Raw genomic sequence first — 44,116 nt, 5'->3', positions numbered from 1 at the left:
ATCTGAAGGTGTTGGACTTGGTGTTGGATTATCTGAAGGTGTTGGACTTGGTGTTGGATTATCTGAAGGTGTTGGACTTGGTGTTGGATTATCTGGAGGTGTTGGACCTGGTGTTGGATTGTCTGAAGGTGTTGGACCTGGTGTTGGATTGTCTGGTGGTGTTTGGCTGATCGGATTATTTGCAGGTGGTAAGGTTGACGCTGTTTTTGGTGATCGATTAACAGCCGTAGGTTGCGCTAGGGATGGTTCTAGAGAAATAACTAAACTCGTAATAGTCAGTAAAGAAGTTTTAGATAAAACTAATATCAGCTTTCTAAGTAACTTTCGATTCATTTCTCACTCCTCTAAATATCAACACACACCAAAGATATAAATCAACTTATCGCAGATTAGTATACAGGGTAAGCGCATCTAAATTAGTCTTGACAAAAACCTGATTATATGGATTTAGGAAAGAATCAGAATTTCTCGTTTGATATATTTTCTGATGGTCAAAGCGATCGCTTATATCTTGTACCAGGCGACTAGAAGTCGCGCGCCAGGTGCTTCAAGGCAGTTGCTTCTCCCAAAGACGCTACGCGAACAAGCCGGGAAACCCGTCCAACGCACTGCCTCCCCAACGCAGTGGCTTGGCTACACAGGCAAAACCTTGATTTGACCTTAGTCCGCGTAGGCGGACTTCGTTTGTATAGCCGCGATTTCTAATCGCCAGGGCTAGGTGCAAGGCGGAATTCAAAATTCAAAATTCAAAATTCAAACAGGTATACAGCATAAGCGTTTCATTGATTTGGAATGGGTGGCTTATTTACGCCGTACTGTACTAGGTGCAAGATGTGCGATCGCCTAACATTTATCAACAAACAGGAATTAATGCGATTATCCTCCAGCTTATTGATACTGAGGTCTTCTTGTTGACAAGAAAAGTGGCAGCCATATCATAAAATGTTGCCACAAGAAACTTATAATATTCATCTTCTTTTATTTTTATGCTTTTCCTAATTCATCTAATTTTTTTACAACCAGTGTGATTATTTAAACACTGGATAAGCCAAAGTATTCAAAAATAATATCTCTGAAAAATTATTCGCAGCTACTAAAAGTCTTATTACTTCCTTCCAATTTTCCCTGCTGCCAAGTTCCACTAAAACGCGAGCCGTCTTTAGATATAAAAGTTCCTTGACCATCATACTTATTATTTTTTGATTCCCCTATATATTCACAACCATTTTTGTATTTATATTTTCCTACCCCTTGAAACTTCCCCTGATCAAACTGACCTATATAGCGGTCATAGGTATTATCATTTTTATATATGAAGGTTCCACAACCCTTTAACTTATCATTTTCTACATCTCCATAATATCTATTTCCATTATTATAAATAATTATCCCTTTGCCTCCCAGTGGTGAAACATTTGAAAACCCATAAGCTATGCCGTTACCTAATGGCGTGCCTGATGTGTTTGGTAAAGGTGGTACATCTGTTTCTGGGCAAACCAATTGCACATCAGCTACAGATTGTCCTCGATCAGGTGTGACTTGTCCTGAATCAGATGTGGGTTGTCTCCAAAAACTCATAAATAGCAATCCCATTCCGATTAGCACACCCACCCCGACTCCAGCACTAATTAAAATTTTCTGGTAAAGTCTCAATTCTTGTGGTGTTGCGGTTGGTAATAACGGTGATGGCGGTGGTGGTGTTAGCGCTTGCAACGCCTCGGATGCTGTTTGATAACGTTCATTGAACTGATAGCACACCATTTTATCTAACACATCTGCCAGTCTAGGGCTAACCGAAGCCCGATTTCGCCAAATGACTTCAAAAGTTTCGGAGTTTTTTGGCAGTTCTTGAGGTCTGATCCCAGTTAAAGCATAAATCCCTAGCATCCCCACTGCATAAATATCGCTACTCAACTTCGGATATCCATTCAATTGTTCGCTGGGCATATAGCCAGAAGTACCAACAATAACGGAGACGTTTGCTTGCCCTTGAGAATTGACTGCTAATCCGCTAATTTGCTTCACAGCCCCAAAGTCTATCAATACTATCTTGTCGTCTGTGTTGCGACGCATTAAGTTTTGCGCTTTGATGTCTCGGTGAATGATATTTTTATCGTGAATAAATGTCAAAACTTCTAAAATTTCCTGTAATATCTGTGTCACTTCAGCTTCACTCAACCTGTTACCAGGAAAAATTTTCTCACTTAAATCGTGCCCATCTATAAATTCCTGTACTAAGTAAAATTCGCCGTTTTCTTCAAAGTGGGCGAAAAGTCGAGGAATCTGACTGCACTCATTGCCTAAGCGATATAAAACCTTTGCTTCTCTGTCAAATAACACTCTGGCAAGTTGCAAATCTTCTGGATTTTGCATTTGCTTGAGGTTTTTTACAACACACAGAGGATGATCGGGTAAATCTAAATCTTCAGCTAAATAAGTAACTCCAAAGCTACCGCTTCCTAAGAGTCTGACAATTTTGTAGCGCTGGCGGAGAATTTGACCGACGAGCATCATATCTAACCAATAATAAGATGAATTATCTTAAATTTTGCCATATTAACCACATCTATTTTGAGAACCATAGTTTTAAAAGTAGTGGAAGCATCTTGCTAAGATGCGAGTAGTAGTGGGCAAGATGTCCGCACTATTCCAGGTTTCAAAATGGAGAAGGTTTACAACCTAATCGCCCAACCTCTTTATTTCTGCAAGTGAAGAGAGACAGTTTTTCACTTGCAGAAATCAAGAACAACTGTGTAATTGGATACTAGTTATAATGAATACTGTTAGCGTCTAATTTCTAAAGTGTGATCGTCTCTTCTGCTTTTATTATACCGGATTCGTTTCTGTGGAAAAGCTGCACGCTACTGCTTTTCGGATTCGTAAAACAATTCATCAAAGGTCTAATAAATAAAGGCTGGGGAAACTAAGTTCGACTTTTGGCTAGTTTTGATTTTGATGCACTACCTTTAGCCTTAATGTTATGACGGATTTTTTATTTTATTTATGGATAAAACAGGCAAAGAAACTTTTTTAGCGCCTATACCTATAGGAGACGTTGGTGGTACTACCGGATACGCCGATGTTTCAGTTGCTTCTGATGCTAGCACAGCTGCTCAAGAAGCGTATAAGTACCTTAACAACTCGTTGTTAATCAACGAACTTACAGAACGTGTGTATGAGTTGTTACTAGAAGACTTGCGCTATCAGCGTGAGAGAGTAAATAACTATGGTATTGGGAGGTAATTGTATATGGGTTCTAACGGTAATAGCAGTGTTGCCCAGGAATTAAACTATGTCACTAGCAATCGCTTTTATGTAGAGATAGATAGTTCTATTGCTGCTTCCTTTACTGAATGTACAGGATTAAGTGTTCAAATCAAAAAAAATGTCTTCCACGAAGGTGGTGTGAATGACCAGCAACGTGTTTTCTTGGGTCATGCAGAGTTTCAAGATGTAACTCTTAAACGTGGAGTTACAGATAACTCAGGTTTTTGGCAATGGATTAATCAAGTATTTATTGAAAATGGCACAACATCTCGACGCAATGTTAATATTTTAGTTTTTAATCAAGCCGGAGAAACAATGATGAGTTGGACTTTGATTGGTGCGATTCCAATAGCATGGAAAACACCTACACTGCAAGCAGATGGAAATACAGTTGGTATTGAAGAGTTAACTCTAACTTATGAAGGTTTACAAGTAGGAAAAGAACAAGGAGGAGGTAATACCACAACAAGGATGAGTTCGGGATTTTTTGAGTCTAGGTAATTGGCTATTTTCTCACTTGAACTATGCAAATAATTCCATCTTTTCTGAAAACCAAAGCCCCTCCTATTAGGGCAATAGAATCTTTAGACAATCCTCATAGACTTATGTTAAAAAATAAGTCTAACTTTCTGCATCGAGAAAATAGTTTTTTGAAGCAAATAGCAACGCGATCGCCATTAGTCGATTACTCTAAATTTTTATTATCTAAAAAACAGAAACTCTTTCCAGAAACATTTTTAGGATGGGAGAATTGGGAAACTCAAAGTCAAGACTATGATTTACAATCAATTCCATTTGAACCTTTAAACTTAATTATCGAAGAAAATAGCAAAGATAATACAAATGATGAGATAAAAGGTAGTGAAACAGATATATTAACCAGTAAAAAGACAAGTAAGATAAATGATAAAATAGAAAGTAATTTTCAAGAGAAATCAAAATTACCAACTCAACTTAAATCAAAAAGAGAAAATAAGCAATCAGTAAAATTACCTGTTGAAAAGAAAGTTTACCAAGCTTTTAACGAAAGCAAATCAAGCATTAATCTTAATCAAGATAGATTATTGACGACAGTTCAAGCTTTTGATTCGGAATCTCAAATCGACACATTTGACGATAATCTTTCATTACTAGAACAGCATATAAATTTGGCTGGCACTAATATTACAAGTGATAATGAGGGTGTCAACAGTACACCGATTACAGCAATACCTACATCGCCGAATTTTCAAGAGGAACCTTTTAGCAACCTGGGCAATGATCAAGCGCAAGTATTTTCTGAGTTAACATCTACTTTCCCCAGTGGTGAGTTAGCAACAACGGCTAAGGCTGCTGATGTTTTGCAAAATACAGCGCTGACACCAAAGGACGATTATACCACAAAGGAGCTAACAACAACTACGCCGATAGTGCCGATACTGCCTAATGTTGGGGAAACGTTAATGCTCCAATCCCACCTTACTCCCGACCATCCGATCAGCCACCCAGAGGGCATCTATAACAAAGGAGAGTTACCTACGTCCGTTGCATCTCAACCAAAAGCCGAAAGTAGGATCTCAGATATTTCACCCAATATAATTAATCCTAATACAAGTAGTGAAAATCAACTAAATATTCCAGAAAAACCTCAGTCTAAAGAACAAAATAAAACTCCAAAAAAACCGAAATCTCGGAAATCTTTATCTCCAGTGAAGTCACCTGTCAATAATCAAGTTGACCAAGTTTTTGATAAAAATAAACCGAGCATTAATCTTAATCAAGATAGATTATTGACGACAGATCAAGCTTTTGATTCTGAATCTCAAATCAACACATTTGAGGATAATCCTTCATTACTAGAACAGCATAGAGATTTGGCTGGCACTAATATTACAAGTGATAATCAGGGTGTCAACACTACACCGATTACAGCAATACCTACATTGCCGAATTTTGAAGAGGAACCTTTTAGCAACCTTGGCAATGATCAAGCGCAAGTATTTTCTGAGTTAACATCTACTTTGCCTAGTGCTGAGTTAGCAACAACGGCTAAGGCTGCTGATGTTTTGGAAAATACAGCGCTGACACCAAAGGACGATTTAACATTCAACAATACCACAAGCGAGCCAACAACAACAACGCCGATAGTGCCGATACTGTCTAATATTGGGGAAACATTATGGCAACAATCCCCCGTTACTCCCCACCATCCGATCAGCCACCCAGAGGGCATCTATAACAAAGGAGAGTTACCCACGGCCGTTGCATCTCAACCAAAAGCCGAAAGTAGTATCTCAGATATTTCACCCAATATAATTAATAATAATACAAGTAGTGAAAATCAACTAAATATTCCAGAAAAACCTCAGTCTAAAGAACAAGCTAAAACTCCAAAAAAACCGAAATCTCGGAAATCTTTATCTCCAGCCAAATCTCCAAATCAGGAATCAGTCAAGTCACCTGTCAATAATCAAGTTGACCAAGTTTTTCAGAAAAATAAACCGAGCATTAATCTTAATCAAGATAGATTCTTGACGACAGATCAAGCTTTTGATGCTGAATTTAACAATAATTCACCAGCACTACAACAGCATAAAGATTCAGATAATACTAGTGCTACAAGTGATAATGATGGTGTCAGCAATACGCTGACTGGGGCAATACCTACATCGCCGAATTTTGAAGAGGAACCTTTTAGCAACCTTGGCAATGATCAAGCGCAAGTATTTTCTGAGTTAACATCTACTTTCCCCAGTGCTGAGTTAGCAACAACGGTTAACGCTACTGATGTTTTGGAAAACACAGCGTTTGCAGCAGAGAATTTAACAATTAACAATATCCCATCCAAGTTGCCCCAACACAATGCTGACTCCCCAACATCTAGAATATCAGAAGGAAAAAAGCCCCAAACTTCAAGCATTCCACTACAAGCAGTAACAGAATTAGATTCGGGTGGAATTGAAACAACTGGAGCTAAAGTAAATGCAACGGATTTAATATCAAACAGTACTAAAAAGGATGCGATCGCAAGTAATTTTATAGAAAATACGCCTACTTTGTTGCCTCACCCTACCAATTCGGATTTACCTTCTATTGTACCCAGTTTTGAGTCTTCAGAAATTGTTAATGACTCAGTTATCACACAAAATAACATCAATGCAAATATCACCCCAAGTCAGCTTACAAATATCCCCATCTTAACCCCACCCACATCGCCTGCAACTTCTAATGTCATCGTTAATGAAGTTAAAAAAAGTACAGAAATACAGTCTGCACCTACACCTGAAACTTTCCAGCAAACTGCTGAACTTACAGAAACTACACAACTATTTCCAGCAACTACACCTGAGACTGTAGAAAAAAGTACTTCTAAGGTGGTAGAAAATACTAGTTTGCCCTCAGCAGCTATTACACCTAATGTATTCAGCAATCTGATTAACGATAAACAAGTAATATCAGATTTACCATCTCCTGTTACAAACACTGATATATCAACAACAATTAATATTTCAGATAACCCAGAAAGATTTACTCCTCCACAAAATCAGCAAGACTCCTCACCCAACGAAGCAAAAGCAAAAATTGACCCCAATATGCCAGTACCTCAGGGTTTTGCGACTGGTGGACATGTAACAACTACCTACGTTAATAACAACCAGCAGATAGCACCCTCCGATACTGTAGCTGCCATGCTTACACCTGGGGAGTTTGTGATCAATGCCAGGGATGCACAGAAAAACCTCAATACACTAAAGCATATCAATAGTGGTGGTATAGCCAACGATACAAATCTTACAGGTTTAGAAACATCCAATCCCAAAAAGCAAAAACAGACAACTTCTGTGGAGTCTTCGACTAAAGTCGATTCTTTGCAAGACACTTCATTACAACCAAAAAACTCTGATAATATTTCATCTAAGGTATCTAATTCGCTGATTTCTCCGTCTTTGGGATTAGACATTGGAAAGCAGAGACGTTCAATGCTAAGTTCTCCAAATCTTAATCAGAATGTCAACATAGCAAATAATGTGAGTGGACATTCATTTCATTACTCATCACCTTCTTTGATTTTTCAACCAAAAAATTCCTCGGCTTCTACTAATACTAATACACCTTCTGAATGGTCAAATGTTGAAGAATTGCTGAATGGAAGTACTGGCGTGGAATCTAATGGGCATTTAGATTCTCGTCAAGTTAGATCACATACTTCAGAATCGCCAAAAGTATTTACCAAAAATTTAGTTCAACCTAGAGGTTTTGCTGATGGAGGAGAAGTAAATAAAGCAGATGTAAATACAAAAAAACAACCAATAACTGAAACCATAAAAAGACCATCTCCAAGTTCTAAAAAAGAAGAAAATGATGGAAATTTGGAAGTCTTAGCACGGGAAATTTACAGTAGATTGCGGCAAAGAATAGAAATTGAACGAGAACGTTATGGTGTTTATTCAGGTCGCTTACCTTGGTAAAATTACTTTTATAAAAGGATAAATAGTCAAATGGCAGGTCAATCATTAGAAAAAGCCAAACTCATAGCTTATAACGGTGAAGCAGATGATATTGAATTGATGTTTAATCCTACAGAAATTAGTTTCTCTCGAACTGTTAATTGGCAAAAACATCGAGGTAATAGAGGGACTACTTTACTACCTAAGATTAATTTTGCTGGTGTTGAACCTTATAGTTTTACACTCAAACAATTGATATTCGATACTTATGAGACTAAAGAATCAGTTATGAAGTACGTAGATATTATTAAGCAAGGTGTAGAGACTATTAGTGGTGAACCTGATACGCGTCCACCTGTTTATAGATTTACTTGGAATCAAGAATATTTTTATTGTGTAATCCAAAGTTTAACTTACAATTTAACCATGTTTCTTTCAGATGGTACACCAGTAAGGGCAATGGTAGATATCTCCTTAGAAGAAGTAGATCCAAAGAATGTTTCTGGAGGAAAAGAATCGGCTTCTACAGGCGAAGATCGTCAGCAAGATTCGCGGGTAGATCAACAAAATAATCGTTCTGGAGAACAACAACCTTCAGATAGAGAGCAAAATCAGCAGTCCGGTTCCCCAACAAATAACAATAACCGTGGTGGAAGAGGACAATCGCCTTCTGGTAGTTCAAATCGTCGGCGAAAACGTAGATAATTATTAATATATTATTATTACCTTAATAAAAGGAACGGAGACTCATGGTAAAAGGTAAGAAAAAAGATTTGGCGTTGCTGAATCATGGGATGATTTAGCTCAATTTGTAACGAGTTTTCAATGGCTTAAAACGCCAATTCATCCCGCCTTGAACGCCAAAGATTTTGGCTCTCCTAGACTTCGTTTGATAAATTAATACTAAAAAACACCTAAAACACTTGGTATAACAAGATTCCGCTAAAATAGAATCACATATTTAATAAAAATATGCTTTCTGATTATTGAATCCCCTACTATGTAAGGACTTAACCTGATATCAAGTATTAATTTTCTATAACTAGTCTAGGAGAGCCAAGATTTTTACTTTAAGGTGCGTTATAGCTCAATACAGTTCAGTTAATAAATTTTTTCCTTCTCTTTCTTCTCTCTCTGTGTTCTCTGCGCCTCTGCGGTTCGTAAAAAAATGACTTTGACAAAGAAAGAGTGCTAGCCTTAACTGAACCGTATTGCGTTATAGCTTATGCCTAACACACCAGATATTGTAAGTTTTTTCATGTTGACTTATTTACCTTTCTCACTCTTATTAGGTTACTGTTTATGTCCAACCCAAGTCTTTATTTATGCAAACCCACAATCCAATTTTCTAGCGGAGGACAAAGTTGGGAAAGTGCTTCACCTGAATTAATCAAAGATTTGTTGCAAATTACGATAGAAGAAAGTCTTCATTTGCCAGCAATGTTTACGCTGGTGGTGCATAATAGCAATCTTCCCACGAATGATGACCGTCCAGAATATAAGTTTTGGCGTCATGAAAAACTGTTTGAAGTTGGTAAAAAAATCAAGTTAGGTTTTACTTCAAGTACTACCCAAGATAAAAATTTTAAACAGGAGTTAGATGGTGATTTGATTGAAGGCGAAATTACGGCAATTGAGGTTCGCTTTAATGACAAATCAGAAGCGCCGATTGTTGTTCGCGGCTATGATATTTCCCATCGTCTTCACAGAGGTCGTTATAATCGTTCTTTTTTGAATGTAACTGATAGCGATATAGTTAGTAAAATTGCTTCCGAAGCAGGTATAAAACTTGGTAAAATAGATCCTAGCGGTGAACCCCATGATTATGTATTCCAAGAAAATCAAACTAATATGGAGTTTTTGCGCTCAAGGGCGGCTCGCATTGGTTTTGAACTATTTATTCAAGACGATCGCATAAATTTTTGCAAGCCCCAAACAGAAGAAGAATCTCTGATATTAACATGGCTAATTGATCTTAGTAGTTTTAATACCCGGATCACCAGTGCAGAACAAGTGAGCGCTGTAGAAGTCCGTTACTGGGACTACACTAAGAAAAAATTAAGAACCGCAACAGCTCAGAAAGAAACAGTAATAACTGAGACTGGTAATGGAGCGGGTAGCAGTACTAGTAGCAAATTTAATAACAGTCAGTCTCCGATCATGACTGTGGTAGATAAACCTAGCTTTAGCGACAAACAAGCAGAAATCATGGCTCAGGCTTTATGCGATGAACTCGGTGGTGAATTTGTCTATGCTGATGCAAAAGCTCAAGGTAATCCCAAAATTCGACCGGGACGAATTGTGACTTTAGATAAAATGGGCGATCGCTTTACCGGTAAATATTACATTACAGAAGTGCGCCACAATTTCAATCAAAGAACTTATACAACTGATTTTAGTGTCCGCGGCTTACGTGCTGGTAATTTATTTACAACATTATCACCCCAATTACATTTACATCCCGGTCAGACATTTTTAGTGGGAATTGTCACTGATAACAAAGATCCCAAAGGATTAGGTCGAGTGAAAGTGCAGTTTCCTACCCTTACCGAAGAGCATACAAGTAATTGGGCGCGAGTTGTCGCCCCAGGAGCCGGAAACAATCGCGGTTTCGATTGTTTACCAGAGATCCGGGATGAAGTATTGGTAGGTTTTGAACATGGCGACATACATCGTCCTTATATAATTGGAGGAGTATGGAATGGTGAGGATGCATCACCAGAAAATGTGAATGACGCGATCGAGCAACAGGGAGATGTTAAAAGAGTTAGATTACGCACATTTAAAACTCGTACCGGACATACCCTACAGTTTGTCGAAAAGGATAAAAGTGCAAGTAAAACCGGTATTCGCCTAGAAACTGTTTACGGTCATAAAATTTACTTGAATGATAGTGACAAAATCATAGAAATTACCACCACAGGGGGTCACTCGATCAAGATGGATGACAAAAATAAATCAATTTCCATCGACTCAGCAGGCAGTATGTCATTAAATGCTCAGACAAGCATAGATATTACAGCTAACGCGACGATCACAATTAACGGTACATTAATACGACTGAACTAAGGAATAAGAATTAAATAATATACAATGTCCCTGGCTTACCTCACCCTCAATCCCTCTCCTTATAAAGGAGAGGGAAGCTAGATACAGGATGAAGTTTTGCATTTTATTTAATAGTGTTGAGGAGATTTTCATGGGTAAACCAGCAGCAAGAATTACCGACTTAGTGGCACATCCTTTACCGCCAGTCTTAACAGGAGGTCCAGGAAGCTTGAATGTGCTGATTGGGGATCTCCCTGCGTGGCGAGGTATACCTGCGGTATCGGTAGCTGGATTGCAGGCAGCCAAAACAGCTACAGATGCAGTTATCGAAACTGTTGAAGCCGCCTCAAAGGCCGCCGAAGGTACACCAGAAGCACCTGTTGCCATAGCTATAGAAGAAAGTACCAAAGGATCACTACTAGCTTCGATGAATAGCACTATTAACAGTAGCGCTCTTGGTGCTGATATTCATGTTTGCATGACACCCCTCCCCGTCCCTCCCCACGGTTCTGGTGTTGTGATTAACGGTAGCAAAACAGTGCTAATTAACGGCTTACCTGCTTGTCGCATGGGTGACAGGATTTTGGAAGCACTCGGTCCAATTAATATAATTACCCGTGGTTGTAACTCTGTTTTAATCGGCGGGTGACACAATCCAACATCTAAAATCCATAATTTCAAAATTGTATCGACTTTTGGCGAATATGTTTAAAACTTATCTGCGGATATTTTTGAAGTTATAAACCTAATACCATTTCTTTATGGCAGATAGAGTTTACGGTCAAGCAAGACCATATTTGGGGACAGGTTGGGATTTTCCACTCAGTTTGAATTTGCAAGGTGGGATACAGCTAAGTAGTGAAGAGGAAAAAGTTAAACAATCTATTTGGATCATTCTCCGTACTGGAGTAGGTGAGCGGGTTTATCGACCTAATTTTGGGTCACGCTTATCAGAATTGGCGTTTGCACCTTTGAATAGCGATACCTTGATCCGAATTCGTATTTCTGTTTTAGAAGCTTTAGAAGTTTGGGAACCGCGCATTATTGTTGATCAAGTTCTGACCGAACCTGACCCGGTGCGTGGCAAAGTAGACATCATCGTTAATTATCGCCTGAAAAACTATTTTGACGTTAACAGCTTTATTTATCCTTTCTATTTGCTTAACGAAGGTCAGTAATTGTGGAATTTGACTTTTTGCCTAAACTGCCAACTTCCAACTTAGACGATCGCTCGTTTGATGACTTAGTGGAAGAATGCATTACACGTATCCCTCGTTACTGTCCAGAATGGACAGACCATAACCTCAGCGATCCAGGGATTACGCTGATTGAGTTATTTGCTTGGTTAACTGACCAAATGTTGCTTAGATTCAACCAAGTACCACGTAAAAACTATGTCGCTTTTTTAGAATTACTCGGTATTCGGCTTGAACCTCCCGCTCCAGCACGAACAGAGTTAACCTTTTATTTAACCTCCGACCTACCCGAAGCTTATACAATTCCGGTGGGGATAGAAGTCTCAACTTTGCGTACAGAGATCACAGAAGCGATTACCTTTAGCACAGATTCTCCTTTAATCATCGGCAAACCTTATCTAGAACACTTTTTAACTAGCCAAACTGTTGAAGAAATTCCTCAATCTTTCCGAGTCAGAGTGATGAATCAGTGGACTCGTCAACCTGACGGCTATTGGGAAGGTAGCGAGCAATCTGTATTTGAGGAGCAACCTGAGTTTGGTAACTGCTTTTACCTAGTGATTAATTCTGATGACCCTTTAGATGGTAATGTCTTAGCAATCACCTTTACAGGTCCGACTGCTACGCCAACTGGGATTAACCCCAATCAACCACCCCGTCGCTGGGAAGCTTGGGATGGAGAACAATGGCGATCGGTTTTATTGCGCGAAGCAGATGATCTGACTCGCGGCTTCAGTTTTTATGAAATGGCTCAACAAGGTCGCAATCCTGAGCAAGGAGCAGATGTAGTTCTGCATTTACCTCCAAATTGGCCTGTAACCAACTTTACTACTTACCGAGGTCGCTGGTTGCGCTGTGTCTTGACGACTCCAGAAGAAAATCAATCAGGTTATAATCGCTCACCACGAATTACTAGTTTAGGGGTGCAGGCGATTGGTGGTGCGGTTCGCGCAAGTCAAAGCACACTAATTTCAGATGAACGCTTGGGAATTAGTAATGGTAAACCAGGTCAGACTTATCAACTACAATCGGCACCTGTTCTAGAACGCCGAGAAAATGAGGAATATATCATCGTCACTCCTCTCGGTGGCTTGCCGCAAAGGTGGGTTGAGGTAAGAGATTTTGCCGACTCAGGACCCCAAGACCGTCACTATACTATTGATTCACTCACTGGTACAGTTCAGTTTGGACCCTTGATTCGTGAACCCGGTCAAATTAAACGACAAACGCAAGTTCGCTCCCATTTACAGCAACCAAGACAGCAACTCAGAACAGAAGACACATCAGTTCAAGTTACTGATATTGACACCCTTGAACATCAATATGGAGCGGTTCCTGCAAGTGGCTCAGAAATTAAAATGGTTCTTTATCGTATAGGAGGTGGTAGACAGGGTAATGTTAAGGCTGGCACACTCCAGTTTTTGAAGTCTGGCGTTCCTTTTGTTGCCAGAGTCATCAACCATAAAGCAGCGATCAATGGTAGTGATGGAGAATCTTTGGAGCAAGCTGTAATTAGGGCACCGTCCATACTACGCACCCGCGATCGCGCCGTTACTGCTGAGGACTTTGAAGTTTTGACGCAAGCAGCTGGTGCTGGGGCGATCGCTCGCGTTCGCTGTTTGCCAGTGACGGCTGAAACTCAAGCCGGTACGGTTAGTTTAGTTATTGTCCCTCAGACAAATACTATGGCGATCGCACAAGGGGAAGGTATATCTCCAGAAGAACTTAGCCTCAGTCTGGCACTGCAAGACCAAGTTCGGCAATATTTAGATGAAAGACGGTTATTAGGAATACAAGTACAACTGCAAGAACCGGAATACATTGGTGTTTCCATTCAGACCCAAATTTCTCTAGAACCAGCTTATGAAAATACCTTGGCGCGAGAGGAGATTCTCCGCAACGTTCGGGTTTCTTTGTATAAATATTTAAATCCCTTGACTGGAGGACTAGACGGTAAAGGGTGGCCTTTTGGAAGACCCGTTTATCAATCAGATATTGTCGCATTACTGCAACAAACTCAGGGAGTGCGTTATTTAGGAGCAGTTTTGTTATTTCCGATTCGCAAGCAGCAGGGAATTTGGCGGCGACAATCCGCATCAGAACCTTTGATTGACCCAGGTGCAAACGGTTTGATATGTTCTTGGGCTGATCCGGTTTTGCGATCGAGTCATGTTATCGATATCATCAGTAGCTAAGGGAAAATAGTATGGTTCAAAGTCGTTCTAGCCCAGCTGTACGCGTTCTATTAACTCCCATGCAAATTCCTGAAGCTTTACCCGTCTCTAATTTGACATTTGGCATTTCAGAAAGCATGGATGTGGCTGGCACTCATTTGCTCTTGCATCCGGGAGAGCCAAGCGAGATGATTGTGCAAGTGCAAAACTTGGAAAGACGCCCCTTACGGATGAGTTTGAGAGTTGAAGGCGATTTTCCTAGTAGTTGGTGTCAAATTGGTACAGAGGGTAGCGAGCTAGTTCCTGGTTCCAAGATGGATGCTGTGCTTTATTTTCAAATACCGGCGACATTTTTTGAAGAACAGCAAGCGATCGTTGCGGGAAGAACAGATAAATTAACTCTTAACTTTCGCTGCATAGTTTCTGTATACATTGACGAAAATACAGACACTGAAGAAATTCAGCAACAAGAATTTGGTTTATACATACGTCCCTATAGTAACTACATGGAGTTTTTACCAGTTTTATATCGGGAAGTAGACTATATTGGTCGCTTCATGAAGATTTTTGAACAAGCTTTTCAACCTGCGATCGATAGTTTCCATGTCATGTGGGCAAACTTAGATCCGTTGACTTCCTCACAGGCACTATTACCTTTTTTGGCTCATTGGGTTGGTTGGCCTATAGATTCGATTTGGAATCTCAACCAACAGCGACGTTTAATTCGCCGTGCAGTAGAACTTTATTGCTGGCGCGGAACCCGTAAAGGTTTGCGTCTTTACTTGCATCTATATACAGGTTTACCTTTAGATGAGCAACATATTAGCATCACAGAACCTTTTGGTCAGAGTTTTATACTTGGGGAAGCAAAACTAGGCGCAGCAGTGCTAGCAGGTGGGCGACCATTTCACTTTGTTGTGTGTTTGCGTCCAGACCGTCCTAATAGTATCCATGAAGAATTAATCCGACAAATCATAGAACAAGAAAAACCTGCTTATTGCACTTATGAATTATTGATAGAAAATCCCCAAAGTTAAAATTTTACATTTTATATTTAATGAAAAAAGCTTTAGAAAAATGAACAGCAGGGTTACGTAGCTCTGCCGAAGTATTGATTATGACTCCTGAATTCTGAATTCTTCTTCAATAAAAATTGGAGCAAGAAACTTCTATTTATTTATGATTATATTTTTATAGGACTTACGCAAAATATCTCTGAAACTCTGATTTCTCCGTGTACTCTGCGCCTCTGCGGTTCGTTATTCCGTAACTCGTGCGTAAGTCCTATTTTAGAAAAAATCAATATTGAAAATTTTTTAGCCCTTTAGCTCTAAAACCGAATGGCACTAAGAAAAGATATAGCCCATACCCTGACTGGTTCCCAGCCTCTAGGCTGGGAATCCATTCTGGGAGGCTCCGCCTCCAGTAGCTTGACGAGAGGCAGAGCCTCTTTGAATACATTCCCAGCCTGGAGGCTGGGAACGAGGCGACACAAGCCTTTGGGCTTTTCTTAGTGCCATTCAGATCTAAAACCAATATAAAATCCAAAATCCAAAATCCAAAATCGTATGACACATCCTTTTCCACCACCCTCCATCCAACCCTTTGAACGACTTAAACCAACAGATGGTTTACTCATAGATGCTAAACTTTGGAGCAAAGCACACGATTACCATCACAGAAAGCAAAATGTTCATTATCAATGCTTAAACCAACCAGGAATTGCCTGTGGTTTGGGCATCAGAGTTATTCCTGCTCCCCGTAAAACAGAAGCTAAATATCGTGATGGACGATGGGTGCAAATTCAGCCTGGTATAGCAATTGATGTAGCCGGCAATCTGATTGTTGTGCCTCAGTCTTATGACTTTCCCGTTGATTTAGAAGTCGCAAAGACCGACCCGATTATGGTCTACTTAATAGTAACTTACGTAGATCCCAACGAACTGCGAAACGAGCAACAGAAAAATATTGTTCAAGAAACCTACCGATTTGACCAAAAAAATTCTACACCAGAAAGTTTAGAAATAGAACTTTGTCGGATACTCCTACAACCAGGAAAAAGTACGATTACCCAGCCGACGGATGTTTTCTTTCCTGGTTACAACAATATTGATTTATCGTGCCGACGTACAGCACAAGCACGTCCCCAAGCAATTGTACGTATGGCGCAAGTAAATCATAGCGATGGTGAATCCGATCGCAACTTTTTTAATTTATCTTACTTGATGCAATCCGTAGAACCACTGTACTCATTTTTGCAAGGGGCTGATGAAGTCGGTCAAGTCAGTTTACAGGAAAATATCCAAGAATATGACCTCTTATACCTTACGGGAAAACAAGCATTATCTCTAAATAATCCCGAATTTGAATCCTTAAAAAATTACTTAAACAGTGGTGGAGTGCTTGTAGTTGATGCACCTGCTGACGCTACAGAACTGATTGAAAGTACTCAAGCCTTGGCTATTAAGTTAGAAAGCCCCTTGAAACCTTTAGAAGAATCGCGAAGACATCCTTTAAGGACACGACCTTTTTTATTTGCTGCTTTGCCGACAATCAATCAACACCTGATTCGAGTTTCAATTGGGGGAGGAATTATTTTAGTGGTTGGTGACTTAGCAGCAGCTTGGGGATTGGATAGAGAATTGAGTTTACCCAGACTTGTGATTCGCACTGCTCAAGAATTAGGAATTAATATTCTTCACTACGCTTGGAAACGACGACAGTTGATTGGTTTGCAGCAGGAGGATTCTTCAGCGCAGTGGTAAATGCTCTATTATCGTTGCACTAAACTAAAAGTAAAAAGACTTATACCATAAGCATGAGCGCTGATTTGGTGATAGTAGCCTTATTTCCGCTTTTTTGTAATAGGTAAGGTTAAGGATGAACGCAGCAGCAACAAGCAATGGGGAAATTAATAATCATGCCTATCTGATAGCATATCTCGATCAACTTCGAGATATTTTGGTGCAGCACGCCGATCCGAATTTGCTGGAGGATGAATTTAAACTTGGGGAGAACTTAAGTGCAGATTCTACAAAGCCACCTGCTGAAGCATCTGCTTTAGAAAGACTTTGCACCATTTTTGCCTTGAGTGATTTTGAGCGGAATTTGTTGCTGTTATGTGCAGGTATGGAACTGGATGCTAGTTTTGCAGTACTTTGTGCTGCTGCTTGCGGAAATAAACAACATACCTATCCCACTTTCGGTTTGGCGATGACAGTGTTAGAAAGTCTACATTGGAGCGCCTTCACTCCCGCAGGAACGCTACGCAGGTGGCGGTTAATTGAGGTGGGAAGCGGAAGTGAACTCATGAGTAGCCCTCTCAGAATTGATGAGCGCATACTGCATTATTTAATCGGCATACAACATCTCGATCAGCGCCTGTTGGGAATGGTAGAGCCTGTGCAGGTGACGGAGGAATTAGTGCCTTCTCAGTTGCAGCTGATGCAGAAAATGGTAGCTGCTTGGTGCGTGGAAATTAATGATTACCTGAAGTTGCCAATCTTGCAATTATGTGGTAATGAAGTGGCAAGCAAACGCCCGATCGCAGCTTTGGCTTGTCAGTATTTAGGGCTGAATTTATATACAATTGCGGCACACAGCATACCAACAACTTCTAGTGACATCAACCAGTTTAAGCTACTTTGGGAGCGAGAAGTCGCATTAGCCAGCAGCGTTTTGTTGATTGACTGTGATGATTTAGAAGCAACAGATACGGCTAGGGAGGGAGCGATCGCCTATTTGAGCGAATGCCTTCGTTCTCCGATAATTATTACTACTAGCGATCGCAAACGAGCGCGATTAAGACCATTGCTCATTTTTGACATTGCCCGCCCCACAACAAAGGAACAGTATGGTGTCTGGGAGGCAGCGTTAGGAACAAATGCTCAATCTTTGAACGTTAAAGTCGAGAATTTTGTATCTCAATTTAATCTCAGTACACCCGTAATTCAAGCCGCTTGTTCTCAAGTTCGCGTCGAGTGGCAGCAGACACAGCATTCAAAAGCGACAGTAGATTTTCAGTATCTGCTTTGGGATACTTGCCGCGCTCAAGCCCGTCCCAAGTTGGATGATTTGGCACAACGGATTGATTCAATCGCGGACTGGGAAGATTTGGTCTTGCCAGAAGCTCAGATACAAGTCCTGAAAGATGTTGTTACCCATGTCAAGCAACGGACTAAGGTGTACGAACTCTGGGGATTTGGTAATAAAAGTAATCGGGGACTGGGGATAAGCTCTCTGTTTGCTGGTGTGAGCGGTACTGGTAAGACGATGGCGGCGGAGGTGTTGGCGCAGGAGTTGCGACTGGATTTATACCGCATTGATTTAAGTGCAGTGGTGAGCAAGTATATTGGGGAAACGGAAAAAAATCTGGGTCGGGTATTTGATGCGGCAGAGTCCGGCGGCGTAGTATTACTTTTTGATGAGGCGGATGCATTGTTTGGCAAGCGTACTGATGTCAAAGATTCTCATGACCGCCATGCCAATGTCGAGGTAAGTTATCTACTGCAACGTATGGAATCTTATCGAGGGCTATCAGTATTAACAACTAACCTCAAGAGTTCATTGGATCAGGCCTTTCTCCGGCGTATCCGGTTTATTGTGCAGTTCCCGTTTCCAGATTCAACTCAACGGGCGGAGATTTGGCGGAGAATTTTTCCGAAAGCGGCGCCAACAGAAGGTTTAGAATACCAGAAGTTGGGACAACTGAATGTAGCCGGGGGCAATATCCGTAGTATTGCCATGAATGCAGCATTTCTGGCGGCTGATGCAGATGAAGCGGTGACGATGAAGCACATATTACAGGCTGCAAAGAGCGAGTATATCAAGTTAGAGCGAACGCTGACGGATACTGAGGTCAAGGGGTGGGTTTGACAATTTTGGATTTGAGATTTTGGATTTTGGATTGAAAACTTTTAATTTGGGATAGTGATAAATATGTAGTGCTGCTTTGCATTAGCTTGAGAACATTTTATCGAAACAGAATTCAGGAGTCAGAATTCAGAATGAATTTTGACCGAAAAGCGGATGAATAGACTCTTTTTAGCAGGGCTATTTCATTCTCATCTAGTCCGCCTCAGAATAAATTCTGAGTCTAATAGCGAAAGTCATCTAAAGACGACTAAGAAAAGGTTATAGGTTATAGTCAGTTTTAACGGACTTTAGCTATTAGCCCTGAACTTCAGTTCTGGGCGGTTTCTGTCTAGAATGAAATAGCCCTGCTCTTTTTAGACCCCCACCAAATCTACGATTTGGTGGTCTTCAATCAGTGGCCGGTCGGAATCCCCGACTGATGGTTACGTAGCTCTGCCGAAGTATTGATTCTGACTCCTGAATTCTGACTTCTGAATTCTGACTCCTGAATTCTTCTTCAAAAGTGGTTGTTTAGCTAAATTCTCTAAATCTACGGATTTAAGCAAATTCATCCACTCCACCGCTAAAGTTCGATCTTCAGGTTTGGCAAGACGCAATTCAGCCAGAGTAGTCAAAGCATCGTACCAAATGCCATTCTCAGCATAAAGCTTTACCCGTTGCTGAGGAGTTGCTTGCTTCGAGATATCTACTAATTTAGGATTTAGATTCACCCGTTGCACCCATCCTTCCACATACTCCTGCTCTGGAGGTTGTTGGGGATTGCAATTGATTTGAATCTTGAAAAACCAGTGATACATCTTGTTTACTTCCAATGGGGGAGTAGTTGCGTTTAAGCGAATACTAATAATTCCTGGCTCTTCTGGTTTTGTTAGATAAAGAGTTTGACTTAGTTTAGCTGACTCATCTTGGAGAACAAACTCAATGGAATGAATTGTAGATTTTTTATAGGGAACAAAAAACCAAAAAGTTGGATGTTTCTCGGTCGTCAAGCCCCAAACTGTAGTAACAGGAACTGCTTCTGTTTCTTCTCGCTTGAGTGTCTGTTTGTATACAGGTACAAGTGCAATGATCGACTGATTACTAACACCACAGCCACGACTTGCAGCACCGCCGCGATCGCCTGCTGCACCCCTGTCTGGAGGAGGTGGAGGCGAAAATCTAACGCGACTTGCAGCGGCTCCGCGATCGGTTGGTTCACCCCTGTCTGGAGGAGGTGGAGCAGGTGAATATGCCACAGGAATGGCAGCAGATGGTGTCATCCAAATCATTGGAGAAGAGCCGATAATTCCCAACCAAGCCATCCCGACGAATGCAGCGATTAATTGTATTTTTGTGCAATAGTTTTTCATAGAAAATTAGGAGTTACACAATTTGGGATTCTGGATTATGCAAAATTTATACAGCAATACTTTTCAATATTAATTTTTAAATTTTATGTTTAAGTAAGTTGTAACTATTAAAATATTACCTCCTAAAGCCAACATAGCAGGAATGAGGGGAACCCAACAACTATATGCAATAAAAAATATAAAACAGCTACCGTATAAACTTGTAAAAGCTATCCCTGCTGCCAAGCTTAAGTAAGTGAATCGGTGCAGATAAGCAGTAAGCAAACCGCCTACAAAAGACCAGCCCCAAATCCAAATTACTTCACTCCAAAGTGGCCAAGTCCACAACAGAGGTTTTCCGTCCAAAGCAGCACTGAGCAGTTGACTGACCATCTCGGCTTGTAAAAATACTCCTGGTATTGGCTGTAATTTCCCTTGAGGACTGGTGTAGGGAGTTAGCCAGTAATCACCAAAAGTTTCTGCTGTTGTGCCAATAATGACTATCCTGCCTTTGACTGCATTGGCATTTAGCTTACCCGTTAACACTTGTCCCAAAGTAATGTGTGGTGCGATCGCATCTGGGGAACCAGAGAAGCGATAATTTAACAAAATTTGGTGTCCAAAAGCGTCAATCCCTTGATAACCTCCGGCATGAGCTTCTATTGGTTTAAATCCCTGCTTCCCTAATTGCCACGCGCCATCAGGGGTAAATTGCAACTGAATTCCCTTGGTGTACAGGTAACGCAATGCAAGTTGAACACTCAGGGCATAGGAGGCAGTACAAGGAGATGAGGGTGAGGCAGTTAACGCTAACAGATGGCGACGCACGACATTATCTGAATCTACGGCAATATCGCTAAAACCTAGACCCTTTGGAGAAACTTCTGGTGGTGGTTTCACACCTGGTTTTCCGGCTTGGGAATCGCTGAGTTGACACACCCCCACAAAGCGATCGCTTTTTCGCATTCGTTCTGCCAATGCTGGATAATCCTTACCCACTGGATAATCTCGGTATATATCCAAACCAATAACTTGTGCTTGATATGTCTCTAATTTTTCTAAAAGTTGAGCAAGTGATTTGTCTGACAAGGAACCTTGAGGTTTTTCCTGTTTTTGCGCCTGCACATCTTCTTCAGTCACAGTGACAATCAATAGGCGTGAGTCTGGTTTCTCAGCAGGACGCAAGCGTAACATTTGGTCAAACGCACTTAATTCTAATGGTTGCATCACACCCAAATACCTTACCCCTGTTAATATTCCAGTCATTACCATGCTCGTCAGTAAGAGCAATGAAAAACCAAGCCGATTTGTGATTCTTTTAACAGCCGTGGTTTTAGACAAAGATGTGGGAAGATTGGGTGTATTTCTAAATAATTCCCCCCAATTCAACGGCATCTCTGCGGGATTTTGACAGATCACAGGCAACCATGTCGCGCAGGGAAATTGATTTTCTAGTCCCTGTAACCTTTCTCGTGCTTCCCTCACAGCTAAATACAACGAGTTTCCCCCCGCGAAGGCTTCCAAAAAATACTTTAAAAACTGCTGCGCCACCCGATCGGGTACAGGCTCTCGCATCACGATGATTTCGGGAATCTGCAAAGAAGCAAACTCCCGTGCCAATCCCAAGCCATCACAGGAATTGAAAATCGCCAGTTGTAGTCCTCGTTCCACTGCCTTTTTCAGGGCATACTTTAACTGGCTAATTGTGAGACTTTCAGTTTGATTGATGTAGATTTTTCCGATTTCATTCGTTTCCTGAGTAGAACTGTGTCCGGCAAAAAATAGAATCTGCCAATGCTGCTCCCATAGCTGCTCAGTCAGGTCTTGGCATTGTGGTTCAACTAAAAAAGTGATGTCTGTATTCGGTAACAAATTAAGTAGCGCCTGGTCTGCTTTGGTATCAATTCCTTGACTGTTACCCAAAATCGCTAAGATTTTTACTTTGTCGTATGTGGTTGCGGTTCGGTTGACTTGTTCGTAGGCGGGAGCGCTCAGGGCTATTTCCGCCTGGGGATAGCGTTCCAGCAAATCCCAAAGATGCCAGGGGAGTTTCTGTAATCGGAGGTCTTTAGTTTGTAAAAGCACACGGATATTATCCGCAAGCCTGAGTTTTTCCAACCATTTCTCGCGGATAGGACGAAAGGAATCGGCAGCAAGCCAAGTATTAAAACGTATTTTAAATTCCTCACTCACCTGCTGGCAGTCTTCTAGGCTGGCGGCTTGCTTAAGTTCCTTGGGTAAACCAATAGGACGAGATGGCAACCTTAAATTACGATAAATAGATTGCCAACGATAATAATCGCGGAGAATTTCTGGGTTGGGGGGAAGCGCACCCATAATTTCCACACTAGGGCGGACATTTTCATCGCCAATCTGTAGCGTCACCGGAAACCCTTGTTCAAAGTTTCCTTCTCCTAACTTTAAGATGACTAACTTGCCCACAGTGAGTTCTCCACAGATGATGAGTTGTATCTATTATCTCGGTTGCTAAAGTTCTTTTCCTTCTTCCTTTGCGCTCTTTGCGACGGCAGTCGCTCATGGGGGAGACCCCCAAGACCGCGCTGCCTCTCCTTTGCGGTTCGTTCCTTTACCCTTCAAACTTAGCTTGACAGACTACTAGAAAGTCCGATTAAAACCGCAAAATCTCTCGGTCATAATCTTCAGGTGCGGGTTCTATTTCCCAAACTAATCCCTCTCCTAGTTCCAAAATTACTTCCAAATACAACATATCTACAGGAGTTGTTGCTGCATCTTCATTATTCTCAAAAGCTTGTAAGTCTTCCGTTAGTAGCCGAAGCTTAAACCCAGCAGGAATTTGACCACTAGGAGTTGCACTTCGCAATTCAAAGCGCCAAACATATTCCTCAGAAGCGCTTTTTGGGAAAATACGTAACTCGTATGTATGCTCTGCAACTATTATTTGCCGAGACAAGCCTAAGAATGGTTCTGCACTCCGCATTCCTGTAGACACGACGAATTCTCTTTTTTCCCATCCCCACTGTTGAGCTAAATTGCCTACTCCTGTCTGCAACCATTGCGGAATTGACCACTGGATGAGTAAACCCTGACGCAGTTCATACAATTTTTTACGCCAACCGCTATGTGCCAGGAGCGCACCCCATAGTGAAAAGGGAACTGCCAAACGCGGGAATTTCACATTGGGATTACCCAACCTTTCTAAGAGGTTTTCTGCCTGGGTTTTGGCAATCGGAGTTAAAGGTGTAATCTCGGCGCGTAAGGCTTCTGGATCATTAAGTTGGCGTGTAACCCATAACACATTGATATCTGCAATTAAATCTTCAGTTTCCAAGCTGTAAGTACGATCGCCAGCATCATAAACCCCTTTTGTTTTCAGAATTTGATGGGTTGTGTAGCCAAAAATCTTCATCCAGCCATCATCGGGATTGACCTGTACTGCTATGTAGTAGTCAGCAACCCACTCTGGTATATCTACCCATTCTTGCGGTACGCGCAACTCATCGTCATCTATAGCGAGGGTGGGAATTAATACAAGGCGATCGCAATCAAAATTAATAGCTGTACCATTGACTACTTCCCAAAAACTCGGTAATGCCGCACTGTTGGGATAAACCCTGGCGGTGGGAGCAATTTCCTGTTTGAACCAAGGCAAAAATGCTTGCAAGCAAATTTGATTTATCCACCCACGTTGACAAGCACCAGCTGTTGAGTATGGTTGTTCTTGCTCCTCTGGAGATTGGGGAATTTCTAAATATAACTGCCGTGAGTCAATAATGAATGGGGGAGGTGCGTTAAACATAATTTTAGAATGGCTCCATATTAAAAATGAATGGGAAATAGGGATTTTTTCGCCCACCCTACTCTACGAGACGCTACGCGTAGCAAGATCCCGTTCGCCTCTGGAGTCCCGTAGGGAAGGGTACGGCAGAGCTACGGGCATCGCAAGGGGCGAGGCTTAAAACCAAGTTTTCTATCTCTAGTTTTCTCTTCTGTTCCCCACTCCCTACTCCCTACTCCCTACTCCCGCCCCGAAGGTATGGCTATATTGGACTTTGAGCCATTCCTCTAAGCTTGTGTTTATAGCATCTATTACGTCGGATTTATGAGAAATATGCAAGGTGTTTTGACTCCACTGCGTTAAAGTCAGCAGCAATGACTTTTTAATGCTGCTAAGGCGACGGGAAACAGTATATTGCTTAATTTCTAACTGTGCAGCAACTTCTGTTTGAGTCAGCTGCTGACCGTAGTAAGCTTGTAGTAGTTGTTGTGACTTTGCATCCATTGCAGCGATCGCTTGCTGCAAAACTTGGTTTAACTGAGCTTGCTGATTTCGTGCATTCGCAGCTTCTTCCTGCTCAATAATTTCCGTTAGTAAAGATGTTTGCAAATTTGCAGGCAATATCTCTAATAAATTACCATCATCTTCTTTGAGGGGAGCGTCTGCGGAAACAATCTTAGGATAGAGGAAGGTACGAGCAGCTTTAGCAGAAGATAATACCCAGCTTTCTATGGTTTGCTGGTTGACTGCGGCAGTGGGTGAACTCAATCGGCTTAAACGTTCTGTATTATAAAGATTAGTAATAGCCTCCCAAGTCAGAGCATCTGGTTTGGTAAGCTGGCGAATTTTTGTATTGTCACCTGTGTAGAGTTCCTTAAAGCATTCCCAGGCTAAAAGATAACTCTCGATGCTTTGAGCGTTAAATCCGGCATTTTGTAATGACTGCACTAGTCGTTTGCGGCTGAGTTTATGTAATAATGCCCAGTCTGAGCAAATGTTTGCTTCCCGACGTAAGCGGAGTACATCCTTGAGAATCGATTCAAAAGCTAATTCTGCATAGGCTTTTAAATGTGAACTGTATTGAGGATTGAAAGTTTTGAGGATTTTGTTAATATGAGCGATCGCCATCTGAAAACAGTCTGCTAGAGACGATTGTGTGGCAAAGTTGAGGGCGAATTTTCTTGCAGTCCAATAGCACACCTCTTGTAAATAAGCAGAAAGATGTGCGATCGCCACAGTACTAGATTCATTATGCCAAACTTTATACCAGTAAACAGCCCAAAAGGTATCTGATTTCTCAGTTGACGACTCCTCCAGGCAAACTTTCATACTGCGTCGCAGTTTGGCATCTTTTGCCCAACCACTAAATTGGTCTGCCTCAAATTGCACAAATGTAGAAAAGATTTCAACAATGCCCTGTCGGGGTTGCATGGAATATTTGCCGTTGTTTGAAGATAGCTAATCTCAATTATACAGCGATACAGCCAAAAGCTAATTCCTTACTGCATAAGGATTTTACAGATTTTTCCCAACTTTTCTATTCTCAATGCATAAAAACTAAAAGTAATCGTAAAGAGTGATATGCAAAGAAGTTCATTTAGTAAGTATCACAAAAAAGATGGATCCTTTACTACCAAACGTACAGCTGGATACAGGTACTATCAGTTTTAATAATGGAGTTCCAGTAGGAGGCTATGCTCACCTGAGTTTGTTTCCAGATGGAAGTTATAGCTTTACAGGTCATTTCCATGATAGTGGCGCTACTAGCTATAATACATCACTTGTTTTTGCACTTAAAGATGACTTAGATGGTTCAGTTTTTACGTTCTCGCATACGGGGCGAACTCATGGCACTTTTGAGGCTGGTTCTAGAAATGATGATTGGGGTGTATCCGGTACTAATCCAGCGCTAGCTGCTGCTTGGGGCGGAATATCGAGTAACTACAATTGGTCTTGGAATGCTGGGGCAAATCTCGATTTAACGAGTATATTTGATGGAGCAATTAAGGCAGTAGGTTTCGCTGGAGCGGTAATTGCTATTGTTTGATATATATAGCAATCCTAAATCATTCGTGAGAAAGAAAATCGCTGAAATACTTATAGATACGAACTTTCTGGCTACGTATTTTCTCACGTTTCAATTGCGATTGCTATAGCTGTTTTTCAGGACTTACGCAACTGTCATTAGTGACTAAGCTTTTGGGCGATCCATATTTTTCAAATTGGTAGAACTTTCCAGAAATAGCCCAATACTCACAAGTCTAGGTTTAACAAACTAAATATCATCTCTAGTCGGGGAGAAAACCCCGACTTCTTTTTTTCCCTTACCATTCGTCTTGAAAATGAAATACCAAATAGTTCTACAACACAGTGAAAAAGACTGTGTGCAGCGTTCCTAGCAACCATTGCCAAACACCACGGACGCACCTTTACCCTCAAATTGTACAAAGGTAGAAAGATTTCAACAATGCCCTGTCGGGGTTGCATGGAATATTTGCCGTTGTTTGAACCATAGCTGCTCTCAATTATACAGCCATACAGCCAAAAGCTAATTCTTTGCTGCGTAAGGATTTTACAGATTTTTCAAAAATTTTTCTGATCCAAGTGCATAAAAACTAAAAGCCGTCGTAAAAAGTGATATGCAGAGAGATTCACCAAGTAAGCACTACAAAAAATGTGCAAATAAGGTGAATTAAAATTTATCCACTTCTCTCTGTTTGGTGACTTTTTAATTGAAATTAAAACTTAATTACAGAGTCATTGAGCCAACTTTGATTTTGAACCTCGAAGTAACAAATCTATCTGGAAAAATTCCTTCAGGAAATTCCAGTCAATTACAATCAAGGAGAAAAACAATGTCAAATATCGACAATATCACTTCTAACAATTCTGTTGTTGCTCAAGAACAACTGTTCACCGAATTAACTCTCGATGAAGGAGCAATGATTGAGGGAGGACAGTTTACAGTTTTAATTAGAGATGTCGGTCCAGCTAAGGCCAGCGTGCCTCCCCAAGGAGGTTTCCATGCTCTGGCCCTTACAGCCAACCCGACAGATCTTCAAATAACAAATGGCACTAACTACAATTTGTCCTATGACTTAGCCTTTGATGCTTCTAATGCTGGCAGTAATCTTTCCATTGCACCAGGGCAAGTTTCAGATTTTCTAGGTCGAGATCCAATAGCTACAGCAAGTTGGGATCTTGATCTACTGACGCCAGGGGTACAAAATAGGACTCAGGATCTAGCACCAGGAAGGAGATATGAATTTTACGAAGTCTAACTGAACTGGTTGTCTGACATCCTAAAGAGTCCCTACTCAGTCAGACCTAATAGTAAAGAGTGGGGTGAATCGCAGATCGGTGCGTCTTGAGGGACTGCCAAGCGATCGCTCTTACCAACTACTTTTTACTTTTGACTACACCCCCAAGCAGTCAAACGTCTGAATGGAAAAACTAAACACTGAATACAGTCGGGTCACAAGACCCGATTGTATTTTCTCGCCAATCATCACACCAGAAGATGAAATACCAGATAGTCCTCCAACACAGTGAAGAAGACTGCGGGGCAGCGTCCCTAGCAACCATTGCCAAACACCACGGACGCACCTTTACCCTCAAATTGCACAAAGGTAGAAAAGATTTCAACAATGCCCTGTCGGGGTTGCATGGAATATTTGCCGTTGTTTGAACCATAGCTGCTCTCAATTATACAGCCAAAAGCTAAATCCTTACTGCATAAGGATTTTACAGATTTTTCAAAATTTTTCTGATCCAAGTGCATAAAAACTAAAAGCCGTCGTAAAGAGTGATATGCAGAGAGATTCACCTACTAAGTACTAAAAAAAGGTGCAAACAAGGTGAATTAAACTTTATCGAGTTATCTCTGTATGGGGCATTTAATTAGTGCCTAATTGGTGAATTTTACTTGGAATTAAAACTTAATTCCAGAGTGATTGAGCCAACTTTGATTTTGAACCTCGAAGTAACAAATCTATCTGGAAAAATTCCTTCAGGAAATTCCAGTCAATTACAATCAAGGAGAAAAACAATGTCAAATATCGACAATATCACTTCTAACAATTCTGTTGTTGGTCAAGAACAACTGTTCACCGAATTAACTCTCGAAGAAGGAGCAGTGATCGAAGGTGGTCTTACCTACGATCTCAGTAATAAATTGACTACTCCCGTCAACTACAATATTGACGGAGTAAGTGACGTTTTGAACCCTGGCGGTGATAAGCTATATACTTCCTCTACACCACCAATTGTTAACTTCGACTCACAGATTGGATCTGGCTATGTTCCAGTTAGCCAAACACTAGTTCCAGATCCAGGAAAAAATGTTTTTGATGTTGCTCCCGGCAATACTTTAGTCTTAACTCAATCTAGTATTTTTGGTGGTCCTCCGGTTGGAAATGATCAGGGAGCTTTCCTCGCAGGCAAAGTGTAATGACATTTTACTGCCTCAGCCAAGCAGTGAAAGGTCGAATATGACAAGCTAAATGCTCAATCAAGTCGGGTCAAATGACCCGACTGTATTTTTTCACTCAGTATTAATTAATTGCACCTGAAAATGAAATACCAAATAGTCCTTCAACACAGTGAAGAAGACTGTGGTGCAGCAAGTCTAGCCACCATTGCCAAACACTACGGACGCACATTTACCCTCAAATTGCACAAAGGTAGAAAAGATTTCAACAATGCCATGTCGGGGTTGCATGGAATACTTGCCGTTGTTTGAAGATAGCTGATTTCGATTATACAGCGATACAGCCAAAAGCTAATTCCTTGCTGTATAAGGATTTTACAGATTTTTCAAAAATTTTTCTGATCCAAGTGCATAAAAACTAAAAGCCGTCGTAAAGAGTGATATGCAGAGAGATTCACCTACTAAGTACTAAAAAAGGTGCAAACAAGGTGAATTAAACTTTATCGAGTTATCTCTGTATGGGGCATTTAATTAGTGCCTAATTGGTGACTTTTACTTGGAATTAAAACTTAATTCCAGAGTCATTGAGCCAACTTTGATTTTGAACCTCGAAGTAACAAGTTTATCTGGTAAAAATTTATTTACATAACTTCCAGTCAATTACAATCAAGGAGAAAAAGAATGTCAAATATCGACAAGATCACTTCTACTTCTAACTATTCTGTTGTTGATCAAGAACAACTGTTCACCGAATTAACTCTCGAAGAAGGAGCCGTGATCGAAGGTGGTTTTACCTACGATCTCAGCAATAATTCGGGTATTGGCATCAACTACAATATTAACGGAAAAAGTGCCTTTTTGAAGCCTGGTGATCAAAAGCAATATTTTTACTGTACAGCACCAACTGTTAGCTTCGACTCACAGATTGGACCTGGCTATGTTCTAGTTTTCCAACAACTAGTTTCAGATCCAGGACAAAATGTTTTTGATGTTGTAAATGGCAATACTTTAGTCTTAACTCAATCTAGTATTTTTGGTGGTCCTCCGGTTTCACCTCCGGCTTCAATTGATCGGATTGTCCACCCCCTATTCTAAGCGCAATGACTTTTTACTGCCTCAGCCAAGCAGTCAAAAGTCGAATATGACAAGCTAAATGCTCAATCAAGTCGGGTCAAATGACCAGACTGTATTTTTTCACTCAGTATTAATTAATTGCACCTGAAAATGAAATACCAAATAGTCCTTCAACACAGTGAAGAAGACTGTGGTGCAGCAAGTCTAGCCACCATTGCCAAACACTACGGGCGCACATTTACCCTCAACCGTGTCCGGGAAGCCGTAGGCACTGGTTCCAGAGGAACATCCTTGCTGGGATTGAAGCGAGGAGCGGAAGTACTAGGATTCAATGCTCGCCAAGTTAAAGCCACTCCCCAACTAATCGACCAATTACACCAAATATCCCTACCAGTCATTATTCACTGGAAGGGCTACCACTGGGTAGTTTTATACGGGCAAAAAGGTAAGAAATATGTCATCGCTGACCCTGGTATTGGTATCCGTTATCTTACCCGCCAGGAGTTAGTTGCAGGTTGGGGTAATGGCGTGATGTTACTGCTAACTCCTGATGAAAGCCGCTTTTATCAACAAGAGTCAGATAAAATTGGCGGTCTTGGGCGTTATATGCAACGGGTTTGGCCCTATCGCTTTATTCTCGCTCAAGCGATCGCGATTAACATCGCTATTGGACTGCTTTCTTTAGCATCTCCCTTCATGATGCAACTGCTCACCGATGATGTGTTAGTACGAGGTGATACCCAACTACTAACTACTGTGGCAATTGGCGTTATTACCATGAACTTAATTAGAAGCGCCATTAGTTTAGTACAATCTCATCTCATCGGTCACTTTGGTCAAAAATTGCAATTAGGACTAATCCTCGAATACGGACGCAAACTCTTACATTTACCCCTCTCCTACTTTGAAGGACGACGCAGTGGGGAAGTTGTCAGCCGCATTTCTGATGTTAAGTCCATCAATAACTTAGTTTCCCAAATTGTCCTCGGATTACCCAGTCAATTTTTTATCGCTGTAATTTCCTTGGGCATTATGCTCTTTTACAGTTGGGAACTAACTCTAGCTTCCATAGTTGCATTTATTATTGTCACGGCTGTTAACTTGCTTTTCTTACCAGCAATGCGCCAGAAAACCCGCAATATGATTGTTTCTGGTACAGAAAACCAAGGCTTTTTGGTGGAAACATTTCGCGGTGTCCAAGTATTAAAAACTACCCAAGCCACTCCCCAAGCTTGGGAAGAATACCAAGGGAATTATGGTCGTCTTGCCAACTTGGGCTGGAGTGTGATGAAACTGGGACTTTACAGCAGTACAATTACTGGCGTTCTTTCCACTTTCATTAGTATTGGCATCCTCTGGATGGGTAGCTATTTAGTCATTAATCGCACCTTAACAATCGGTCAATTGATGGCATATAACGGCATGAGTGGCAATTTTCTGGGCTTCCTAAGTGCTGCGATCGGCTTAGTAGATCAGTTTATCACTGCTCAGATAGTCATTCAACGGATGACAGAAGTTATTGATGCTACCCCAGAAGACGAAAATGATTTTAAAAAGCCTTGGGCACAAATTCCTGGTAATGCAGATATTACTTGCACTGAACTTAACTTTCATCACGCAGGTAGAGTTGACCTACTAGAAGATTTTTCCTTAACTATTCCTGGCGGTCAAGTCATTGCTTTAATTGGTAAATCTGGCTGTGGTAAAAGTACCCTGGCGAAATTGATTACTGGTTTATATAAACTTCAGTCTGGCAATATTCGTTATGGTTTCTATAATCAGCAAGACCTGTCTTTAGAATGTTTGCGACAACAGGTAGTATTAGTTCCTCAAGAACCCCACTTCTGGAGTCGTTCTATTATTGATAACTTCCACTTTAGCTATCCTCACATCAGTTTTGAAGAAATTGTCAGAGCTTGTCAAATTGCTGGTGCAGATGAATTTATTAGCAAACTACCCGATAAATATCAAACTGTCTTAGGAGAATTTGGTGCAAATCTTTCCGGTGGACAACGCCAAAGATTAGCGATCGCCAGAGCAATAGTTACTGAGCCACCGATCTTAATTTTAGATGAATCCACGGGCGCACTCGACCCTGTAAGCGAAAGACAAGTACTAGATAGACTTTTATCCCATCGTCATAATAAAACGACCATTCTGATTAGTCACCGTCCCAAGGTCATACAAAGAGCAGATTTAATTGTACTTTTAGAACAAGGACGCTTAAAAATCCAAGGGACACCAGAAGAATTGCGGAAATTACCTGGTGAACATTTAGACTTCCTAGATGATATTTTCCCCTCTCAGGATGCGTTAGCGCTGACATATTCACCCGCTCACCGTAACGGCAAGTCTGCGATAATTCGTAATTCGTAATTTTCTTGATTCTGATTTATGACTCCTGAATTCTTCTTCAATCATATTACATCATGGTTAGCAATACAGATTTTCTACCCCCAATTCAAACTAATGAATTTCTTCCACCAATTAATCGTTGGACAACCTTTGGCGGAATGTTTATTCTCTGCGTTCTAGGACTAGCTGTTCCAATCGCTGCTGTTACTAAATATAAAGTCACCGTCCAAGGACAGGCGGTTGTGCGTCCGGCGGGTGAATTGCGAATTGTGCAAGCGGCGATTGAAGGTCAAGTAATGCACATTTATGTCAAAGAAAATCAAGTTATCAAAAAAGGAGATGCGATCGCAACTATCGACGACTCCCGTCTGCAAACCAAAAATAGCCAATTGCAAACTAGTATTCAACAATCTAAGTTACAACTAGTGCAAATCAATGCCCAGATTAATGCCCTCAACAGCCAGATTCGAGCCGAAACTGACCGCGTAAACCGGATTATTACTGGCGCCCAAGCCGAATTGAGCGGTCGCCGTCGGGAATATCGAGATAAAAATCTTACCACTGTTTCCGAAGTGCAAGAAGCTGATGCCAACGTCAGAATTGCTGAATCAGAATTGCAGGCTGGGAAAGCACAGTTAAAAACAGCACAAGCGAATCTTCACGCTACTGAAGCTGCTTTGGGTGCAGCCCAGTCAAAACAGAACCGATATGAGAGTGCAGCTGCCCTTGGGGCGCTATCTAAGGATCAATTGGAAGAAGCACAATTAGCTGCAAAACAGCAAGAGCAAGCGGTAAAGGCGCAAGAAGCAGCAGTGGAGGCGCAAACAGAAACAATTCAACGGTTACAACAAGCTATATCTGCTGCCATTGCGAGAAGACAACGCACCCAAGCATCCGTAAATCCAAGTAATGCAGAAGTAACTGTTGCTACTGAGCGCATCGCTCAAGAAAAAGCTGGAGGAGAAAGCAATAAGGCGACTTCAGAAAAGGAACGTCAAGCCCTAATTAAGCAACGGATTGAAATTGAGAAGCAGCTAGAGCGTGATACTAGCGAACTCAAACAAGGGAAAATAGATTTAGCTCAAACCGCGATCGCAGCTACCGCCGATGGGATAATATCTCAACTAAATTTGCGAAACCCAGGTCAAACTGTGCGTGCTGGCGAAGAAGTGGTGCAAATTGTCCCCACTGATGCGCCTCAAGTTTTGAAAGCATTAGTGGCATCTGAAAATCAAAGTAAGTTAAAAATTGGTCAAAAAGTTCAAATGCGGGTGAGCGCTTGTCCTTACCCAGATTATGGTACTCTTAATGGAAAAGTGCAGGCGATTTCTCCAGATGCGATCGCTCCCCAAAAGAATAATAGCAATTCATCTACTGACACATCTGTTAGTCGGCAAGCACCAACGGCTGGTGCTTTCTATGAAGTGACTATTGAACCGGAAACTCTGGTTTTAGGCAAAGGTAAAAACCAGTGTCACATTCAATTGGGCATGGAGGGTAGGGTTGATATTATTTCCCGTGAAGAAACGGTGCTGCAATTCTTTCTCCGTAAGGCGAGGTTGATGAGTGATTTGTAACTTTTTCTTTTGGGAAGCATTACCTAATGTAAAGTTTTAGAAACTTTACTATCATCTAGTTAAAATATCTGCTGAAATTAATTGTAGAAAAATTTATCAATATAGCGTATAGCGTTTCCTAATCACATGAAGTCCATCATAGTCCCCTCTCGAAGAGCGGGGAGGGGGTTGGGGGTGGGGTTCTTGTATCTCATTCAAGCGAGAAACGCTACAGCGGTTCTCGTTTGTATTAAATACACTCTGACCTCTCTCCTAAAAGGAGAGAGGCTTTGAATCTTACTCCCCTTCCCTTGTAGGGAAGGGGCTGGGGGTTAGGTCTGTATTGAACTCAACCCGAAGCGCTATAGATTGATTGCATATTCACAGGTAGGAAATGAGCAAGTGAGGCTGATTCTGATATGGCAATCTGTGGATATAGGAATTGGCGCTCAGATTTCTTAGGAGTTGTTAGCATTATTGGAGTGCTTACTCATGTCATATTTGGTTCCGAAAATCACGCCTTAGCCCAGATTATCCCTGATGGAACTTTGGGTAATAACTCTTCAAGAATCACTCCTAATGTCAATATTAAAGGTAGTGCTGGTGACCGGATTGATGGCGGAGCAATTCGCGGTGCAAACCTGTTCCAGAGTTTCCAGGAATTCAATGTGGGGGAGTTGCAGCGTGTTTATTTTGCCAATCCCACAGGAATCTCCAATATTCTCACACGAGTGACGGGGAGCAATGTCTCGAATATTCTCGGCACTTTGGGGGTAGATGGTGGTGCAAATTTGTTTTTTCTCAATCCCAATGGCATCATTTTTGGACAGAATGCGCGTTTGGATGTGAGCGGTTCCTTTATAGCGACTACGGCGAACTCATTTGTGTTTGGTAATGGGTTGGAATTTAGTGCAACTAATCCTCAGACTCCTTCTGCATTACTAACAGTTAATCCTTCGGCGTTGTTTTTTAATCAAATAGAGGCTGGTAGCATTGAAAACAGGTCAATTGCACCAGCAGGAATAGACCCAACAGGTTTCCCATTAATTGGTTTAGGAGTACCTGATGGTAAAAGTTTGCTGCTAGTGGGCGGTAATGTCAGCATGGATGGCGGCCAGTTAAATACTTATGGTGGGAGAGTTGAATTAGGGGGGTTAGCAGCACCGGGAAATGTCAATCTTCTTTTTAATAATAGGGATAATCTCAGTTTGAAATTTCCTCTTAATGTGACTCGTGCTGATATATCGCTTACCAATCAAGCGGCTGTATTTGTGACTGGGGCTGGTAGCGGTGATATTGCAATTAATGCCCGTAATTTAGAGATATTAGGAGGAAGTATCCTTTCTGCTGGTATTGGGCAAGGTTTGGGTACACCTGAAAGTGTTGCTGAGGATATTACACTTAATGCTACCGGGGAAATCAAAATTGCAGGTTCTGGGAGCATAATTCGCAATTTAGTGCGCTTGGGATCAAAAGGCAATGGAGGTAACATAACCATCGATTCTGGTGACTTCTCATTACAAGATGGCGCTGAACTTCAAACATCAACTTATGGACAGGGGAATGCGGGGAATGTGACAGTGAGTGCAAAAAATGCTGTTTCCCTTGCAGGTAACGCTTACATCCTCAGCACAGTGGAAGCAGGAGGTGTAGGTAAGGGTGGCAATATCGACATCAATGCAGCAAACATGTCACTCACTGATGGCGCTGAACTGGAAACCATTACTAGTGGTGCATCTGATACCCAACCAGCAGGAAGAGGGGATGCAGGTAATGTCAATGTGAAAGTTACAGGTGCTGTTGATATTGCTGGGGAGAAAAACGATTTTCCCAGTGGGATTTTCAGCAGTGTGGAAACGGGAGCAGTTGGGAATGGGGGTAACATTACCATCGATTCTGGTGACTTATCATTACGAGATGGCGCTTTACTTGAAGCCTCAACTTTGGGACAGGGGAATGCGGGGAATGTGACAGTGAGTGCAAAAAATGCTGTTTCCCTTGCAGATGCTTACATCTTAAGTACGGTAGAAGCAGGAGGCGTGGGTAAGGGTGGCAATCTCGACATCAATACAGCAAACCTGTCACTCACTGATAGCGCTCAACTGCGAACTGCTACTGATGCTGCATCTGATACCCAACCAGCAGGAAGAGGGGATGCAGGCAATGTCAATGTGAAAGTCACAGGTGTGGTTGATATTGCTGGGGAGAAAAACGGTTTTCTCAGTGGGATTTTAAGCTATGTGGACACGGGAACAGTTGGCAATGGGGGTAACATTTTTATCGATTCTGGTGACTTATCATTACAAGATGGCGCTCAACTTGAAGCCTCAACTTTGGGACAGGGGAATGCGGGGAATGTGACAGTGAGTGCAAAAAATGCTGTTTCCCTTGCAGATGCTGGCATCTTAAGTACGGTGGAAGCAGGAGGTGTGGGTAAGGGTGGCAATATCGACATCAATGCAGCAACCCTGTCACTCACTGATAGCGCTCAACTGGAAACCTTTATTCGTCGTGCATCTGCTACCCAACCAGCAGGAAGAGGGGATGCGGGGAATGTGAATGTGAAAGTCACAGGTGCTGTTGATATTGCTGGGGAGAAAAACAATTTTCCCAGTGGGATTCGCAGCAATGTGGAGACGGGGACTGTTGGGAATGGGGGTAACATTTTTATCGATTCTGGTGACTTCTCATTACAAGATGACGCTCAACTTGCTGCATCGGCTTCTGGACAGGGGAATGCGGGGAATGTGACAGTGAGTGCAAAAAATGCTGTTTCCCTTGCAGGTAACGCTGGCATCCTCAGCACCCTGGATGCAGGAGGCGTAGGTAAAGGTGGCAATATCGACATCAATGCTACTTCTCTGTCAATCACTGATGGCGCTCAACTGCTAACCATTACTCGTGGAGCATCTGCTACCCAGCCAGCAGGAAGAGGGGATGCGGGGAATGTGAATGTGAACGTTACAGGTGCTGTTGATATTGCTGGGGAGAAAAACGGTTTTCTCAGTGGGATTTTCAGTGCCGTAGCCACAGGAGCAGTTGGGAATGGGGGTAACATTTTTATCGATTCTGGTGACTTCTCATTACAAGATGACGCTCAACTTGAAGCCTCAACTTATGGACAGGGGAATGCGGGGAATGTGACAGTGAGTGCAAAAGATGCTGTTTCCCTTGCAGGTAACGCTGACATTTTAAGTGCGGTAGAAGCAGGAGGCGTGGGTAAAGGTGGCAATATCGACATCAATGCTACTTCCCTGTCACTTACTGATGGCGCTCAACTTCTTGCCTCAACTTTAGGACAGGGGAATGCGGGGAATATTGGCATCAATGCAAAAGATGCAGTAACTGTTTCTGGAACTAATCAAGAAACAGGATTTTCTAGTGGTTTATTCACATCTACTGATTCTACTTCCACTGGCATTGGTGGTGATATCACCGTAAACACCAATATATTTCGCGTATCAGACGGCGCTTTACTAAATGCAGATTCCGCAAATAATCAAAAAGGTGGCGATATTACGGTAAATGCAAATATCTTTGAAGCACTCAACGGCGGACAACTCACTACCACTACCTCAAGCAATGGAGGTGCAGGTAAAATAACTGTCAACGCTGATGATAAAGTAATAATTAGTGGTATTGACCCTAGTTACAATAACAGAAGTACTAACTTTCCTGACAACGTGGTAAATATCGGTGCTAACAGTGGCTTATTTGTCAGTTCTACTGGTTCAGGAATCACAGGCGATATCGAAGTCAACTCACCCCAAATTACCTTAGATAACCAAGGCAAACTCAACGCTGAATCTGCATCCGGTAACGGTGGTAATATCAACGCCAACAGCGACTTACTCTTACTCCGTCATGGCGCTCAAATTTCCACCAACGCAGGTACAGCCGAAAAAGGTGGCGATGGCGGTAGCATCCATATCAACTCAAAATTTATCGTTGCAGTTCCCAACGAAAACAGCGATATCAGCGCTAACGCCTTCACAGGGATTGGTGGTAAAGTTGACATTACATCAGACGGGCTTTTCGGTATTGTTCCGCAAAAAAGTCCAACCGGAAAGAGCGACATTACAGCGAGTTCCGAATTGGGAATAAATGGTACAGTAACCATTAACACCCCTGATGTAGACCCAAGTCGTGGCTTAATTCAACTACACTCTAACGTCGTGGATGCATCCCAACAAATCGCCCAAGGTTGCACACCCAGAAGAGGACAAAACGCCAGTCGTTTTATTGCTACAGGACGCGGTGGATTACCCCAAAGTCCTAACGAGCCTCTGCGGGGACGAGCTGTGATTACAGGTTGGGTAGATTTACCCCCACAAGCAACAGAAAGAGTAACCGATAAATTAGCTGTGGAAATTACAGATAAAAAACCTATTGTATCTATTACCAAATCTACTAATCAGATTGTGGAAGCTCAAGGATGGATTGTCGATGCTAACGGTGATATTATCCTTGTGGCTCAATCTGGGCAAAGTTCTTCTATTCTCTCTGCCATATCCTGTAGTCAATAATTTGTTACCCAAAGAGTAGGGGGAGGAATTTCTATGAAACCGAAGAGTCATAAAAACAATCAGTGGCAACGAGGGTAGGGCTGATATTATTTACCATGAAGAAACGCTGCTGCAATTCTTTCTCTATAAGGCAAGGTTGATTACTGATTAGTAACTTCTTCTTTTGGGAAGTATTACTTAACGTTAAGTTTTAAAAATTTCACTCTCTTCTAGTCAAAATATCTGCTGAAATTAATGGCATAAATAAAAATTTATCAATAGATTGATTGCATATTCACAGGTAGGAAATGAGCAAGCGAGGCTGGTTCTGATATCGCAATCTGTGAAGATAGGAATTGGCGCTCAGGTTTATTAGAAGTTTTTAGTATTATTGGAGTGCTTGCTCATGTCATATTTGGTTCTGACACTCATGCCTTAGCCCAGATTACCCCTGATGGAACATTGGGCGATCGCTCTTCAAAAATCACTCCCAATGTCAATATTAAAGGTAGTGTTGGCGATCGCATTGATGGCGGAGCAATTCGCGGTGCAAACCTGTTCCATAGTTTCCAGGAATTCAATGTGGGAGAGTTGCAGCGCATTTACTTTGCCAATCCCACGGGAATCTCCAATATTCTCACACGGGTGACGGGAAGTAACGTCTCCAATATTCTCGGCACTTTGGGGGTGAATGGTGGCGCAAATTTGTTTTTTATCAATCCCAATGGCATCATTTTTGGGAAGAATGCGCGGTTGGATGTGGCGGGTTCATTTGTCGCTAGTACAGCGAATTCATTTGTGTTTGGCAATGGGTTGCAATTTAGTGCAACTAATCTGTTAACGTACTTTTTTCGCTCTAATATTCTCCTAACTTCAGAGCCACTTAAGTTGATTCCTGTTGGATTGGGATCCACGACTGAATTGTTGCACCACCAAATTTTCTTGTTTTGTGGGGGTGCAAAAACGCCGATTATTCATCCGCTTTATTTTGCTTTCATGACTAAGAATAATCTAGTAACTATTTTATCTTGATAGCTACGCTTTTTATTTAATTTTTCTCCCTACCTAAATTTCAATTGATGATGTATCAAAAAAAATGTCTTACATGACCTCATGTAAGACATTTTTTATTGCTTGTGATAAATCCGGGTGAGGAGGGCAAACAGCCGTTCCCCCCTACGATAGAATGATGTTGTGTGGTAATTTTTATTCTGGAAATCACCTAAAATCGTAGATGCGAAAACAACATGATTTTCGACCCTTTTTTATGGTGGGCTGTACTTAGTGCCATTCTACTCAACCTTTTTGAACTCGGTGTTCAAACTCCTCACGGGTTTCTTCAACTATAGCCAGAGAAGATGCATAGATATCTTCATGTTCCTGTTTCAACCAGTTTAAAAGACGAGCCATCTGGGCATTTCTTAAATCTAGGTCGGTCTGAAAAATAATTGAAGTTGCCATCACTTGAGCATATTGAAGTGGATGACCTTGATTTACTAAACTAGCAATTAAGCCTGCTAATGCTTCCTGCCGTATTCGATCAGAAGTAGCTTCTATAGACATGATTTTTGTTCCTAGATAATTCTTGAGAATATCCTATGTTATTTACCAAAGGTTTTAGTAACTGTAATATCACGTAATTTGAAAAGGATGGATAAAAATAGCAGTGTATTTACTTAATAAATTATTTTAAAGTATAGTAAAACATCAAAAAAATATATTTATTTAAATATTTAAAAGTCTAGCAAAAATAAAAAAAATACATTAAATATTACAAAATAAACAGAATCTGATATTAAAGCTTACATTTTTATTTAAGTCCTATATAAAATAAGCATAAGTTCAACATTAAAGCTATCAATTGCTTTTGACTACTTGTTTTTCTGAGATTTTTATACAGATAAACTCTTTACATTTATGAAAACATATGTTTAATTTGATTCAGTAGAGAGCAAAGGCAAATGCCTAGCTAAATACTAAAAACTAACAATGAGTTAAGGTCTAAAATCATGGCAGTCGAAAAAACTAATTCTTCTTCAAGTTTGGCAGAAGTTATTGACCGTATCTTAGATAAAGGTATCGTTATAGATGCTTGGGTACGTGTTTCCCTAGTTGGTATTGAATTACTTGCAATCGAAGCTCGGATTGTTATTGCTTCTGTTGAAACCTACTTGAAATATGCAGAAGCTGTAGGCTTAACACAGTCAGCTGCTGTACCTGCTGTATCTGCTTAATTATTAAGTAGATGCAATCAAATTAGAATTACAACCTAAATAATTCTGATTTGCATTCTGTTTTTTGTCGATTATCTTGATACTTGTCAATCAAGATTTATCAAATGATAAAATCCCAAGAGCAGCTATTATTTAAGCTACATTATCTGGATATTAATTGTCCAGATAATGTAGTTTATTCACGATTTGAATAATATTGCGGAGAATCTCATGACGGCTTTAATGGAAAAAATCCGGCAAGAGCATAAGTCGATAGTTGAGGAAGTATCTCAACTATTTAAAGAGACTCATAAATTTTTGTCCGCTACAACAGCAGACAGACAAGAGAAAGCCAAAAAGCAAGCGCAAGAGCTGCATCAGTTTCACCAAAACCTGGAGCAAACAACCGAGGAATTTCTAGCCGAAACCGCTAAAGAAAGGTTTGCTCAAGCTAAAGTACAAGCAAAGTTTTTGGATGAGTTCTATCAAGAACTTGAGCAAACAACCCACGAGTTTTTAGCAGAAACAGCAAAGGACAGAACTGAGCAAGCCAAAGCACAAAGACAATATCTGCATCAATTTCGTCAAGATTTGTTTGCGAGCATTTTTGGCACATTTAGTCGTCAGTCAACACTCTGACCAAGGGAGTTAATACCCTTTCTCTAAATTACAGTTCATTCTTCTGTGTTCCTGGCCGTACATCCGTAGATTTATTTTAGAGAATTGGTAATCTGTTGGCAATAGCCGAACGTAGTAAAAATATAACCTTCAGCAGGATCAGATATTTTTGGTTCGCTTCCCGAAAATAGACCAAAATGCCTTGTCCAATTCAACCAATGCTTAACATTGCAAAGAATTTCTAAGATACTACGCTCCGGCATCAAAGCACGAATTTTTGATTCTAATTCTTCGACTTCATTCGTTTGGGCTAGGGATGGGATTCTTTTAAGTACAGGTTCTCCGTCTTTATTGATAGTGAATTGTTTATCAACCGCACAAATCTCATCTACAATGTCAGCTACCTGCGCTAATTTATCTTGTAGGTGTTTTTAACAAAGTCATCTGGGTTAGCAGGAAATTCAAGTAAGCGACAGTATTCCTCTGGTAGGGTCGAGGTGAGCATTACTGCTCAACCCCTCCCATTCGGAACCGTGCTTGCGCCTTTCAACGCACACGGCTACTCAATGTATGTCACTATATTTAGGATATTTTCTTCAAGTTTAATATCAGAAGCTTTCGGATTTTCTTCAAACCAAATCTCTACAGGTAGTCTGCTCATTAAATCAATAACTGTACTCATCTTTCCTGCTAATTGTCCTCTTTGAGCCGATTCTAGGCTTTGTAATTTCCTAAACAATGCTTCTAATGTTGAGCCGTCTACTATCCAAATCTTCTCAAATTTTGATAAAGTAAACTGAATGCTTTCTGGCAACGGTCGTTTATTTCTACTATGCGAATCGCTATTCTTAAACTAAGCAATAAATCTTTAAATACTTTTTCAAAAACTGCGGATGGAAATGTCAAAAATCGTTGTGATACCGCTTGTTGACTAACTTTTGTGGGATTACACCACAAAAAACCGTCTCTTGCTAACATTCATGTCAGTTCTCTGACTCCTGCTACATCTCGCCACAGTAGGGTTAACACCGCAGCTATCATCAATGGTAAATTCAGTATCCGTTCTCTGAGTCCTAGTTTGCCGTAGTAATTTTCTTGATTTGTAATGGCTGGTGTCAGTAATCTTTCCAGTTGCTCGGCAATTACTTCATCTTCCACCATTGGTCGTTGTTTCTTTTTCGCGTGGTCTCGATTGGTTTTTCGGCTCTGAGTCATGGCTAGTCACAATCGCTCAATCACTTATCTATGCTGAGTTTTACACGATTTTTGACCAGTGCAAATACCACCCTTGACAATTTCCCCTTTTCCTTAACTTGTCACCAATGGTAGGTTTTGGTGCATAGTCATTTGAGATCCCCCTTAGTCCCCCTTTTTAAGGGGGAAGTGGCCGGTAGCCCCAATAGCCAGTCATTGCTCCCAGCAATATGAGCAATAATACTAACCATAATTCATGTCTTCGTCCCCGGATGTGCCTATCGTCTGGGACTTGCTGTAATTGTTCGACGAGATTCAGACTTGTTAGTTATCCATTTTTCTCCACTCTCTACAAATCATTATTATTTTTCTCTCGTTGTATGAAACCACCCTGCCTTTTTAAGGGAGATTGGGGGGATCGACTCAAAACCTACGCAGTATTGATTAGTCGCTGTAATGTCTTCAACTTTTGAGTCAAATTCTTCGTCTTCAAGGGGGGGGTTAACCAGTAACGACTCTGGTGTGGTTTAAGTTCTGCCTCCTCTAATAATCTTCCAACATGACGGACAGATATCCTTTCAATAATCCCTTGTTATCAGGAGCTTGCCGTAACGCAATGCGGATTTAAGACCCCCGCCACTTTTTGGTGGATTTAAATCAGGTGGGGTTTGAATCCCCATCTGATTTCTCCCCTTGTCTCTTTCCTGACTTTTCACGGGAAGTCCTCAAGCCCCGAAAAAACGTGACTTTTTCCACAGGCTAATTCTCAATAGCTTTAAGTTAATGAAAATAGCTAACAAAAAAATCAGGGCTTGGAAAACCCTAAAAATGGCCTTTTCCACATACCATAAAAAGTCAGGTTTCTTTCTTCAACGAACAGATACTGATTTTTGTCGCAAGATAATTCTTAAAAACATCCTAACTTAATTTTTCAAGATTTTAGTAACTGTAATATCACGTAGTTTTAGAAAAAAGGTGGAAAAATTACAGTGTATTTGCTTACTAAATTATTTGTCCAATCTAAATCAGCATATTAAGTAAAAATAATTTTAAAAAATTACAAATTTTAAAAAATACGTTAAAGATTACAAAACAAACAGAATTAAACATTAAAACTTACATTTCAATTGAAATTTTATATTAAATCAACATGAATTAAACATTAAATCTCTCAATTGTTGTTGATTGACTATCTTTTTGGATTTTTTATACAGATAAACTCTTTACATTTATGAAAACATATGTTTAATTTGATTCAGTAGAGAGCAAAGGCAAATGCCTAGCTAAATACTAAAAACTAACAATGAGTTAAGGTCTAAAATCATGGCAGTCGAAAAAACTAATTCTTCTTCAAGTTTGGCAGAAGTTATTGACCGTATCTTAGATAAAGGTATCGTTATAGATGCTTGGGTACGTGTTTCCCTAGTTGGTATTGAATTACTTGCAATCGAAGCTCGGATTGTTATTGCTTCTGTTGAAACCTACTTGAAATATGCAGAAGCTGTAGGCTTAACACAGTCAGCTGCTGTACCTGCTGTATCTGCTTAATTATTAAGTAGATGCAATCAAATTAGAATTACAACCTAAATAATTCTGATTTGCATTCTGTTTTTTGTCGATTATCTTGATACTTGTCAATCAAGATTTATCAAATGATAAAATCCCAAGAGCAGCTATTGTTTAAACTATATTATCTGGATATTAATTGTCCAGTTAATGTAGTTTATTCACGATTTGAATAATATTGCGGAGAATCTCATGACGGCTTTAATGGAAAAAATCCGGCAAGAGCATAAGTCGATAGCTGAGGAAGTATCCCAACTATTTAGAGAGACTCATGAATTCTTGTCTGCTACAACAGCAAACAGAGAAGAGCAAGCCAAAAAGCAAGCCCAATATCTGCATCAGTTCCACCAAAACCTACAGCAAACAAACCGCGAGTTTCTCACAGAAACTAATAAAGAAAGGCTTGCTCAAGCTCAAGCTCTCCACCAAGAACTTGAGCAAACAAACCGCGAGTTTCTCACAGAAGCTACTAAAGAAAGGTTTGCTCAAGCTCAAGCTCAAGCAAAGTTTTTGCAGGAGTTCTACCAAGAACTT

At 41.0% G+C, this 44,116-nt stretch carries 31 protein-coding genes and 2 pseudogenes; 26 read left to right on the top strand and 7 right to left on the bottom strand.

Features of this window, described 5'->3' with window-relative positions; all coding sequences use genetic code 11:
* Positions 1-373: hypothetical protein (locus V7L05_RS18635; RefSeq protein ID WP_335166136.1), on the top strand; the 373-nt coding region annotated here is incomplete at its 5' end.
* Positions 374-1,080: 707 nt separating this feature from the next.
* Here V7L05_RS18635 and V7L05_RS18630 read toward each other — a convergent pair.
* Complete coding sequence (locus tag V7L05_RS18630; protein WP_335162362.1) at positions 1,081-2,514, bottom strand: protein kinase domain-containing protein; 1,434 nt, start codon at positions 2,512-2,514, stop codon at positions 1,081-1,083.
* A gap of 489 nt (positions 2,515-3,003) precedes the next feature.
* Between V7L05_RS18630 and V7L05_RS18625 the strand changes: the two genes are divergently transcribed.
* The 11 genes from V7L05_RS18625 (at position 3,004) to V7L05_RS18575 (ending at position 18,987) form a co-directional block, all read left to right on the top strand.
* On the top strand, positions 3,004-3,243 hold the full coding sequence (locus tag V7L05_RS18625; RefSeq protein WP_335162360.1) for a hypothetical protein: 240 nt from the start codon (positions 3,004-3,006) through the stop codon (positions 3,241-3,243).
* Positions 3,244-3,249: 6 nt separating this feature from the next.
* A complete protein-coding gene (locus tag V7L05_RS18620) occupies positions 3,250-3,768 on the top strand; it encodes a phage tail protein (RefSeq protein WP_335162358.1) in 519 nt (172 codons plus the stop codon).
* A 149-nt stretch (positions 3,769-3,917) separates the two neighbouring features.
* Positions 3,918-7,715, top strand: coding sequence for a hypothetical protein (locus V7L05_RS18615; RefSeq protein WP_335162356.1), 3,798 nt, complete (start codon positions 3,918-3,920; stop codon positions 7,713-7,715).
* Between the two features lie 30 nt (positions 7,716-7,745).
* The gene (locus V7L05_RS18610) at positions 7,746-8,399 is read left to right on the top strand and encodes a CIS tube protein (RefSeq protein WP_335162354.1); all 654 of its coding nucleotides are present in this window, start codon (positions 7,746-7,748) and stop codon (positions 8,397-8,399) included.
* Between the two features lie 597 nt (positions 8,400-8,996).
* On the top strand, positions 8,997-10,763 hold the full coding sequence (locus V7L05_RS18605; RefSeq protein WP_335162352.1) for a VgrG-related protein: 1,767 nt from the start codon (positions 8,997-8,999) through the stop codon (positions 10,761-10,763).
* 88 nt (positions 10,764-10,851) lie between these two features.
* The gene (locus V7L05_RS18600; protein WP_335162350.1) at positions 10,852-11,391 is read left to right on the top strand and encodes a PAAR domain-containing protein; all 540 of its coding nucleotides are present in this window, start codon (positions 10,852-10,854) and stop codon (positions 11,389-11,391) included.
* Between the two features lie 112 nt (positions 11,392-11,503).
* Positions 11,504-11,920 carry a GPW/gp25 family protein gene (locus V7L05_RS18595; protein ID WP_335162348.1) on the top strand — a complete coding sequence of 139 codons (417 nt, stop codon included), beginning with the start codon at positions 11,504-11,506 and terminating at the stop codon, positions 11,918-11,920.
* A 2-nt stretch (positions 11,921-11,922) separates the two neighbouring features.
* Positions 11,923-14,133, top strand: a complete 2,211-nt coding sequence (locus V7L05_RS18590; RefSeq protein WP_335162346.1) for a putative baseplate assembly protein — start codon at positions 11,923-11,925, stop codon at positions 14,131-14,133.
* A gap of 11 nt (positions 14,134-14,144) precedes the next feature.
* Positions 14,145-15,149, top strand: coding sequence for a phage tail protein (locus V7L05_RS18585; RefSeq protein WP_335162344.1), 1,005 nt, complete (start codon positions 14,145-14,147; stop codon positions 15,147-15,149).
* Positions 15,150-15,680: 531 nt separating this feature from the next.
* A complete protein-coding gene (locus tag V7L05_RS18580; protein ID WP_335162342.1) occupies positions 15,681-16,877 on the top strand; it encodes a DUF4159 domain-containing protein in 1,197 nt (398 codons plus the stop codon).
* Positions 16,878-16,992: 115 nt separating this feature from the next.
* Positions 16,993-18,987 carry an ATP-binding protein gene (locus V7L05_RS18575; protein WP_335162340.1) on the top strand — a complete coding sequence of 665 codons (1,995 nt, stop codon included), beginning with the start codon at positions 16,993-16,995 and terminating at the stop codon, positions 18,985-18,987.
* A 422-nt stretch (positions 18,988-19,409) separates the two neighbouring features.
* On the opposite strand, the gene V7L05_RS18570 is transcribed toward V7L05_RS18575, so the two are convergent.
* The 4 genes from V7L05_RS18570 to V7L05_RS18555 form a co-directional block, all read right to left on the bottom strand.
* Positions 19,410-20,336: a DUF928 domain-containing protein gene (locus V7L05_RS18570; RefSeq protein ID WP_335162338.1), complete on the bottom strand. Its 927-nt coding sequence runs from the start codon at positions 20,334-20,336 to the stop codon at positions 19,410-19,412.
* Positions 20,337-20,405: 69 nt separating this feature from the next.
* Positions 20,406-22,757: a CHASE2 domain-containing protein gene (locus V7L05_RS18565; protein WP_335162336.1), complete on the bottom strand. Its 2,352-nt coding sequence runs from the start codon at positions 22,755-22,757 to the stop codon at positions 20,406-20,408.
* 187 nt (positions 22,758-22,944) lie between these two features.
* The gene (locus V7L05_RS18560; protein WP_335162334.1) at positions 22,945-24,093 is read right to left on the bottom strand and encodes a DUF1822 family protein; all 1,149 of its coding nucleotides are present in this window, start codon (positions 24,091-24,093) and stop codon (positions 22,945-22,947) included.
* Between the two features lie 204 nt (positions 24,094-24,297).
* Positions 24,298-25,503, bottom strand: coding sequence for a sigma-70 family RNA polymerase sigma factor (locus V7L05_RS18555; RefSeq protein WP_335162332.1), 1,206 nt, complete (start codon positions 25,501-25,503; stop codon positions 24,298-24,300).
* Between the two features lie 187 nt (positions 25,504-25,690).
* On the opposite strand from V7L05_RS18555, the gene V7L05_RS18550 reads away from it, so the two are divergent.
* The 10 genes and pseudogenes from V7L05_RS18550 (at position 25,691) to V7L05_RS18505 (ending at position 39,023) form a co-directional block, all read left to right on the top strand.
* A complete protein-coding gene (locus V7L05_RS18550; protein WP_335162330.1) occupies positions 25,691-26,119 on the top strand; it encodes a hypothetical protein in 429 nt (142 codons plus the stop codon).
* 808 nt (positions 26,120-26,927) lie between these two features.
* Positions 26,928-27,353: a hypothetical protein gene (locus V7L05_RS18545; RefSeq protein WP_335162328.1), complete on the top strand. Its 426-nt coding sequence runs from the start codon at positions 26,928-26,930 to the stop codon at positions 27,351-27,353.
* Between the two features lie 239 nt (positions 27,354-27,592).
* Entirely contained in the window at positions 27,593-27,760 is a 168-nt protein-coding gene (locus tag V7L05_RS18540; protein WP_335162326.1) for a cysteine peptidase family C39 domain-containing protein, read from the top strand.
* A gap of 360 nt (positions 27,761-28,120) precedes the next feature.
* On the top strand, positions 28,121-28,522 hold the full coding sequence (locus V7L05_RS18535; RefSeq protein ID WP_335162324.1) for a hypothetical protein: 402 nt from the start codon (positions 28,121-28,123) through the stop codon (positions 28,520-28,522).
* A 123-nt stretch (positions 28,523-28,645) separates the two neighbouring features.
* A pseudogene (locus tag V7L05_RS34780) lies at positions 28,646-28,744 on the top strand (cysteine peptidase family C39 domain-containing protein); the annotation flags it as partial.
* A gap of 438 nt (positions 28,745-29,182) precedes the next feature.
* Positions 29,183-29,596: a hypothetical protein gene (locus tag V7L05_RS18525; RefSeq protein WP_335162320.1), complete on the top strand. Its 414-nt coding sequence runs from the start codon at positions 29,183-29,185 to the stop codon at positions 29,594-29,596.
* 129 nt (positions 29,597-29,725) lie between these two features.
* Positions 29,726-31,951, top strand: coding sequence for a peptidase domain-containing ABC transporter (locus V7L05_RS18520; protein ID WP_335162318.1), 2,226 nt, complete (start codon positions 29,726-29,728; stop codon positions 31,949-31,951).
* 53 nt (positions 31,952-32,004) lie between these two features.
* Positions 32,005-33,507 (top strand): HlyD family efflux transporter periplasmic adaptor subunit, encoded by a 1,503-nt coding sequence (locus tag V7L05_RS18515; RefSeq protein WP_335162316.1) that lies wholly within the window; start codon positions 32,005-32,007, stop codon positions 33,505-33,507.
* A gap of 398 nt (positions 33,508-33,905) precedes the next feature.
* Positions 33,906-38,012 carry a two-partner secretion domain-containing protein gene (locus tag V7L05_RS18510; RefSeq protein ID WP_335162314.1) on the top strand — a complete coding sequence of 1,369 codons (4,107 nt, stop codon included), beginning with the start codon at positions 33,906-33,908 and terminating at the stop codon, positions 38,010-38,012.
* Between the two features lie 375 nt (positions 38,013-38,387).
* On the top strand, positions 38,388-39,023 hold the full coding sequence (locus tag V7L05_RS18505; RefSeq protein ID WP_442937041.1) for a filamentous hemagglutinin N-terminal domain-containing protein: 636 nt from the start codon (positions 38,388-38,390) through the stop codon (positions 39,021-39,023).
* A 264-nt stretch (positions 39,024-39,287) separates the two neighbouring features.
* On the opposite strand, the gene V7L05_RS18500 is transcribed toward V7L05_RS18505, so the two are convergent.
* A complete protein-coding gene (locus V7L05_RS18500) occupies positions 39,288-39,554 on the bottom strand; it encodes a hypothetical protein (RefSeq protein ID WP_335162312.1) in 267 nt (88 codons plus the stop codon).
* Positions 39,555-40,000: 446 nt separating this feature from the next.
* On the opposite strand from V7L05_RS18500, the gene gvpA (V7L05_RS18495) reads away from it, so the two are divergent.
* Both gvpA (V7L05_RS18495) and gvpC (V7L05_RS18490) read left to right on the top strand, forming a co-directional pair.
* Entirely contained in the window at positions 40,001-40,225 is a 225-nt protein-coding gene (gene gvpA / locus V7L05_RS18495; RefSeq protein ID WP_334789054.1) for a gas vesicle structural protein GvpA, read from the top strand.
* A 186-nt stretch (positions 40,226-40,411) separates the two neighbouring features.
* Complete coding sequence (gene gvpC, locus V7L05_RS18490) at positions 40,412-40,843, top strand: gas vesicle protein GvpC (protein WP_335162310.1); 432 nt, start codon at positions 40,412-40,414, stop codon at positions 40,841-40,843.
* A 550-nt stretch (positions 40,844-41,393) separates the two neighbouring features.
* Here gvpC (V7L05_RS18490) and V7L05_RS18485 read toward each other — a convergent pair.
* Positions 41,394-41,983, bottom strand: a pseudogene (locus V7L05_RS18485) (IS4 family transposase); the annotation flags it as partial.
* Between the two features lie 1,356 nt (positions 41,984-43,339).
* Here V7L05_RS18485 and gvpA (V7L05_RS18480) point away from each other — a divergent pair.
* Both gvpA (V7L05_RS18480) and gvpC (V7L05_RS18475) read left to right on the top strand, forming a co-directional pair.
* Entirely contained in the window at positions 43,340-43,564 is a 225-nt protein-coding gene (gene gvpA, locus V7L05_RS18480; RefSeq protein WP_334789054.1) for a gas vesicle structural protein GvpA, read from the top strand.
* Positions 43,565-43,774: 210 nt separating this feature from the next.
* Positions 43,775-44,116, top strand: a 342-nt coding sequence (gene gvpC / locus V7L05_RS18475) for a gas vesicle protein GvpC (protein WP_335166134.1), incomplete at its 3' end; no start/stop codon positions are given.

Origin of the sequence: Nostoc sp. (assembly GCF_036917755.1) — a bacterium.
Lineage (GTDB): Bacteria > Cyanobacteriota > Cyanobacteriia > Cyanobacteriales > Nostocaceae > Nostoc.
Note: the sequence above shows the minus strand (reverse complement) of the source record. Positions and strands in the feature narration are given on the sequence as shown.

What these genes read in the sequence shown, in the direction of transcription:
- V7L05_RS18630 (WP_335162362.1), bottom strand. Translation starts at nt 2,514, where the DNA reads ATGATGCTCGTCGGTCAAATTCTCCGCCAGCGCTACAAAATTGTCAGA.
- V7L05_RS18625 (WP_335162360.1), top strand. Translation starts at nt 3,004, where the DNA reads ATGGATAAAACAGGCAAAGAAACTTTTTTAGCGCCTATACCTATAGGA.
- V7L05_RS18620 (WP_335162358.1), top strand. Translation starts at nt 3,250, where the DNA reads ATGGGTTCTAACGGTAATAGCAGTGTTGCCCAGGAATTAAACTATGTC.
- V7L05_RS18610 (WP_335162354.1), top strand. Translation starts at nt 7,746, where the DNA reads ATGGCAGGTCAATCATTAGAAAAAGCCAAACTCATAGCTTATAACGGT.
- V7L05_RS18605 (WP_335162352.1), top strand. Translation starts at nt 8,997, where the DNA reads ATGTCCAACCCAAGTCTTTATTTATGCAAACCCACAATCCAATTTTCT.
- V7L05_RS18600 (WP_335162350.1), top strand. Translation starts at nt 10,852, where the DNA reads ATGAAGTTTTGCATTTTATTTAATAGTGTTGAGGAGATTTTCATGGGT.
- V7L05_RS18595 (WP_335162348.1), top strand. Translation starts at nt 11,504, where the DNA reads ATGGCAGATAGAGTTTACGGTCAAGCAAGACCATATTTGGGGACAGGT.
- V7L05_RS18585 (WP_335162344.1), top strand. Translation starts at nt 14,145, where the DNA reads ATGGTTCAAAGTCGTTCTAGCCCAGCTGTACGCGTTCTATTAACTCCC.
- V7L05_RS18580 (WP_335162342.1), top strand. Translation starts at nt 15,681, where the DNA reads ATGACACATCCTTTTCCACCACCCTCCATCCAACCCTTTGAACGACTT.
- V7L05_RS18575 (WP_335162340.1), top strand. Translation starts at nt 16,993, where the DNA reads ATGAACGCAGCAGCAACAAGCAATGGGGAAATTAATAATCATGCCTAT.
- V7L05_RS18570 (WP_335162338.1), bottom strand. Translation starts at nt 20,336, where the DNA reads ATGAAAAACTATTGCACAAAAATACAATTAATCGCTGCATTCGTCGGG.
- V7L05_RS18560 (WP_335162334.1), bottom strand. Translation starts at nt 24,093, where the DNA reads ATGTTTAACGCACCTCCCCCATTCATTATTGACTCACGGCAGTTATAT.
- V7L05_RS18555 (WP_335162332.1), bottom strand. Translation starts at nt 25,503, where the DNA reads ATGCAACCCCGACAGGGCATTGTTGAAATCTTTTCTACATTTGTGCAA.
- V7L05_RS18550 (WP_335162330.1), top strand. Translation starts at nt 25,691, where the DNA reads ATGGATCCTTTACTACCAAACGTACAGCTGGATACAGGTACTATCAGT.
- V7L05_RS18545 (WP_335162328.1), top strand. Translation starts at nt 26,928, where the DNA reads ATGTCAAATATCGACAATATCACTTCTAACAATTCTGTTGTTGCTCAA.
- V7L05_RS18540 (WP_335162326.1), top strand. Translation starts at nt 27,593, where the DNA reads ATGAAATACCAGATAGTCCTCCAACACAGTGAAGAAGACTGCGGGGCA.
- V7L05_RS18535 (WP_335162324.1), top strand. Translation starts at nt 28,121, where the DNA reads ATGTCAAATATCGACAATATCACTTCTAACAATTCTGTTGTTGGTCAA.
- V7L05_RS18525 (WP_335162320.1), top strand. Translation starts at nt 29,183, where the DNA reads ATGTCAAATATCGACAAGATCACTTCTACTTCTAACTATTCTGTTGTT.
- V7L05_RS18520 (WP_335162318.1), top strand. Translation starts at nt 29,726, where the DNA reads ATGAAATACCAAATAGTCCTTCAACACAGTGAAGAAGACTGTGGTGCA.
- V7L05_RS18515 (WP_335162316.1), top strand. Translation starts at nt 32,005, where the DNA reads ATGGTTAGCAATACAGATTTTCTACCCCCAATTCAAACTAATGAATTT.
- V7L05_RS18510 (WP_335162314.1), top strand. Translation starts at nt 33,906, where the DNA reads ATGGCAATCTGTGGATATAGGAATTGGCGCTCAGATTTCTTAGGAGTT.
- V7L05_RS18500 (WP_335162312.1), bottom strand. Translation starts at nt 39,554, where the DNA reads ATGTCTATAGAAGCTACTTCTGATCGAATACGGCAGGAAGCATTAGCA.
- gvpA (WP_334789054.1), top strand. Translation starts at nt 40,001, where the DNA reads ATGGCAGTCGAAAAAACTAATTCTTCTTCAAGTTTGGCAGAAGTTATT.
- gvpA (WP_334789054.1), top strand. Translation starts at nt 43,340, where the DNA reads ATGGCAGTCGAAAAAACTAATTCTTCTTCAAGTTTGGCAGAAGTTATT.